General features: G+C 33.7%; 45 protein-coding genes, 1 tRNA gene, 7 pseudogenes and 1 riboswitch (1 of these 54 cut by a window edge). Of the genes and pseudogenes, 5 read left to right on the forward strand and 48 right to left on the reverse strand.

Going from position 1 to position 57,671, the window contains the following annotated elements; translation table 11 throughout:
• The 7 genes and pseudogenes from amrA to hprK all read right to left on the reverse strand — a co-directional run.
• A pseudogene (gene amrA / locus OEI98_RS11285) lies at positions 1–843 on the reverse strand (AmmeMemoRadiSam system protein A); it reaches 561 nt to the left of the window's first position.
• Between the two features lie 104 nt (positions 844–947).
• Positions 948–995 (reverse strand): annotated as a pseudogene (locus tag OEI98_RS11290) (hypothetical protein); the annotation flags it as partial.
• Positions 996–1,174: 179 nt separating this feature from the next.
• A complete protein-coding gene (locus OEI98_RS11295; RefSeq protein WP_266037978.1) occupies positions 1,175–1,774 on the reverse strand; it encodes a YesL family protein in 600 nt (199 codons plus the stop codon).
• 12 nt (positions 1,775–1,786) lie between these two features.
• Positions 1,787–3,265, reverse strand: coding sequence for a long-chain-fatty-acid--CoA ligase (locus OEI98_RS11300; protein WP_266037980.1), 1,479 nt, complete (start codon positions 3,263–3,265; stop codon positions 1,787–1,789).
• Between the two features lie 12 nt (positions 3,266–3,277).
• Positions 3,278–4,216, reverse strand: coding sequence for an ROK family protein (locus OEI98_RS11305; RefSeq protein ID WP_003866607.1), 939 nt, complete (start codon positions 4,214–4,216; stop codon positions 3,278–3,280).
• Positions 4,213–4,950 (reverse strand): phosphatase, encoded by a 738-nt coding sequence (locus OEI98_RS11310; protein WP_266037984.1) that lies wholly within the window; start codon positions 4,948–4,950, stop codon positions 4,213–4,215. Before OEI98_RS11310 ends, OEI98_RS11305 begins: the two co-directional genes overlap by 4 nt.
• Positions 4,951–4,965: 15 nt before the next feature.
• On the reverse strand, positions 4,966–5,883 hold the full coding sequence (gene hprK / locus OEI98_RS11315; RefSeq protein WP_266037985.1) for an HPr(Ser) kinase/phosphatase: 918 nt from the start codon (positions 5,881–5,883) through the stop codon (positions 4,966–4,968).
• Positions 5,884–6,029: 146 nt separating this feature from the next.
• Here hprK and OEI98_RS11320 point away from each other — a divergent pair, with 146 nt between their 5' ends.
• Complete coding sequence (locus OEI98_RS11320) at positions 6,030–7,010, forward strand: biotin--[acetyl-CoA-carboxylase] ligase (protein ID WP_266037986.1); 981 nt, start codon at positions 6,030–6,032, stop codon at positions 7,008–7,010.
• 26 nt (positions 7,011–7,036) lie between these two features.
• Here the strand turns inward: OEI98_RS11320 and uvrC are convergent, their stop codons facing one another.
• The 16 genes and pseudogenes from uvrC to OEI98_RS11405 all read right to left on the reverse strand — a co-directional run bounded on the left by uvrC (position 7,037) and on the right by OEI98_RS11405 (position 25,829).
• Entirely contained in the window at positions 7,037–8,884 is a 1,848-nt protein-coding gene (gene uvrC, locus OEI98_RS11325) for an excinuclease ABC subunit UvrC (protein WP_003869418.1), read from the reverse strand.
• Between the two features lie 19 nt (positions 8,885–8,903).
• Positions 8,904–10,324 (reverse strand): annotated as a pseudogene (locus OEI98_RS11330) (peptidoglycan D,D-transpeptidase FtsI family protein).
• Complete coding sequence (locus OEI98_RS11335; RefSeq protein ID WP_003869420.1) at positions 10,299–11,543, reverse strand: FtsW/RodA/SpoVE family cell cycle protein; 1,245 nt, start codon at positions 11,541–11,543, stop codon at positions 10,299–10,301. The pseudogene OEI98_RS11330 and the gene OEI98_RS11335 overlap by 26 nt, the downstream one beginning before the upstream one ends.
• 11 nt (positions 11,544–11,554) lie before the next feature.
• Positions 11,555–11,959 (reverse strand): FHA domain-containing protein, encoded by a 405-nt coding sequence (locus OEI98_RS11340; RefSeq protein WP_003869421.1) that lies wholly within the window; start codon positions 11,957–11,959, stop codon positions 11,555–11,557.
• A gap of 9 nt (positions 11,960–11,968) precedes the next feature.
• Complete coding sequence (uvrA, locus tag OEI98_RS11345) at positions 11,969–14,752, reverse strand: excinuclease ABC subunit UvrA (protein ID WP_003869422.1); 2,784 nt, start codon at positions 14,750–14,752, stop codon at positions 11,969–11,971.
• A 9-nt stretch (positions 14,753–14,761) separates the two neighbouring features.
• Positions 14,762–16,747, reverse strand: coding sequence for an excinuclease ABC subunit UvrB (gene uvrB / locus OEI98_RS11350; protein WP_003869423.1), 1,986 nt, complete (start codon positions 16,745–16,747; stop codon positions 14,762–14,764).
• 84 nt (positions 16,748–16,831) lie between these two features.
• A pseudogene (locus tag OEI98_RS15155) lies at positions 16,832–17,555 on the reverse strand (2-phosphosulfolactate phosphatase family protein).
• A gap of 13 nt (positions 17,556–17,568) precedes the next feature.
• Positions 17,569–18,813: a PDZ domain-containing protein gene (locus tag OEI98_RS11365; RefSeq protein ID WP_003869428.1), complete on the reverse strand. Its 1,245-nt coding sequence runs from the start codon at positions 18,811–18,813 to the stop codon at positions 17,569–17,571.
• A 9-nt stretch (positions 18,814–18,822) separates the two neighbouring features.
• Positions 18,823–20,019: a S41 family peptidase gene (locus OEI98_RS11370; protein WP_003869429.1), complete on the reverse strand. Its 1,197-nt coding sequence runs from the start codon at positions 20,017–20,019 to the stop codon at positions 18,823–18,825.
• An 89-nt stretch (positions 20,020–20,108) separates the two neighbouring features.
• Entirely contained in the window at positions 20,109–21,248 is a 1,140-nt protein-coding gene (locus OEI98_RS11375) for a murein hydrolase activator EnvC family protein (RefSeq protein WP_019907921.1), read from the reverse strand.
• Positions 21,249–21,270: 22 nt separating this feature from the next.
• Positions 21,271–22,164 (reverse strand): permease-like cell division protein FtsX, encoded by an 894-nt coding sequence (ftsX, locus tag OEI98_RS11380; RefSeq protein ID WP_003869431.1) that lies wholly within the window; start codon positions 22,162–22,164, stop codon positions 21,271–21,273.
• Positions 22,148–22,834 (reverse strand): cell division ATP-binding protein FtsE, encoded by a 687-nt coding sequence (gene ftsE, locus OEI98_RS11385; protein WP_003869432.1) that lies wholly within the window; start codon positions 22,832–22,834, stop codon positions 22,148–22,150. Before ftsE ends, ftsX begins: the two co-directional genes overlap by 17 nt.
• Before the next feature lie 6 nt (positions 22,835–22,840).
• The gene (locus tag OEI98_RS11390) at positions 22,841–23,893 is read right to left on the reverse strand and encodes a PucR family transcriptional regulator (RefSeq protein WP_006569485.1); all 1,053 of its coding nucleotides are present in this window, start codon (positions 23,891–23,893) and stop codon (positions 22,841–22,843) included.
• Between the two features lie 122 nt (positions 23,894–24,015).
• On the reverse strand, positions 24,016–25,140 hold the full coding sequence (locus OEI98_RS11395) for an ABC transporter ATP-binding protein (RefSeq protein ID WP_006569486.1): 1,125 nt from the start codon (positions 25,138–25,140) through the stop codon (positions 24,016–24,018).
• Positions 25,141–25,179: 39 nt separating this feature from the next.
• Positions 25,180–25,374, reverse strand: coding sequence for a hypothetical protein (locus tag OEI98_RS11400; protein WP_266037989.1), 195 nt, complete (start codon positions 25,372–25,374; stop codon positions 25,180–25,182).
• On the reverse strand, positions 25,374–25,829 hold the full coding sequence (locus tag OEI98_RS11405) for a hypothetical protein (protein WP_006569487.1): 456 nt from the start codon (positions 25,827–25,829) through the stop codon (positions 25,374–25,376). The genes OEI98_RS11400 and OEI98_RS11405 overlap by 1 nt, the downstream gene beginning before the upstream one ends.
• A 132-nt stretch (positions 25,830–25,961) precedes the next feature.
• Positions 25,962–26,151: riboswitch (Lysine riboswitch) on the forward strand.
• 123 nt (positions 26,152–26,274) lie between these two features.
• Between OEI98_RS11405 and lysA the strand changes: the two genes are divergently transcribed.
• Positions 26,275–27,612, forward strand: a complete 1,338-nt coding sequence (gene lysA / locus OEI98_RS11410) for a diaminopimelate decarboxylase (RefSeq protein WP_004400501.1) — start codon at positions 26,275–26,277, stop codon at positions 27,610–27,612.
• A gap of 28 nt (positions 27,613–27,640) precedes the next feature.
• Here the strand turns inward: lysA and OEI98_RS11415 are convergent, their stop codons facing one another.
• On the reverse strand, positions 27,641–28,249 hold the full coding sequence (locus OEI98_RS11415) for a 50S ribosomal protein L25/general stress protein Ctc (RefSeq protein ID WP_006569488.1): 609 nt from the start codon (positions 28,247–28,249) through the stop codon (positions 27,641–27,643).
• Between the two features lie 117 nt (positions 28,250–28,366).
• Here OEI98_RS11415 and OEI98_RS11420 point away from each other — a divergent pair.
• A tRNA-Arg gene (locus OEI98_RS11420) sits at positions 28,367–28,442 on the forward strand.
• Between the two features lie 9 nt (positions 28,443–28,451).
• Here OEI98_RS11420 and OEI98_RS11425 read toward each other — a convergent pair.
• The 3 genes and pseudogenes from OEI98_RS11425 to OEI98_RS15160 all read right to left on the reverse strand — a co-directional run bounded on the left by OEI98_RS11425 (position 28,452) and on the right by OEI98_RS15160 (position 31,593).
• Complete coding sequence (locus OEI98_RS11425) at positions 28,452–29,132, reverse strand: HAD family hydrolase (RefSeq protein WP_003869440.1); 681 nt, start codon at positions 29,130–29,132, stop codon at positions 28,452–28,454.
• An 82-nt stretch (positions 29,133–29,214) separates the two neighbouring features.
• Positions 29,215–29,721, reverse strand: coding sequence for a hypothetical protein (locus OEI98_RS11430; protein ID WP_004400505.1), 507 nt, complete (start codon positions 29,719–29,721; stop codon positions 29,215–29,217).
• Between the two features lie 118 nt (positions 29,722–29,839).
• Positions 29,840–31,593: pseudogene (locus OEI98_RS15160) on the reverse strand (cell division FtsA domain-containing protein).
• Positions 31,594–31,795: 202 nt separating this feature from the next.
• Between OEI98_RS15160 and OEI98_RS11445 the strand changes: the two are divergent.
• On the forward strand, positions 31,796–33,421 hold the full coding sequence (locus OEI98_RS11445) for a peptide ABC transporter substrate-binding protein (protein WP_074666421.1): 1,626 nt from the start codon (positions 31,796–31,798) through the stop codon (positions 33,419–33,421).
• Positions 33,422–33,458: 37 nt separating this feature from the next.
• On the opposite strand, the gene OEI98_RS11450 is transcribed toward OEI98_RS11445, so the two are convergent.
• Positions 33,459–34,442, reverse strand: a complete 984-nt coding sequence (locus OEI98_RS11450; RefSeq protein ID WP_019907926.1) for an acyl-CoA dehydratase activase — start codon at positions 34,440–34,442, stop codon at positions 33,459–33,461.
• A 132-nt stretch (positions 34,443–34,574) separates the two neighbouring features.
• Here OEI98_RS11450 and OEI98_RS11455 point away from each other — a divergent pair.
• A pseudogene (locus tag OEI98_RS11455) lies at positions 34,575–36,106 on the forward strand (ATP-dependent metallopeptidase FtsH/Yme1/Tma family protein).
• A gap of 13 nt (positions 36,107–36,119) precedes the next feature.
• On the opposite strand, the gene OEI98_RS11460 reads toward OEI98_RS11455, so the two are convergent.
• The 20 genes and pseudogenes from OEI98_RS11460 to OEI98_RS11560 all read right to left on the reverse strand — a co-directional run bounded on the left by OEI98_RS11460 (position 36,120) and on the right by OEI98_RS11560 (position 57,621).
• A complete protein-coding gene (locus OEI98_RS11460; protein WP_004400520.1) occupies positions 36,120–36,821 on the reverse strand; it encodes a TIGR01906 family membrane protein in 702 nt (233 codons plus the stop codon).
• Positions 36,811–38,307 (reverse strand): hypothetical protein, encoded by a 1,497-nt coding sequence (locus OEI98_RS11465; RefSeq protein ID WP_266038003.1) that lies wholly within the window; start codon positions 38,305–38,307, stop codon positions 36,811–36,813. Before OEI98_RS11465 ends, OEI98_RS11460 begins: the two co-directional genes overlap by 11 nt.
• An 11-nt stretch (positions 38,308–38,318) precedes the next feature.
• Positions 38,319–39,269 (reverse strand): hypothetical protein, encoded by a 951-nt coding sequence (locus OEI98_RS11470; RefSeq protein WP_003869448.1) that lies wholly within the window; start codon positions 39,267–39,269, stop codon positions 38,319–38,321.
• 12 nt (positions 39,270–39,281) lie between these two features.
• On the reverse strand, positions 39,282–40,859 hold the full coding sequence (locus tag OEI98_RS11475) for a HEAT repeat domain-containing protein (RefSeq protein WP_019907930.1): 1,578 nt from the start codon (positions 40,857–40,859) through the stop codon (positions 39,282–39,284).
• Complete coding sequence (locus tag OEI98_RS11480; RefSeq protein ID WP_009052779.1) at positions 40,849–42,432, reverse strand: Hsp70 family protein; 1,584 nt, start codon at positions 42,430–42,432, stop codon at positions 40,849–40,851. Before OEI98_RS11480 ends, OEI98_RS11475 begins: the two co-directional genes overlap by 11 nt.
• 9 nt (positions 42,433–42,441) lie before the next feature.
• Positions 42,442–44,292, reverse strand: coding sequence for an MBL fold metallo-hydrolase (locus tag OEI98_RS11485; protein ID WP_323053747.1), 1,851 nt, complete (start codon positions 44,290–44,292; stop codon positions 42,442–42,444).
• A 198-nt stretch (positions 44,293–44,490) separates the two neighbouring features.
• Positions 44,491–44,883, reverse strand: a complete 393-nt coding sequence (gene dhaM, locus OEI98_RS11490) for a dihydroxyacetone kinase phosphoryl donor subunit DhaM (RefSeq protein WP_004400541.1) — start codon at positions 44,881–44,883, stop codon at positions 44,491–44,493.
• Between the two features lie 14 nt (positions 44,884–44,897).
• Positions 44,898–45,536 carry a dihydroxyacetone kinase subunit DhaL gene (dhaL, locus tag OEI98_RS11495; RefSeq protein WP_004400542.1) on the reverse strand — a complete coding sequence of 213 codons (639 nt, stop codon included), beginning with the start codon at positions 45,534–45,536 and terminating at the stop codon, positions 44,898–44,900.
• Between the two features lie 18 nt (positions 45,537–45,554).
• Positions 45,555–46,553, reverse strand: a complete 999-nt coding sequence (gene dhaK / locus OEI98_RS11500) for a dihydroxyacetone kinase subunit DhaK (RefSeq protein ID WP_004400543.1) — start codon at positions 46,551–46,553, stop codon at positions 45,555–45,557.
• Between the two features lie 140 nt (positions 46,554–46,693).
• The gene (locus tag OEI98_RS11505) at positions 46,694–48,328 is read right to left on the reverse strand and encodes a sigma 54-interacting transcriptional regulator (protein WP_074665142.1); all 1,635 of its coding nucleotides are present in this window, start codon (positions 48,326–48,328) and stop codon (positions 46,694–46,696) included.
• A gap of 19 nt (positions 48,329–48,347) precedes the next feature.
• Positions 48,348–48,713, reverse strand: a complete 366-nt coding sequence (locus OEI98_RS11510) for a DUF1667 domain-containing protein (RefSeq protein WP_003866565.1) — start codon at positions 48,711–48,713, stop codon at positions 48,348–48,350.
• A gap of 1 nt (position 48,714) precedes the next feature.
• Positions 48,715–49,974 (reverse strand): NAD(P)/FAD-dependent oxidoreductase, encoded by a 1,260-nt coding sequence (locus OEI98_RS11515; protein ID WP_003866564.1) that lies wholly within the window; start codon positions 49,972–49,974, stop codon positions 48,715–48,717.
• A complete protein-coding gene (locus OEI98_RS11520) occupies positions 49,967–51,469 on the reverse strand; it encodes an NAD(P)/FAD-dependent oxidoreductase (RefSeq protein WP_003866563.1) in 1,503 nt (500 codons plus the stop codon). The genes OEI98_RS11515 and OEI98_RS11520 overlap by 8 nt, the downstream gene beginning before the upstream one ends.
• Positions 51,470–51,637: 168 nt before the next feature.
• Complete coding sequence (glpK, locus tag OEI98_RS11525; RefSeq protein ID WP_074592905.1) at positions 51,638–53,131, reverse strand: glycerol kinase GlpK; 1,494 nt, start codon at positions 53,129–53,131, stop codon at positions 51,638–51,640.
• Between the two features lie 82 nt (positions 53,132–53,213).
• Positions 53,214–53,945, reverse strand: coding sequence for an MIP/aquaporin family protein (locus OEI98_RS11530; protein ID WP_004400551.1), 732 nt, complete (start codon positions 53,943–53,945; stop codon positions 53,214–53,216).
• A gap of 77 nt (positions 53,946–54,022) precedes the next feature.
• On the reverse strand, positions 54,023–54,592 hold the full coding sequence (locus tag OEI98_RS11535; RefSeq protein ID WP_004400553.1) for a glycerol-3-phosphate responsive antiterminator: 570 nt from the start codon (positions 54,590–54,592) through the stop codon (positions 54,023–54,025).
• Between the two features lie 133 nt (positions 54,593–54,725).
• A pseudogene (locus OEI98_RS15380) lies at positions 54,726–55,726 on the reverse strand (lysylphosphatidylglycerol synthase transmembrane domain-containing protein).
• Between the two features lie 102 nt (positions 55,727–55,828).
• Positions 55,829–56,713 carry a delta-lactam-biosynthetic de-N-acetylase gene (gene pdaA, locus OEI98_RS11550; RefSeq protein ID WP_004400557.1) on the reverse strand — a complete coding sequence of 295 codons (885 nt, stop codon included), beginning with the start codon at positions 56,711–56,713 and terminating at the stop codon, positions 55,829–55,831.
• A gap of 72 nt (positions 56,714–56,785) precedes the next feature.
• Positions 56,786–57,346 carry a CRISPR-associated protein Cas4 gene (cas4, locus tag OEI98_RS11555; protein ID WP_004400559.1) on the reverse strand — a complete coding sequence of 187 codons (561 nt, stop codon included), beginning with the start codon at positions 57,344–57,346 and terminating at the stop codon, positions 56,786–56,788.
• Positions 57,343–57,621, reverse strand: a complete 279-nt coding sequence (locus OEI98_RS11560) for a hypothetical protein (RefSeq protein ID WP_003871133.1) — start codon at positions 57,619–57,621, stop codon at positions 57,343–57,345. Before OEI98_RS11560 ends, cas4 begins: the two co-directional genes overlap by 4 nt.
• Between the last annotated feature and the right edge of the window lie 50 nt (positions 57,622–57,671).

Raw genomic sequence — 57,671 nt, forward strand, 5'->3', positions numbered from 1 at the left:
TAAAAGGCTTGTTCCCTTATACTGATCCACTTCAAATTGCGCAACACCATATCCTACGCCAAATGGCCCTTCATGGGATAATACTTTCGCTTTGACCTCATAACCATCAAGAACTCCCAGCATGACACAAACAGACCTAAACCCACACTCTGCGGCTTCTTCTATTAGTCTTTTGTCCATGCCTATTATTTCTTCCACTCTCATTTCGGAAAGCAAATTTAAAAGCTTGTTGTCAAAAATTTCTCCCTTTGGCGTATAACCATTCGGACTATTGGGAGTCAATTTGTGAGATAAATCCCCACTGGCGATAAAAACGACTTTTTTGTTTGAATTTCTTATAGCATCTCCAATTGCAGTGCCAAATTCATAAAGCTGTTCAAAAGGCAAAAAGCCATAGGAAATATGAACTAATTTGAAAGTAGCATAATGTTTTGTCACAAAATACAAAGGTACCATTGTTCCATGGTCAAGTTTTTTTGAAATGGCGTATCTTTTGATTAATTCATCATTTATCTCTGCAATAGGTATATCTTTTTTCTCGATTCTTCTACAATTTTTTCAACAAGTTCTAAATCATTCTCAAATTCAAACCTTACACCTCTTGCACCAAACTGTCCAAGGTCTCCTTCTAAACGAGGAAATGTAGTAACTGTTACAGCATCTCTAAAAACGTATCCATGAGGAGTGATAACTATTACTGTATCAGGCTTTTTTCTTTTATGTTGCTTGAAACAGTATTAAGTGAATCTATCGTCTTTTGAATCTTTTTTCCTCTCCTCGCCCTACTTCAGGGACGATTATCGGTGGATGAGGCATGAGATAACAAGACAACAAGGTTCCCATTTTTTAACACCTCGAAATGTAATTTGTCTTCATATATTGATTATACCACAATAATAAAAGCTTCATCCCAATTAAATTAACATTAGAGTGAAGCTTTTTAAAAATTACATAATAACAGCAATATCAATATCACTTTCACTAGTATCATTGCCTTTCGCATAAGAACCATATAAATAAGCTTTCTCAAATGTTCATTTCTTTTTTGACTAATCCGGCGTATTCTCTAGCAATCTTTTCTACGGTTTTTCTATCAATGAAAATAACTATTATCTCATCACCTTTACCTTCTCAATGCTTAAAGTGGTAAATTCATATTTTAAACTACCATACCTCATTCCTTATCTTTCTTTATATACTTCCTAATTACTCCCTCAAAAATAATATCTATTACATAGGCTGAAACACTTGCTAATATTATAAAGAACAATATTGGCATAATGTTTGCGAGAATCAAAGCAGTTAACAACGTCAAAATTATAAGTATTGTTTGGGGTAAATGTCCAAGACCTAATAAAAAAGAGGTTTTCCATAAGCCAAAAAGTTTCCCCTCATAATATTGAATTGTTAAAAAAGTGTATACCAATGTGATTAAAAACATGAGTCCCATTGACAATAACAAACCAGCAAGAATATATGCAAAAGCTGTGTTTTGTTGTATAAAAAATCTCACGTCTACATAAAGTATTAAAATAACAGCAACAGTAATCACAAAGTTTATAAGCATCCACCAAAAGTGTTTTTTAAAGGCTTTCCAAAATTCTTTCCAGACTCCTTCTCCTTCGTCTTTTCTTAAAAGATGTACAGAACGAAAAAGAGCTTCTGTGGATTGAAAAACTGTCACAACAGGAAGGGAAAATACAATCCACAGAAGATTTAATATCATTAAATCGCTTATGAAATAGGCTATGTCGTAAAGCTTTGAATCTCTCATTGCATTTCACCTTTACATTTGTTTTAGTAGTTTTTTATTAATCTTACCTGTCGGAGTCTTAGGAAGTTCTGACACAAATTCAAAATGCTTTGGAATCTTATATGAAGCCAATTTATCCTTTAAAAAGCTTTGAAGCTCTTTTCTATTAGCTTGAGTTCCTTCTTTTAATACCACAAAAGCTTTGACTTCTTCTCCTTTCAATGGATCACCCACTCCTATCACAGCAGCTTCTAAAACATCTGGATGTTCTAACAAAGCATCTTCTACTTCCCTCGGATATACGTTAAACCCACCTAATATTATCATGTCTTTTAGTCTGTCTACAATGTAAAAATATCCGTCTTCATCTTTTTTGGCAAGGTCGCCCGTGTGGAGCCAACCACCTCTTAAAGTCTGGGCAGTTTCTTCTGGCATGTTGTGATAGCCAACCATTATATTAGGTCCTCTTAAAACAAGCTCCCCTACTTCTCCCACAGGAAGTTCATTGTCATTTTCGTCCACTATCTTTGCTTCAACACAAGGAAGTGGCAATCCCACAGACCCTGGCTTTCTTATTGCATTAGGCTCTAAAGGATTTAAAAGTGCAACAGGAGCTGCCTCACTTAAACCATAGCCTTCTACAAGAGGAAAATTGAATTTTTCCTCAAATCCTCTTTGTATCTCAGGGGCTAATGGAGCTCCACCTGATATAGCTAACCTTAAAGCTTTAAATTGTCCCTTTTCTGCCATTCTCATAAGGACTGCAAACATCGAAGGCACTCCGCAAAATACAGTTACATCTTCTTTTGTCAGTGTCTCCAATGTGTCTTTTGGCATAAAACTTTCTTTTATTGTAATAGCAGAACCCAAATAAAATCCAAGAAGTATGTTGACTGTCCAAGAAAAGCTGTGAAACAAAGGCAATACACACAAAAAGTTATCCTCTGGTCCTAAGTCAGATACATCGTCTAATGCTTTTACATCAGCAATGAAGTTATTGTGAGTAAGCATCGCACCTTTAGGTTTCCCTGTCGTTCCAGAGGTATATATATACGTACATACCTCGTCTGGTTCTATTTCAACATGTTGAGAAGGACCCATTTTTAAAATTGCATTAATGGTATTTTCATCTAAAACGACCACATTTTTGAGATTCAATCTTCCTAATTGAGACTTATCAATTTTTTGAGCTATTAAAGGATGAATGACTATAGTATTAGCACCTGATTCCATAATTATATATGCAATTTCTTCCAGTGTAAGCATCATGTTTAGCGGTACAACAATTGCTCCTGCTTTAGATGCTCCCATAAAAGAAAAAATATATTCAGGGCAATTGGGAAAACTCAATGCTACTCTATCACCTTTTTTAACACCTATTGATTGAAAGAAAGAAGCGTACTTATCTATGAGAGAGTCAACTTCTCCGTAACTATAGATTCTATCTTTAAACTTTATTGCAACATGATCGTCAGGCACTTTTGCGTTTTTGTGAAGTTCATGAATTTTCATAATTATCCTCCTTTAACTTAATATGGCAGCACCGATGATCCCTGCATCATTTCCAAGCTCTGCTTTCCTTATGTCAGCATATGGTAAGTCTTTGAATAAAATATTCTCTGCCACTTCTTTTTTAAGAGGTTTTATGAGAAAATCCCCTGCATTTGCAACTCCGCCACCCAATATTATCACTTCAGGGTCAAACATGTTTATCACATTTACAATCCCAATAGCTAAGTATTTGACGTAGTCATTGAAAATTCGCATGGCGTCTTCATCATACTGCTTCGCAGCATCAATTACGTTTTTAGCCGTTATGCTGTTTATATCTCCATTTGCAAATTTTAAAATAAGAGAATTGGGATTCTTCTCTACCGCCTTTTTCCCTTCTCTTATTAAAGCAGTTGCTGAAGCATATGTCTCTAAACATCCAATTTTACCACAGTTACATCTTATACCATTGTCTCCTATCACTATGTGTCCAAGCTCAGGTGCAAAATGATGTGCACCATTGTATATTTTACCATCAAGGATAAAACCAGAACCTACTCCTGTTCCTAAGGTAATTGTCACTGAGGACTTAGAACCTTTGCCAGCCCCATATGCTGCTTCTGCCAAAGCTGCTACATTAGCATCATTGTCCATATATATTGGCAAATCAATGTATTTTCTTATTTCTTTTGCAAGAGGGACTTTTGTCCAAAAAAGATTCACCGCTCGTATTACTATGCCTCTTTCGCTATCTGCTACACCCGGGACTCCTATTCCCATTGACTTAATATCACTTCCACTTAGATTACTCCTCTTAATAAGTTCTATAGCTATATCCGCTATGTCTTTGGCAACTGCTTCATAACCCCTTTCCGGTTTTGTCGGCCTGCTACCTGTAGCTACTATACGTCCCTCTTCATCCACCAATCCAACAGCAATATTAGTGCCTCCAAGGTCAACACCAATTCTCATTCTTCCTCTCCTCCAATTTTCCGTTTTTTCTCTTTAAGATATTCTTTTATTTTTCCAACATCAGTATTAAGCACTAAATCCTCAGTTATACCAGCATTTTTAATAACTTTGAGAGCTTCCTCAAACCTTCCTACATCAAAGCTTACATGGGCATCGCTTCCTACAGCAATTTTTACTCCCATTTCTTTCGCTTTTTTAGCAATGAGAAAACAATTTTCTTCACTGCCCTTTCTTGAACTTACAAAGGAGCTGTTGTTTATTTCAATAAATTTGCCATATTCTTTAGCAGCCATTAAAACTTTTTCAATATCTATTGGATAGATGGGATTCCCAGGATGTCCTATTATATCTACATAAGGGTTTTTTATAGCATTTATAATAGCTTTTGTGTTTCTTTCTATATCGTCACTTGGTTCAAAACACACGTCATGCAAACTGGCAATCACTATATCTAGTTTTTTAAGTATTACTTCTGGTAAGTCTAAATTTCCTTCTTCATCCATTATATTAGCTTCCACCCCTTTTAATATCTCCACCCCCTCTATTTTTTCAGGTAACACTTTTAAATTTCCAAAATACCAAAGGTGAGCAGCTCCTGGCATTTTAGGCCCGTGGTCTGTCATACATATAAGTTGAAGCCCTTTTTTATAAGCCTCTCTTGCGTTTTCTGTAATAGTGCTGTAAGCGTGACCGCTGGAAATTGTGTGAGTATGAGTGTCCAAAACTAACTTCAACTTTATCCTCTCCTTTTAATTCCCTATTTGTTTTAATAATTTTTTGTTAAGCTCATGGGCAGCGTTGTACCCCATCTGTTTTTGCCTGTGGTTCATCGCTGCTACTTCTACTATTATCGCGAGATTTCTTCCTGGCCTTACAGGTATAGTAAGCTTTGGAACTTTGACATCTAAAAATTTAATATATTCATCTTCTAATCCTAATCTGTCATAATATTTATCTTCATCCCATTCCTCCAATTGAATGACTAAATCTATGCTCATTGTATTTCTAACAGAACCCACACCATACAATGTCTTTATGTCAAGTATGCCAATACCCCTTATCTCAATAAAATGCCTTATTATCTCCGGTGAACTCCCTTGAAGCTTGTCCTCACTTATCTTGCTAATCTCCACTGCATCATCAGCAACTAACCTGTGTCCCCTTTTGATTAGCTCTAATGCTGTTTCACTTTTACCTATGCCACTTTCTCCTAATAAAAGAACACCTATACCATACACATCTACAAGGTCTCCGTGAATAGTAATTTGTGGTGCTAACTTTTCATCAATGTAATTAATTAATCTATTTATAAACTTGGTAGAAGCTTCTTTTGTCCTCAAAAGATATCTATCGTACTTTTGCGCAGCATCTATAAGCTCTTGACGAATATTTAAATCTCTCGTTACAATAAGACAGGGAATAGGGTAATTAAAAAATCTGTCTGCTCTTTCAGCTAATACGCCATCTGGCAGCTGTTCTATAAAAGTTGTCTCGACTTTTCCTATTATTTGCACTCTTTCATAAGCAAAATGCTCATAAAAGCCGGAAAATTGTAAGCCCGGCCTATTTACATCACTTGTAGTTATATCTATTTTATTATTTTTGGCCTCAACAATGACTTCTAAATTTAAATCCTTTATCAAAGTTTCAACAGGAATCTTATCCACTTTTTCACCTCCAGCCAGCAACAAAACGCTGCATTTAATTCAATTATATTATTTAATGTAAAATAAGTAAATAGACAAAACCTTTTCTTCTTGGAAGATGTAAATTATAATATGTTTATAGCCATATAAACTTTTGAGGTGAAAAAATGTTAAGGCAAAGACTTCTTAGACTTTTAAAAGAAAACAAAGGGGAATATATCTCTGGGCAAAAACTTTCTGAACAACTCAACGTTTCAAGAACTGCTATATGGAAACATATAAATGAATTAAAAAATGAAGGATACCAAATAGAAGCCCATCGCAAAATGGGGTATATATTGCTTTCTGAACCTGATTTGTTAACTTATGAAGAAGTATCACCTTATCTCTCTACAAATTTCTTGGGAAAATATTACATGCATAAATTAGTTATTGATTCCACAAACAACTTTGCCAAAGAAATCGCATCAAACGTTCCTGATGGTACAGTAATTATTGCCGAAGAGCAGACAGCAGGAAGAGGACGATTAGGAAGAAGTTGGATATCTCAAAAAGGCTGTGGCATCTGGATGTCTATCATTTTAAAACCAAATATACAGCCGAAAGAGGCAATTAATCTCACACAAGTAGCGGCAATTTCTGTAGTTAAAGCTATTGAAGAAGTATTTCACGTAGAAAGCAAAATAAAATGGCCAAATGATATAATACTAAACAATAAAAAAGTGTGTGGAATATTGACAGAGATGAGTTCAGAAATTGACAAAATAAACTATGTGATAATAGGAATTGGAGTCAATGTAAATTGTGACAATTTCCCTGAAGAATTAAAAGGCAAAGCCACTTCCTTGTACTTAGAAACCAACTCTAAAGTTGATAGGAAAAAACTTACCGCCAGCATTTTGAATAACCTGGAATTTTATTATAATGCATATCTACAAAAAGGCTTTGAATACATAAGGCCTATATGCATTGAAAAATCCATAACTATAGGAAGGCAGATAAAAGTCATTGCCAATGAGGGTGAAATTGAAGGAAAAGCTGTCACTATTGACAATAATGGAAGTTTGGTAGTAGAGACTAAAGAGGGCAAAAGACTTAGTATTATGTCAGGAGATGTGTCTGTAAGGGGGTTACTGGATTATGTTTAAGCGTCAAGACAAAATCTTGACGCTTTTTATTTCCTAAAATATTCATATACAGCTTGAGCAGCTTTTTCATTCATTCCTTCCACTTTTTTAAGGTCCTCCACACTTGCCCTTTTTATTTCTTCTATAGACTTGAAGGCATCATATAAGGCTTTTGCTCTTTTTTCACCTATGCCGGGGATATTGAGAAGTTCGCTTTTAAATCTTTTGCTTTGCTTTTCTTTGTGGAAAGTTATAGCAAACCTATGAGCCTCTTCTTGTATTTGAGCAACCAGGCGAAAAGCTTTTGTAGTCATAGGTATGTCAATTTCACCTTGAGGTGATACAAGACCTCGAGTCCTGTGTTTTGAATCTTTTACCATACCATAAACAGGAATAAAAATGCCAAAGCCACTTAACACCTGCATTACAGCATTTACATGCCCTATGCCACCATCTACAAATATTAAATCTGGCATTTCAGCAAATTTTGCCTTATCCTCTTTAAGTTCACCTTTTTCAATAAGCTCTTTTTCTTGAATACCGTGCAAAAAACGCCTTTCTATTACCTCTCTCATACTCTCATAATCGTCTTGTCCCTCTACATATTTTATGTTAAACTTCCTGTACTGACTTTTCTTTGGCTTTCCATCTACAAACACCACCATAGACCCTACATTGTCTTGACCTCTTGTGTTTGAAATATCATAGGCTTCAATTCTCTTAGCGTAATCAAGCCCCACTAAATTAGAAAGTTCTAATACAGCCTGGTCTTTTGAAATTTCCTCTCTTATTGATATGTCATTCTTAAGGGCTTCTAAAGCATTTTGATAAACCATATCCACCAGTTCTTTTTTCTTACCTCTTACAGGAATTGTTATAAAAACTTTGTTGCCTCTCTTTTGTGATAACCATTCACTGAGAAGCTCTCTTTCGTCTAATTCCACATCAGTTATTATTTCTTTGGGAATGTAAGGAGCACCTTCATAAAATTGCTTTATAAAGGAAGAGATTATTTCTCCTCTTTCCATTCCCTCAGTATTTTTCATATAATAATGTTCTCTGCCACTTAGTTTTCCGTGTCGCACAAAAAATACCTGTATACAGGAAATATCCACACTTCGAGCCATTGAAATTATATCCTGTTCATCTTCTCCTACTGATACCACTTTTTGTTTTTCTGATGTCCTTTCAATAGCAAAAATCTGGTCTCTAATCCTCGCCGCTTCCTCGAACCTCAATTCTTCCGCCGCTTTTTGCATGTCTTCTTTAAGTTTTTGTATGAGCCAATCCCTCTTTCCATCAAGAAAGAGAACTGCCTGATCAACTAATTTTCTATAATCTTCTTTATTTATTTTGTTAGTGCAAGGAGCAGAACACAATCCTATGTGGTAATAGAGACATTCTCTAACTTTACCAATGTCCTTTTCAATATTTCTGTTACATGTCCTTACTGGAAACATTTTTCTGACAAGTTTTATAGTCTCCCTCACTGCAAAGGCACTGCTATAAGGGCCAAAATATTTAGCCCCATCTGGCTCAATTCTTCTTGTAAACATTATGCGGGGATACTCTTCATTTACTGTAACTTTAATATAGGGGTAATTTTTGTCATCTTTTAATAATATATTATACTTAGGCTTATACTTTTTAATTAAGTTACATTCCAACATTAAAGCTTCAAGTTCAGTATCAGTAACAATGTACTCAAAGTCTTCCACATGAGAAAGCATTACTTTTACTTTTGGCAATTGATTTTCTTTGTTTTGAAAATACTGCCTCACTCTGTTTTTGAGAACTACCGCTTTACCCACATAAATTATTTTGCCACTTTTGTCTTTCATTATATAAACACCAGGTTTTTCAGGCAAAAGTTTTAATTTCTCTTCTATGTTCATTGTCCATCACCTTAGAATTTCATTTAGTTAAATAAGATCTTATTATATCTCTTGCTATAGGTGCTGCTACTTTCCCACCTTCACCACCATTTTCAACTATTACACTTACGACAATTTGTGGATTTTCGGCAGGTGCAAAACCTACAAACCACGCATGGGGAGCACCGTGAGGATTTTCTGCAGTCCCAGTTTTGCCTGCAACTGTAATACCAGGAATTTGTGCAGCTTTACCTGTCCCCTCTTTATCGTTAACTGCGCCTATCATCAATTGTTTAATAGTATCTGCCACTTTTTTTGATATAGGATTCAAATACTGCGAAGGAGTGCTCTTTTCAATGACTGTACCTGAAATAGGATCTGCCACGTATCTCATCAAATAGGGTTTCATTATAACCCCATCATTTGCAACGGCAGAAGCAACCAATGCCATTGTAAGAGGTGTTACAAGGATTTTACCCTGTCCTATAGAAGTTTCTGCTAAAGCAACTTTCCCTTCAATAGGAGGAAAATAATTTTTTGCTGTATCTATTTCTAAAGGAACTCTCTTATCCAACCCAAAATTATATGCCATTGACTGTAAATTTTCACTGCCTAAATCTAAACCTATCTGTATAAAAAAGGAATTGCAAGACCTATAAAAAGCTTGTTTAAAATCCTCTATTCCATGAGCAATGCCTCCAAAATCATTTATCCTGTTGCCATCCACAATTATATATCCTTTGCAATCAAAAGTCTTGTTATATAACTCAGGTTCATATGTCAAAACTGCTGCAGTAGTTACAATTTTAAAGACAGAACCAGGGGGATACAAACCTTGTGTAGCTCTATTTAAAACCACGTTATCTGGGCTTGTCATTATTTCTTTCCAATTCTCCCCTAAAGTATTAGGGTCATAAGAAGGGGTAGAAACCATGGCTAAGATTTCCCCTGTTTTAGGATTTAAAGCCACCACTGCTCCTTTTTTTCCTTCCATCTCTTTATAAGCAAGGTCTTGAAGAGTTTTATCTATTGTCAAATATACATCATCTCCTACCTGTCCTTTTGCTAAAACCAATTTTCTTAGAATAGTCATCGGGTCATTTCCTACCATCCCAAGTAATTCTTTGTCATAAGCTTTCTCTATTCCCGCATTCCCTTGTTGATATATTCTGCGACTATACCCTATTACTTGCGCAAAAGCAGGCCCATCTAGGTATTCTCTCTTTTGTGAACCATCTACAAACACGCTTTTTGCAAGTACAGTCCCATTTCTGTCCAAAATACTACCTCGCAATATCTTTTTTCTTGTTCTATAAGTCTTCGATTGTAAACACTATAAGAACTAGTAATTAATTTATCTCTTTCATATATTTGGAAATAAGTTAAATAGGCAATTAGTCCGAAAAAAAGTACAGAAAAAAACCAAAACAAAATTTTAATATTGCGATTTAAGTTGGACATCCTGTTGCTCCTCCTTAAGAGCTATGCCATTGAGCATGCCCAATGTCACAAAACTCGTCACCATAGAACTACCACCATAACTTACAAAGGGAAGGGTTACCCCTGTCAGAGGTATGAATTTTATGACACCACCAATTATAGTAAAAACTTGTAAACTAAACATTGAAATAAGGCCTGCAGCTACTAATACACCAAACTCGTCTTTAGCATTTAGTGCTACTTTAATCCCTCTATACATTATAACAAAATACACAAGAATTATGGCTATAGCACCTAAAAGTCCAAATTCTTCACTAATAGCAGAAAATATGAAGTCAGTTGCCACAACCGGTATATACTCTGGATGCCCCATACCGAGCCCTGTGCCAAAAAAGCCTCCTGCAGCAATGGCGAAAAGGGATTGTACAATTTGATATGTCTTCCCCGGTACATCCATCCAAGGATTCAACCATGCCTCAATTCTTACTCTTACGTGCCAAAACAAAAAGTAGGATATTATGCCTCCTAAAACAAATAGCCCAATCCCTACTGCTGTGTACAATAGATTAGAAGTAGAGACAAAAATTAATAATACTGTAGTAGCATAAAATAAAAACGCCATCCCTAAGTCTTTTTCTAATACAAATATTCCTACAATTGCAAGAGTTATTAATCCTAAAATAATTATGTCTTTTGTTTCTCTCCTGGTGCACAAATATTTTGCCAAAAAAATTATATATATTATCTTAGCAAGTTCAGCTGGCTGAACATATATGCCGTCAAAAGTAAGCCAGTTTTTAGCACCACCTATCTCTCTTCCAAAAATTAATGTTGAGCCCAGTAGTGCTATTGTAAGTGCAATGTAAATAGCTTCCCCATATTTGAGTTTATAAAGTAAATCGTAGTATTTTGAAATATATGAGGAAATGAAGTAAAGTAAAAATCCTATTGCAATCCAAACAATCTGTTTTATGAGCAAATCTGGTGCAACTCTATATATCATTATAAGCCCCATTTCTGTCAAAAAAGAAGTTAAAATGATAAATTGGATCTCACCCAAAGGAAACAATCTTACATGCAAATAATATACAATATATATCAATATCGGAAAAGCTAAGGTAAAGTATATAGTGTCAAAGCCTTTGGGCTTATTGTGTATAAAAAGCAATGCAAAAGCTATCACAAATATCCAAAAAACATTTTTCATAGCTTTAGATCCAGTTTTTATATATTCTTCCATAAGATTTCACCCTATAAAATAAATTTGAGTTCAACATCTCCTAAAGTAATTACATCATTATTTGTTATTTTGGCAATTCTTTTTATTCTCTTACCATTTACAAAAGTGCCATTTGTACTGTTTAAATCTTGTATATAAAACCTTTTGCCCCTCTTTCGTATGATAGCATGCCGTGCAGACACATAAGGGCTTTCAATTACTATATCGCATTCCTCCGACCTTCCTATAGTAGTAACTTCAAAAAGATTAAAAGTCCTTTCTCCATTTAAAAAAGAAAGTTTTGCAGAGGTTATTTGCCTCTCATATCTTGCCCCTTTTATGTCCATATACACTATTTTAAAAACCCTGTATAAAAACAGGTAGATGAGAAAAATAAGGACATATTTTAATATCTGAGAAGCTATGGCATAATACATAAATTCACCTCATTTTTGAGAAAGGACTTTTTTCAAAAACCATCCAGTATAAGAATTCTCATTAGCAGCAATTTCCTCAGGTGTCCCTGTAGCTATTACCATTCCACCTTTGTCTCCACCTTCTGGTCCTAAGTCAATAATATAGTCTGCACTTTTTATGACATCTAAGTTGTGTTCAATTACAATAACAGTGTTACCTGCATCAGTTAATCTATTTAAAACATCAAGAAGCCTATGCACATCTGCAAAATGTAATCCAGTTGTAGGCTCATCCAAAATATATAATGTCTTACCTGTAGGTCTTTTAGAAAGTTCAGTAGCTAATTTTACTCTTTGGGCTTCTCCTCCTGAAAGCTGAGTAGAAGGTTGCCCTAGTTTAATATATCCTAGTCCTACATCATACAAAGTCATCAATTTATTTTTTATCCTAGGTATATTTTCAAAAAACACTAACGCTTCTTCTACCGTCATATTAAGTACATCCGAAATATTTTTTCCTTTATATTTTACTTCCAATGTTTCCCTATTATACCTTTGACCCTTGCACACTTCACAAGGGACATACACATCCGGCAAAAAGTTCATCTCAATTTTAATTATACCATCTCCTCCACATGCTTCACACCTTCCACCTTTAACGTTAAAACTAAATCTCCCTGGTTTATAGCCTCTCATTTTAGCTTCTGGGGTATTTGCAAAAACCTCTCTTATATAGTCGAAAACTCCTGTATATGTAGCAGGATTTGAGCGAGGAGTCCTGCCTATAGGAGACTGGTCAATATTTATTACTTTATCTATATTATCGATACCCTCTATTGCATCGTGCATACCTGGTTTATCTTTGGACTTATAAATCTTCTGTGCCAATGCTTTGTACAGTATCTCATTTATAAGGGTGCTTTTGCCTGAGCCAGAAACCCCTGTAACGCATATAAATACTCCAAGAGGGAAAACCACATCTATATTTTTTAAATTGTTTTCCTTAGCTCCTTTCACTATTAAAGCTTTTCCATTAGGTTTTCTCCTCTGTTTTGGCACTTCTATCTTTATTTTGCCACTTAAATACTGTCCTGTAATTGACTTTTCACATTTTAACACATCTTCTATCGTACCCGCAACTACAATTTCTCCTCCATGCTCACCTGCACCTGGTCCTACATCCACAATGTAGTCTGCCGCATATATTGTATCCTCGTCGTGCTCTACTACTATAAGAGTATTGCCTTGGTCTCTTAATTTTTTCAAGGAATTTATAAGTCTTTCATTATCTCTTTGATGAAGTCCAATGCTGGGTTCGTCCAAGATATATGTGACTCCTACAAGTCCAGAACCTATCTGACTTGCCAATCTTATCCTTTGTGCTTCTCCACCTGATAAAGTAGCTGCGGGCCTTGACAGAGTTAAATAATCAAGGCCTACATCTACAAGAAAACTAAGCCTTGCTTTTATTTCTTTTAAAATTGGCTTTGCAATAATCTCATGTCTTTCTGTCAATTTGAGTTGGTCAATAAATTTTATAAGCTCGCCAACAGAAAGGTCTGTCATTTCTTTTATGGAAAGTCCACCAACAGTCACAGCTAACGCTTCTGGCTTTAATCTTGCTCCATGGCATGCAGGACAAGTAACCGGTCTCATATACTTTTCTATCTCTTCTTTTATAAAATCTGAAGAAGTATTGTTGTACCTTCTTTCAAGATTGTTTACTATCCCTTCAAATCCATAGGACTTTCCCTTTGTATCTTTGCCATAAAGCAGTACATTTTTTAAATCTTCACTAAACTTTTCATAAGGAGTATTCTCTGTATATCCAAAATGTTCAATCAATCTTAAAATGTTGTAATAAGCATAACTATCCTGTGAAGCAACAATCCCCGGCAACAACCCATTTGCTAATGATTTTTTAGGGTCTTGTATTAAAAGCTCTGGATCTACCTTCATAAATTCCCCCAATCCAGTGCAAACAGGGCAAGCCCCATAAGGGCTATTGAAGGAAAACATTCTCGGAGAGAGCTCCTCAATACTTATGTTGCACTCTGTACAAGCGTATTTTTCAGAGAGTGTAAAGCTTTCTCCGTCTATTACATCAATAGTAACTATCCCATCTGCTAATTTTAAAGCTGTTTCTATAGAATCCGTCAGCCTCATGTCAATTCCCAGTTTTATAATAATCCTATCTACTACGACTTCAATAGTATGCTTTTTATTTTTATCAAGCTTAATCTCCTCATTTATATCGTACATTACTCCATCAATTTTCACTCTGACATATCCACTCTTTTTTATATCATTTAAAAGCTTAGCATATTCCCCTTTTCTTCCTCTAATAACAGGAGCCAGTACCTGTATCCTTGTACCTTCTGGCAATTCTTTGACCCTGTCCACCATCTGATCTATAGTTTGCATGCTAATCTCTTTTCCGCAAACAGGACAATGGGGGATCCCAGCCCTTGCATATAAAAGTCTTAGATAGTCGTAAATCTCAGTTATCGTACCTACAGTAGAACGAGGGTTTTTATTTGTGGTCTTTTGGTCTATAGATATTGCCGGTGAAAGTCCTTCTATATAATCAACGTCTGGTTTATCCATTTGTCCTAAAAATTGCCTTGCATAAGCAGACAAAGACTCCACATATCTCCTCTGACCTTCGGCATAAATGGTATCAAAGGCAAGAGAAGACTTGCCAGAGCCTGATAAACCCGTTATCACAGTTAATTTATCTCGTGGAATCTCCAAATCTATATTTTTTAAATTGTGAACCCTTGCACCTTTAATTACAATTTTGTCCTTCACCATGATTTCACCTCAAACTACTTCCTCCAACTGTTTCTTCAATTCAAAAATCACATCTCTCAATTTTGCAGCCTTTTCAAACTGCAGCTCAATTGCAGCTTCTTTCATTTCTTTTTCAAGTTGCTCTATAGTTGACTTAATAATTTCAGGGTCATAAGTCTTAACTTTCTTTCTTGTGTACTTCTGTTCTTCTTCAGCAACGTGAGTAGCTTCAATTACATCTCTTACTCCCTTAATTACTGTCTTTGGAGTTATACCATGTTTTTTGTTATATTCCATTTGTATTTTTCTTCTTCTATTCGTCTCATCAATTGCTCTCTTCATAGAATTTGTTACAGTATCTGCATACATTATTACTCGTCCTTCCGCATTTCTTGCGGCACGTCCTATAGTCTGTATTAAGGAAGTCTCTGAACGCAAAAATCCCTCTTTGTCCGCGTCTAATATTGCCACCAAAGCAACCTCAGGTATGTCTAATCCCTCTCTCAAAAGGTTTATGCCTATTAAAACATCGAATTTACCCAGCCTTAAATCTCTTATTATTTCAACCCTTTCAATCGTCTCAATATCAGAATGTAAATATTTTACTTTTATTCCCATATCCTTGAGATAATCCGTTAAATCCTCAGCCATTTTTTTCGTAAGAGTTGTAACAAGCACTCTAAAGCCTTTATCAACTGTTTTTCTAATTTCCCCTATCAAATCATCTACTTGTCCCTTAACAGGCTTTACTATCACTTCTGGATCCACAAGACCTGTCGGTCGTATTAACTGCTCAACAACCTGCTCTGAATGTTCAATCTCATAAGGCCCTGGTGTTGCAGAAACAAAGATAACTTGATTTATTCTCTCTTCAAACTCTTCAAAAGTAAGGGGACGATTGTCAAAAGCAGAAGGAAGTCTAAATCCGTATTCTACTAATGCTTCTTTCCTTGACCTGTCTCCATTGTACATGCCTCTGATCTGAGGAATTGTCACATGAGACTCATCTATAAAAATAAGAAAATCTTTAGGAAAATAATCTAAAAGGGTATAAGGAGGGCTTCCTGGAGGTCTTCCTGAAATATGCCTTGAATAATTTTCTATTCCTTGGCAGTAGCCCATCTCTTGTAGCATCTCTAAATCGTAATTTGTTCTCTGTTTTAGCCTTTCAGCTTCTACTATTTTACCAGCATCTTTAAGTTCTTTATACCTTTGCTCCAATTCTTCTCGAATGCTTTTTATTGCTCTTTCCAATTTATCTTTTGAAGTAGCATAGTGAGAAGCCGGAAATATAGCCACGTGTTTTCTTAATCCCAGTACTTCGCCTGTTAATACATCAATTTCCGCTATTCTGTCAATTTCATCTCCAAAAAGCTCAACCCTTATCGCCTTATTGGAAAAAGAAGCAGGGAAAATTTCTATTACATCTCCTCTTACCCTGAATTTGCCTCTTGTAAAATTCACATCATTTCTTTCATATTGTATATCTACAAGCTTTTTAATTATTTCGTCCCTATCTTTTATCATTCCCGGCCTTAGGGAAAGCATAAGATTTTCGTAATCTACAGGGTCACCTAAGCCATATATACAAGAAACACTGGCGACAATTATAACGTCTCTTCGCTCAAAAAGAGCTGCCGTAGCAGAGTGCCTCAATTTATCTATTTCTTCATTTATAGAAGCGTCTTTTTCAATATAAGTATCAGTTTGGGGTATATAAGCCTCCGGTTGGTAGTAGTCATAATAACTTACAAAATATTCCACTGCATTGTCTGGAAAAAACTCTTTAAATTCACTGTATAATTGCGCAGCCAAAGTCTTATTATGAGCAATGACAAGAGTAGGGCGATTTAACTTTTGTATTATATTAGCCATAGTAAAGGTTTTTCCAGAACCCGTCACACCCAATAAGGTTTGAAATCTATATCCTTTTTTTACCCCTTCAACTAATTTCTCTATAGCTTGAGGTTGGTCTCCTGTTGGTTTAAAATTAGATACCAACTTAAATCCACTCATTTTTTCTACCCTCTTTGCAATTTATCATCTTATTATTATAGCATACCCTACTTGTCAACACAAACATAACCAAACAGCCGGCCTTTACAGGTCGGCTGAATTTTTTATAATTCCGTCTTTAAGTTTTGGCACAATATCAAACTTATCAACTGTCAAGCAAAACTCAATATCTTCATCATACCCTAAGTCTTTTAATCTTTTAAAGTGATAGCCCTCCTTCATTATTTCATACAAGTTGTCCTCATAAGGTTTATACAAAAAATAACAGGCTTTTGACAAATCATCACTTTCAAATTTCATTAAATCTTGCAATTTTTTATATATCACTCCAGCAGTTATTATGTCGTCAAAAGAAAATTTCCCTTCTGTACCAGCACATACAATTACTGTATCTTTATTGCTTGTGTATATATACTTAGCAACAGCAGAAGCATTTAAAAGGCATCCTAAAATTACATTATCTGCTAAAGAGACTTTTTAAAGCTTTTGTTCCATTAGTAGTAGTAAAAATTATCGTTTTATTCTCTACTTTTTCACGAGTATACTCTAAAGGAGAATTAGATAGGTCAAAGCCTTCAATCTTTGTAGAGTTTCTTTCCCCAGCTAAAAGATAAGTTTTTTTATCTAAACTTTTTACAAGTTCGATCGCTTCTTCTACTTCTGAAACTGGAATAATCTCTTTAGCTCCGTTGTACAAAGCAGTAGTAATAACACTTGTCGCCCGTAGAGTATCTATTACAACGACATTTTTGTCTTTTAATTCTCTTTCATTAATAGAATTATATGTTTCAAAAGTTTGTAAAAACACACACTTTGCCTCCTTATTTGTTTTTCTTAAAGATGTTTTTAAATATTTCTTTTAGTTTTTTTATAAATATTCCCCCCTCATTGATTTCATAAATCATAGAAGTTGCCTTTGGCACTATTAAAACTCCTAATCCCAAAATTCCCTGTGGATCCTTATATTCATAGTTAGTGTAATTACCATTTAAATCTTTTACAGTGATCCACATCACAGAAGGCCGTTCATTGAGTATTCGTATTATATCATCTGGCTCATTAATAGGAATATCATTAATTTTTAATATTACATCCCCCGGTTTAATTCCCATTTCTCTAGCGGGAGAACCTTTTGCTGTCGCTAAAATCATCACTCCTGTATCTGGCGCTACAAAAAGAGGTGGATTTTCCCTTTCTTCTCTTTGGCCTATTAAAATTAAAAGCTCATGAGCCACTGGAGCAAAAATAGCTGCTAAATATTGAAATAATTTAATATAGATTCCTAATATCGCCAATATAATCAAAACTATACTAAAGAAAAATAAACGTATAGAAGAAATTCGCGTTTTCTTTTCTGGAAGTTGTGTTAAAGCTAAATCTCCGTATCCTAAAGCTGCAATACCTGGCATAATTAAAAAAATTGCATTATTTAAATCAATTCCAGCCGGTTTGATAATGGGCCACCAATCTGGCATATTTACTCCCTGTCCCGTTATTGTTATCCCAGTAGCAATAGTTAATGCAGCAAAAGGAATAGGCCAAAATTTTTGCATAGTAAAGCCTCCTGCCACTCGCCCATCCTTAAGCCTTACAAAGATAGGAGTGGTATTCCTTGGACCATCTATATATATTAAAAGGCTTTCCATCAAATGAAGAATACCTACAATAGACATAAGTGCAGGAACACTTATACTAGGAAATCCAAAAATTAAGCTGGATAGGGAAACTATTCCTCCTGCATAAGAAAAACAAATATATCTAGGATTGACAAACATTAACACTATAGCCAAAGGCCATACATACTGAAGCCCTACATTTTCTATTGTTATTCCTAAAAATATCATAAAAAAGCTCCCAATTATTGCAGCAATTACACCATAAAAGATAGAGTCAAGAACCAATTCTTTCATTGGTTCTTGCTCATGTCCCATAATCTCTCTTTCTATAGCTATTTTATTTCTATACTGCATTATCATTAGAATTATCACTATCCAGAAAAAAGGATTAAAAATTGACAAAGCTATTGTCTTTATTGCCATCCAAAAAACTTGAATAAAAGCTATCATTTTAACACCCTACTTTATCTCACTTTTTACAATCTCAAAAGCTTTTATAAGCTGAGTATCTCTTTTTAAGTCAGGAGTATCTTGAAGAGTGTAATTTGCAGGAAGCTCTACTACGTAATTTGGCTCAATTCCTTTGCCTTGAATATTTGTGCCATTTGGCGTGTAATATCTCGCAATAGTATATTTTAATCCTGTACCATCGCCAAAGTCAACAACAGTTTGTACCAGCCCTTTCCCAAAGGTAGTGGTTCCAACTAAAATTCCTACTTTTCTATCTTTTATTGCACCTGCTAAAATTTCTGAAGCACTGGCACTGCCTTTATTTACAAGCACTGCAATAGGCAATCCCAATCCTGGTCCTTTAGAATAATATTCTTTATTGTCAACTCTTCCTTTAGTCGTCACAACAACTCCTTTGGGCAAAATTAAATTAGAAATATCTATAGTTTCCTCTAAAAGTCCACCAGGATTATCTCTTAAATCTATTATAAGTCCTTTCATTCCTTGAGATTTTAATCTATTAAGGGATGCTTTAAAGTCATCAGAAGTACTTTGATCAAACATTGTAATCTTAATATATCCAATCTTATCAGGAAGCATTTCCTCATATACCGTTTCTAATTTTATTATCTCTCTCGTGATTGTCTTAGTAAAAGTTTTTCCTTCTCTCATTATAGTAAGCGTTACCTGTGTTCCTTGAGGTCCTCTCATCATTGCCACTGCCTCGTCTAAATTTTTGCCACTTACTTTTGTATTGTTCACTTCTACTATTATATCCCCGGATTTTATCCCTGCTCTTTCTCCTGGTGTATTTTTTATTGGAGAAACCACTACAATATGATCTTCTTTATCAACTGCTACAACTATACCTATTCCCCCATAAGTGCCTGTAGTCTGAGTCATAAAATCAGAAAACTCTTTTTTATTCATGTATACAGTATAAGGGTCTCCTAAAGAGTTGGCCATCCCTTTCATAGCGCCTTCTAAAAGGACTGAGGAGTTAACTTTATCAACATACCTATTTTCAAGAATTTTCTCAATATCAAAAAGCTTATTATATTCTTCTATCAACTGGTACTCCTCACGAGAAACAAGGACTTTACCATTAGGAAGAGCCACTGATACTGCATTTGCTAACATAAAAGTTATAACATTTGTAACTATTAAAAGCACTGCTAATAAAATATAAAATCTTTTTTTTGCCATAATTTCCCCACCTTTTTTAGTCTCTTAAAATTATATATGTATGTTCTTTTTTATTATACAACATTCATGAAATAAAAAAAACAGACTGGTTATTTTAACCAGTCCATCGGATCTACAGGAACACCGTTTTTGCGCACTTCAAAGTGCAAATGAGGCCCTGTACTTAAACCTGTGCTTCCTGCCTTCGCTATAACTTGACCTCTTTTAACCATATCTCCTTCTTTAACTAATAAAGCAGAATTATGACCATACAAAGTGGATATTCCGTCTCCATGGTCTATAATTACTGCATATCCATATCCACCGTAATAACCTGCAAAAATGACTTGTCCATCTGCCGCAGCTACTATTGAAGCGCCCGTCTCGGCAGCAATATCAATACCCGTATGCATTCTACTCTGTTTAAGTATAGGATGATATCTCATTCCAAAAGGTGAGGTTATAACACTACTAGAAGGAACAGGCCATAAGAGTTTTCCACCACCATATTTAATTTTTGACTTCGCTTGTAATTGTTGAATAACTGTTTCTAGTTGTTTTGATTGTTGCAGTAACTCGTCTTCCTGTTGTTCATATAGTTTTTGCTGTCTCTCTAAATCTCTCATTAAACCTTCCCGCGAGGCCATAGCTACTTGTAATTCCCTTTGTCGAGAAACTATTTGATTTTTATAATTTTGCGCTTCTTTTTGCATTTGTGCTAATTCTTCCTCTTTTTGTTCAATAAGTTCTCTTTGTTGCTTATAGGATTCAAATAAATTCGAATCAAAATCTACTATGCGTTTTACAATATCCAATCGTGTTATAAAATCTCCAAAATTTTTGGCACCAAGAAGCACATCTAAATATCCCCATTCTCCACTTATGTATATAGCCCTTATGCGCTCCTTCATTGTTTGGAACTGGGTATTTTCCTTTTGTTTGGCCGCTTCTAATTCTTTGCGCGTTTTGTTAAGTTTTGCAGTAATATCAGACAATTGTTTTTGTGCATTTGCTAATTCTTGCTGTGTAGCATTAAGTTTTTTATCTAAATCTGCTATTTGAGCGGCAATATCATTTTTTTGATTAATTACTTCTTCCTTTTTCTTCTTAGTCTCAGTAATGGATTTTTGAATTTGATTTAATTTGTTTTTAGCATCTTGAAGCTGGTCCGCTTTTGGATAGGACGTAAAGAGCACTGTAAAGAGAAATATAACAACAAAGAGTAGCCATTTCCACCTGTATCTTCGCAATGCTATTTCCCCCTTGTAAATTTTACACATTCAAGAACCTTTTAATTGAAAGTCCACTTCCTAAGGCTCCAATTATTGCACCAATTAAAGAAAAATACACCAAAATGTCCCCTACTATTTTTTCTAATGGCAATAGTTGAAACACTATTAATTTATTATTAATAATATCAAGCACATATCCATAAATTAAAACTAATAGTGCAACTGATAACAAGGCACCTACCAGTCCTAATACTACACCTTCAATCAAAAAGGGCCATCGTATAAACCAATCAGTCGCTCCAATATACTTCATTATGTTTATTTCTCTTCTCCTTGCAAAAACCCCCAATTTTATTGTGTTGGAAATTATGACAATTGAAATTATAAAGAGAATAAGTATAATGGAAAGCCCCACTATCCTTATTATCTTTATAATTCCAAGAAGCTTATCTACAACATCTTGCCCATAACTTACCTTGTCAACTCCATTTATTTGCTTTATCTCGTTTGAAATATCTTTCATTAAACCAGCATCTTTCACTTTTACTATATAAGATTGGGGAAGGGGATTGTCCTTTTCTAAACCTTCTGCTAAATAGCTTTTATCTCCTAATTGTTGTTTAAATTTTTGTAAAGCCTCTTCTTTAGATTCAAAAACTACTGAAGTAACACCAGGTATTGTTTTTATCTCATTACCTATTTGGCTAACTTCTTGCTCAGAAATATTATCTTTTAAAAACGCTTTAAGTTCTAATTGAGATTCCACCTGATTAGTCAAACTATTAACATTTAAAATAATAACAAGAAACAAACCTAAAATAAGCATTGCTGCCATTACAGAAGTTATAGAAGCTATTGTCATAAGCCTATTTCTTGCTAAATTGCTAAAACCTTCTTTTAAAAAATATTTTAAATTTCTAAAGAGCATATCCATAAACACCCCTTGCTTCATCTCGTACTATGTTTCCTTTTTCCAGCGCTATTACCCTTTTTTTCATAGCATCTACTATGTCTTTTGCATGGGTGGCCATAACAACTGTAGTACCTCTTTTATTTATTTCAGAAATAAGTTTTACAATTTCCCAGGAAGTATCAGGATCCAGATTCCCCGTAGGTTCGTCTGCTATAAGAATAGAAGGTTCATTTACAATAGCTCTTGCTAAAGAAACCCTTTGCTGTTCTCCACCAGACAGCTGCCTAGGATACTTGTCCGCTTTATCACTTAATCCTACTAATGACAATACCATCGGGACTTTTCTTCTTATCTCCTTTGGATGTGCTCCAACTATTTCCATAGCAAAGGCAACATTCTCAAACACTGTTTTATTAGGAAGCAATCTAAAATCTTGAAAAACTACCCCCATACTCCTTCTCAAATAAGGTATCTCCCGCTTTTTAAGTTTTGTTATATCTTTTTTATTAATCACAATACTGCCAGAAGTAGGTTCTTCCTCTTTTAGCAATAATTTAATTAAAGTTGATTTACCTGCACCACTAGGCCCAACAATAAATACAAATTCTCCACTTTCAATTTCAAAACTAATATTTGAAAGAGCAATTATATCTTTATTGTATCTTTTAGATACATTTATAAACTTTATCAAATTTTCTCACCTCGGAATATCGTATAATTTTGTCAAAGTCATGATCATCTTTAACAGGACAGCTTCATCAAAATTCTTAGCATCCAGGCCTGTCATTTTAAAAATTTTATCAAGTCTATAAACTAATGTATTCCTATGGATGTATAACTCTCTGGCAGTCTCACTCAAATTTAGACTATTTCTAAAAAAAGCATTTAAGGTTTGTATCAATTCCTCATCTTTGAAAATACCAAAATCAATATTTCTTTTCTTAATAAAATTATTTACTTTTTCTATGTCAATTCCCCATAAAATTTCTGCAAAGCTGTAATCTTCGTAAATATATATTCCTTTTTCATCTTCCAATTTTTTACCAATAAGTAAGGCTGTCTCTGCTTCCCTATAGGCGATATGTATATCCTCAATTGGCACAAAGGAAGAAGAACTGGCTATTTTTACTTTCATATAGCCTTCAGATTCTATCATATCTTTCATAGTTTTATAAAGTTCTATTAAAGAGTTATTTCCTTTGTAAGAAAATATCGCTGCAAATCTTTTATCATCAAATTTTACAGTATATAAATTACCTTTATCAAAAATGTTGGTAATTATTTTTATCGCATCGTCAATTTCATTATTCGATTCGACAATTGCTACTGTGTATTTCACATTCTTATTTATTTTATATTTTTCAGCATAATACGACACTAAATTTACGCTTAATTTACCTGTTAAAGCCTCTATCAAAAACTCTTCTCTATTATATTTCTGCAGCAATTGTTCAAAAATTAGAGAAATTAGATAAAGCACTTTTTTTGATTGTTCATCTTTTCCTTCTAAAGCGATAGTAAAAAAGAGAACATCATTGTAAAATATGTTATAGCATATAAATTCCCCTACTTCATATATCTCTTTTTCATCAATATATTCTACATTTATCTTTAAAAATCCTGCTTTTTTTTCAAAAAAATCTTTGTCGCCGTAAATTAAATTTCCGGACTTATCTATTATATATATTGGCATTTGAATATTTTTTTGAATATCGTAGGCTACCTTTTTTATAAGGTCATAGCCGATCATTTTCATACCACCTTACTTTATAGTATACAATAATTATACACTATTTCCTAGAAGAAATAATAGGCAAATGTAAATTTATGTGGTATTTTGACACAAAAAATAAAAGGCGGAATAACCGCCTTTTAGCTTATTACTCTATTCAAAATTGTCATTTCTGTTTCTTTGTCAAACATGTGCAATTTATTTATATCAAATCCTATTTTAATTACGTCTCCTGCTTTTGCTCTTGTTCTTGGATCTACTCTTGCTGTCAATGAAACACCATTCACATCCAAATATAGAAATGTCTCTGGACCCATTAGCTCTGTAACTTCTACTTTTGCTTCGACTACAGCCTCTGGATATGCTTCCAAGAACACTTCTTCGTCATGCAAATCTTCTGGCCTTATTCCTAGCACAATTTCTTTTCCAACGTAGCTTGGATCTTTTAATCTCTTTAAAATCCCTTCTGGCACCAAAACGCTGAATCCCTTAAAAGTAGCATATACTTTGCCATTCTTATTCTCTAATCTTGCATCAATAAAGTTCATTTGAGGACTTCCAATAAATCCAGCAACAAATAAATTATTTGGATAATCATAAATAGTCTGAGGTTTATCTACTTGCTGAATAACTCCATCCTTCATAACTACTATTCTTGTACCCATTGTCATAGCTTCTGTTTGGTCGTGGGTAACATATATGAAAGTCGTCTGCAATCTGTCGTGAAGCTTAGCCAACTCAGTTCTCATTTGTACTCTCAATTTTGCATCTAAGTTGGACAAAGGTTCATCCATCAAGAATACTTTTGGATTGCGGACAATAGCACGCCCCAATGCAACCCTCTGTCTTTGTCCACCTGACAAAGCTTTTGGTTTCCTGTTTAAATATTCTTCCAATCCTAAAATTCGAGCTGCTTCTTTTACTTTTCTATCAATTTCCGCTCTTGGAACCTTTCTAAGTTTAAGACCAAAAGCCATATTGTCATACACTGTCATATGAGGATAAAGAGCATAGTTTTGGAATACCATTGCGATATCCCTATCTTTTGGTGGCACGTCATTCACAAGTTTGCCATCAATATAAAGTTCGCCTTGAGATATTTCCTCAAGCCCTGCTATCATTCTCAATGTTGTAGTTTTACCACAGCCAGAAGGTCCAACCAATACTATAAACTCTTTGTCCTGAATTTCTAGATTAAAATCTTTAACTGCGGTAACACCGCCTGGATAGACTTTGTAAACATGTTTGAGTACAACATCAGCCATTTTTAGATTCCCCCTATTAGAAAACGTTTGATGTTTTTATTATAATACTATTTCTTCTTCTTTACTATCGTCAATAAATATGATATTTAGCACAAATTTTTGTACAATATATCTACAATAGTAGGTATTTTTTTCTTTAACCCTCTTTTTTTGAATTTTATTTAAAAAATTAAACCACAAGAACACTAATACTCCATCAATAGCAATCAAACTCCAAAAAACATATAGTTTCACTATTTCCCCCTCCTCATCCAGGGGGACAATTTAAAAATAGTGATGAGATTCCCTAAGGCCAAAAGTGCTACCACGTCTATAATTAGACTATATAAATAGTGCCAGTGAAGATACTTTAGTGCCCCTATATGCACTAATGAATATTCCATTATAAAAAATAATGCGGCTGAAATAATCACATCTATAAGGCGCAAAATATTATTTTTAGGATATGTTTGTGCATACAATACCCCTATGCAAAAAGGCGCACCTAAAGTAAAAAATAAACTTGAATCAAAGATCCTAATAACAACATTAGAAAAATCGTAAAGATTAAGACCAATTGCAATTTCATCTACAACAAGTTGAAAGCTTAAAGCTAATAGGCCTCCCCATACAGTATATTTTATATACCTCCAATCAACTAATAAAAATAAAATAATCCATGAAACTACGAAAGTTATTATCCATGGCACTTATACCACCTCTTATTTAGTTTACCCATTTTTTAATCTCTAATAAAAAATTTTTTGAAAATCTATTGACAGCTGTTTTCATAAATGATATTATAATAAAAAAATTGAATAACAATACCTCATCTTCTTGGAAGGTGAGGTAGAGGCGCGGGTCATCAAGAGTAGTATACCAGAGGTATTTAAGGGCCGATGAAGGTATATGAAAGGGATGCTCGCCGAAGCGCGTAAATTCCTTAAAGTTTACGCAGCTGGGCCTATGCCGAATAGGTATAGGACTGTCACTGGAGGTTTCCCGAGCCTTCAGTGAAGAGCTATCTCGCTATAGGGGGAAGGAGGTATTACCATGTCTATGTGCAAAATAGGCAGCTGAGGTAATACTTAGCTGTATTTTATTTTGTTTTTTAGTTTCATAATTTAAATTATTAAAGTAAATGAGGTTGATAGAATGTTGCATGGGACAATGAAAATAAATTCAAAGGGTCATTTGGAAATAGGTGGTTGCGATACTGTAACTCTTGCAAAAAAGTTTGGTACACCGCTTTATGTAATAGATGAAGAGCTCTTAAGACAAAATTGTAGAGCATTTTACAATGGCTTTAAAAAAGATTATCCAGGAAATGAAGTGATTTATGCCAGCAAAGCTTTCATGACAATGGCAATATGCAAAATAATTGAAGAAGAAAACTTGGGTCTTGATGTCGTTTCTGGTGGAGAATTATATACTGCGTTAAAAGCAGGATTCCCTGCTGAAAAAATATACTTTCACGGCAACAATAAATCGAAAGAAGAACTTATAATGGCATTAGAAAATAACATTGGGAGAATCATTGTAGATAATTGGTTTGAACTAAATATGTTAAATGACTTGGCAAAAAAGATGAATAAAGTTCCTAATATTTATATAAGAGTATCTCCTGGTGTAGAAGCTCATACTCACCAATATGTAAAAACAGGACAAATAGATTCAAAATTTGGCTTCCCTCTTTTTAATGGAGACGCAATGAGAGCCATAGAATATGCTTTAACTTTGGAAAATGTAAATATAGTAGGTCTACATTCTCATATCGGTTCTCAGATTTTTGATGCAGAATCTTATAAAGCTGAAATAGAAATTATGATGAATTTCTTAAAATTAGTAAAAGAATTTTTAGGTTGGGAAGTAGGGGAACTAGATTTAGGTGGAGGTTTTGGAATAGCATATGTAGAAGAGGACGATCCCCAGCCAATCGAACAAATAGCACAAGAAATAATGCAAGCAGTAAAGGAATATTCCGTTGCTTTAAATATAAAAATGCCAAACATAATTGTAGAGCCAGGTCGTTCTATAATAGGAAATGCTGGAACTACTCTTTACACAGTAGGAGCAATTAAAGACATACCAGGTGTTAGAAAATACGTAGCAGTAGATGGAGGAATGTCTGATAATATACGTACCGCTTTATATGGAGCAAAATATGATGCTATTGTAGCTAATAAAGCTAAGAATATAAAATCAGAAAAAGTATCAATAGCAGGAAAGCTTTGCGAATCAGGTGATATGCTAATTTGGGATATTACCCTACCTAAAATTGAAGAAGGAGATATTTTAGCAGTGCTGTGTACAGGTGCTTACAATTATTCGATGGCCAGCAATTATAACAGGTTACCTCGTCCTGCTGCAGTACTCGTATCTAATGGTCAGGCTGACATAATCGTTGCGCGAGAAACTTATGAAGACTTAATCCGAAATGATATAATCCCAGAAAGGCTAACCAATGAAAAGAGAAAAATCGCTAATTATTAAAAAAGAGAGGGATAACCTCTCTTTTTTATTATTCACTTTCTTTTGCTGTTTCAGTAGCCTCTTCTTCTGCCTCTTCTTCTTCACTTTCTCTCGGTGCCAATACAGAAACTACAATCTCATCAGGGTCATCTACAACTTTTACTCCCTCAGGAACTTGTATATCTTTTACAAAAAGTGTATCTCCAATCTCTAAATTGCTTAAATCCACAACAATTTCTTGAGGAATTTTGTCGGGTAAGCTTTCCACTGTCAACTCCCAAAGTTGATGCTGTACAATTCCACCTCTACTTTCAATAAGGCCTATTCCCTCAAATTTCAACGGAACAGTAGCTTCAATTTCTTCATACATTGACACTCTTTGGAAATCCACATGAATTATTTTCCCTTTCAAAGTATCTTCTTGAATTTCTTTAATAACCGCATTATGAGTAGAACCATCCACAATCACATTGAGGAGGACATTCCTTCCATGTTTTTGTAGCAACCTTTGAAGCGCGTTATATTCCACTGCCAAAGGAATGCTCTCCGCCATACCCTTGCCATATAAAATAGCAGGAATATAGCCTTGATTTTTCAAACAGCGAGCTGCATTTTTACCAGTATCTCTTTTTATAGCTTCGATACTGATTGCTTGCATCTGTCACTCCTCCTTTTGCTTATTGTTTCCAAATATTATTTTACCACTACGTTTAATAAATATCAAATCCATTTGACAGGTTAATTTTTTCATAGTAAACTTTTATGTGTAAAGTGTGCGCCTGTAGCTCAGCGGATAGAGCGTTCGGCTCCGGACCGAGAGGTCGCAGGTTCGATTCCTGTCAGGCGCACCATTTATTTTATTAGTTTTTACAACATCTTCCATCATTGTTTAATTCATCTATAATTTCTAATAATTCTTCTCCTAAAGAACTTATAATAAAATCAGCTTCTGATAAGTCCTGATTTCCGGAATTAGGATTTTTAAAACCTATCACTTTCATCCCTGCTTTTTTAGCACCATAAACTCCATTATATGAATCCTCAATTACAACACACTCATGGGGTTTTACTTTTAATTTGTCTGCTGTATATAAAAATATATCTGGTGCTGGTTTGCTATTTTTTACATAGTCTCCAGATACAAGCACCTCAAAGCATTTATCAATTCCCAACTTTTTCACAACTAATTCTATCACATCTATAGGAGAGGAAGAAGCAACAGCTAATTTATACTCTTTCTCAAAAAGCTTTTTTACCGTCTCTGTTATACCTTCTATAGGAATTATTTCGCCTGTTTTCAATACATGCTCTAAATACCTTTTTCTATCTACTTCTACAAGCTCTTCTACGCTTTGAGAAAGATTAAATCTTTCTTTAATTTTCCTCCACATGTAATAAGAAGAAGTCCCTACAAATGTCAAATGTTCGTCTTCACTTATCTCTACTCCTAAACTTTTGAATAATTCCTCTTCTAATTTAATGTGTATTGGCTCACTGTCAATAATTACACCGTCCATGTCAAAGATAATTGCTTTAATCACTTATATCAACCCCTTGCAAAGTTGTTAGTTATTTATCTCCAAAAGTTCTAACTCTTGTTTCATTCTTAAACTACCTCTTCACTTATTTGAAAAGTTTTCTTGGTATATATCTTCCTATAGTCTCTATCATCTTTTCATTTGGCTCAAAAAACAAAACAGTTTTTATCCCTTTATCTTCAAACACTGCAAAATACACATCAGGAGAAGACATAGAACTTACCGCTTCAATTCGATTTTTAATAGCTTTTATGTCTTCTGTGAACTTGTCAGTATTAACCCTTGCCATGATTTCAAAATCTCTACAATCAACGCTTACAACATGTTTCCTTCTTTTTTGGTCAATTATTTTATCCACATCCAAATCACTGTTTGTAAGTGAATACTCAAACTCAATGTTTCTCGACCTTATTAAGTAATACGCTAAATAGCCAAACAAAAGCAAAAAGAAAATCAAGAAATTTCTAACTATTGGTATTAAAGGTATCACGCCAAACACAATAATTAATGTAGCCACCACAACACCAATACTAAATAGAGTATCCTTCGAAGTTTTTTGTTTTTTGACTAATCTTTCGATAAATACATCCATTCTCTTTTCACCTCTCCCTTAATTATATCAGCAATGTCAAAATTCCACAACTTTATATATTTAAAAGCGAATAAAATTAAAGTCTCCACCCTTTTAAAAGCGGAGACTTCACCTACTTTTATATTTCAATTTCAATATTATCTCCTGGCTTCAATATATCTGTATAGGAGGCACGCCTTCCATTAAGTTTCATTTCTGGCACTTTGTTATTATCCAGTTTCAAATCTATAAAATTAAATACGTCTACAAACAGATACTCTTCTTTCCCCTTTAACACTACTTCTTTCCCATTTACTGTTACAACAAAACTTGTTAAATCTTCTTTTATAACTATCTCATCCCCATTTTTTATAACATAATTTTGGTCCACTTTTGAATCATTTACAAAAATTATTTTCCCTTTTTGCTGCTTTAGTAGTTCACCAGCAGTTATTGTAGCATCTTGCCCTTTTTGACCTTTTATAATTGTTATTTCGTCTCCATCCTTTATAGGAGTTTTTAAATTTGCTAATGAATCATTTACATATATTTTGGGAGGTGTTCCTTCTTCACCTTTAACAACGATTTTTTGGCCGTTAAGATTGAAAACTAAATCTTTGCCATTTTGTACAATTAAATTTTTAGAGTCATAGTTTATAGCAACCAAAGCATCCATTACCGTGGGATTTTTTATGTTAAAAATCTTTATTGCTTCATTGTCAATAGAAACTTTTATAAAGTCCTTTCTCTTATTTATCATTGCAGAGTAAGCTATTCCTATTGGAGTTATGCTTTCAGGGCCTTTTAACGTCTTCCCTTTGTAATCTAAAATTTCTACTGATTTTATATCTCGTACAGATACTCTATTTATAGGTAAATTCAATATAGATGCTATTTCTTCAGGCAAATTAGTAAGATTACTACTGCCACCGACTAAAAATACCGCAGAAGGGCTTTTACCATTATATTTTATAATTTCGTTGCATATCTTTTGCGCCAAAACTTTAACTTGTGGCGCTATAATTTCCATTACTTCTTCTTTTGTTATTTTGTGCTCTATATTTAACACGTCTTTAAATTTGATTTCTTTTTTTGTGCTTTTTTTATTTTCTCAGCAGTATTAAAATCGGTGAGGAAATGGGTAGCAATTGATTCCGTAATTTCATCACCGGCATAAGGCACCATAGAATATGCTATTATGTTTCCTTCTTTTGATATAGCAATATCAGAAGTACCTGCTCCTATATCTACAAGAGCTATATTCAACATCCGAATTTCAGGTGGAATTGCCACATTTATTGCTGCTATAGGCTCTAACGTGATATATGAAACTTCCAACCCAGCTTTTTTTACTGCAGCATAGAGCCCTTCTACTACATCATAAGGAAGAAAAGTAGCTAAAATTTCTACTGCTATTTCACGGCCTTTATGTCCTTTTAAATTGGTAATAGGAAAACTATTTAAGTAATAATTGGATACTGTATAACCGACGGTATGATATTTTGTAACCCCTGATTGAGAAACAATGGAATTTTGTGCAATCTCAAGAGCTTCCAACTCGAGATTGTCTATATCTTCTACCGTTATTTCGTGCTCTTCATCAATATTTTTTTCCGCTCTCGCAGATTGAGTTTTTAAAGACCTTCCCGCCGCCGCAATACATACTTCTGTCAATTTTATATTTAAAGAGTCTTCAAGACTTCTCTTTATTTTTTCAACAACATTAGCAACTTTATCTATATCATGAACTTGCCCATCAAACATTGCCCTACTTTCATGTTCCATCTGTTCAACAGCAAGCACTTGAAATTTCCCATTATTTTCAATTCCAACTATCCCTACAACTACCCTTGTCCCAATGTCAAGAGCAAAAATAATATCACGGTTATCCATCATTTAACCCCCGAAATTATTACTTTATAATTTTATTATACAATTTTACATATTATTTCGGAAGGGCTTTTAATAAGTTTAATGTAGATTAACATTTTTAGTGTTATAAAAATTTTGTAATAAAATTTAAAAATAATTCCCTTGCACAAAAAGTTTATTCGCAGTAAAATATCTTCAAAAAACGAATGGGGGAATACGGTTTATGCGAAAAGTTGTAATCTTTTTGTTAACTTTTATTTTTATTATATCTGTTATTTTATCAGGATGCAGTGGTAAATCAGCGCAAAGTACAGCAAATTCAACAAAAGAAAAACAAGTTCTAAGGTTAAATCTCGGTGAAGAGCCACCTCGCTTAGATCCTCAAACCTCAACAGATGGAGTTTCTTTTCAAGTGCTTAATGCAGTATTGGAAGGTTTAGTAAGGCTTGGCCCCGATGAAATACCACAGAAGGGTTCAGGTTTAGCTAAAGATTGGAAAATATCTGAAGATGGTTTACATTACACTTTCTATTTAAAAGACAATATATATTGGAGCGATGGCAATCCCATAACAGCCTATGATTTTGAATATTCTTGGAAAAGGGCATTAGATCCTAAAACAGCATCGGATTATGCCTATATAATGTTTCCAATAAAAAATGCAGAAAAATATAATGCTGGTGAGGTCAGTGCTGATGAAGTAGGAGTAAAAGCATTAGACGACAAGACATTGCAAGTAGATTTAGAAGCTCCTACTCCTTATTTCTTAAGCTTAACGGCTTTTATAACATATCTGCCTTTAGAAAAATCCTTTGTAGAAAAAGTAGGAGATAAATTAGCCACAACTCCTGATACGCTTGTATACAGTGGTCCTTTCATATTAAAAGAATGGAATCATGAGCAAAATATTGTCCTGGTAAAAAATGATAAATACTGGGACAAAAACAATGTTAAATTAGATGAAATTTATATGGATATGGTTAAAGACATGAATACTATAGCCCAAAATTTTGATACAGGTCAATACGATGTAATAACTGTTGCAGGTGATTATGTAGAAAAATATAAGGACAAACTTCAAATATATCCTAATGGTTTTACTTACTTTTTAGCATTTAATATAAAAAATCCGGTGTTTAAAAATGCAAATATAAGAAAAGCCTTCGGATTATCCCTCGATAGAAAGCAATTAACAGAAAATATTTTAAAAGATGGCTCTATACCTGCTTATGGATTTGTACCTTATGGCATTCCCGGGAAAAATGGTGAGTTCCGCAAAGAAGTTGGAGATTTATTCAAAGAAGATGTAGCACAGGCAAAAGAATTACTGGCTAAAGGAATGAAAGAATTAGGCATAACTACTTTGCCTAAAATAGTCCTGTTAGCTGATGATACAGATGTAGCTAAAAGAGAATCTCAAGCAATTCAAGAGTTTTGGAGAAAAAATCTAGGTATAAATGTAGAACTGCAAAATGTTCCATTTAAGATAAGATTGCAAATGTACTCACAAGGACAATTCGATGTAATATTGACAAGATGGGGAGCCGATTACAACGATCCAATGACTTTTATGGACCTGTGGGTCACTGAAACGAGTGGCGAGCCAAATCGGGTTTTTTACTCAAATCCTGAATATGATAGGTTAATTGCAGAAGCAAAAAGTACTAATAATAATGAAATAAGAATGGAAAACATGAAAAAAGCTGAAGAAATTCTGATGGAAGATATGCCAATTTCTCCACTGTTTTTCTCAGCTACTGCTTATGTACAGCAGGATTACGTAAAAGGAATTGTAAGGCATGCAGTTGGCGTGGATAATGATTGGAAATGGACATATATAGAAAAATAAGGTTTAAAATTGGGAGGCTTATATTGCCTCCCATTAATTAACTAGCTGTATTTGCATGGACTTTCTTGCTAGTGCTGTTAGACCATCTGCCGCACTTATCTCCCCATCTTGAAATTACCTCATCTCCTTGTATGAACTCTACGACTTCGCATCCATTTGGGCAAGCAGTACACTCAAAACCTACCGCTCTATATTTAAAGTCACTTACTTCAAAGCCTTTAAAGGAAGTATATCCTTTTTCTTTTACTGCTTCTTTTGCCAATATTGCTGCCCCGATGGCTCCCATTACTCCGTAATGTTCAGGCACATATACTTTCATCCCTAATGCCTTTTCAAATGCTGCCTTTATTCCCTTATTAGCGGCAACACCACCTTGAAACACTATTGGCTCTTTTATTTCTTTTCCCTTCCCTACATTATTTAGATAATTTCTAACAAGGGCATCACACAAGCCACTTATTATGTCTGGAAGAGCATATCCCATCTGCTGCTTATGAATCATGTCAGATTCTGCAAAAACACTACATCTACCCGCAATTCTGACAGGACTTTTAGATTGCAAGGCTATGTCTCCAAACTGTTCGATGGGAATATTTAACCGGTATGCTTGCTGGTCAAGAAAAGAACCGGTACCTGCTGCACAGACTGTATTCATTGCAAAATCTACTACTACCCCATCTCTTAAAATTATGATCTTTGAGTCTTGTCCCCCTATTTCAATTACCGTTTTGACATCCTTTATTACATTGGAAGCTGCTACAGCATGAGCAGTAATTTCGTTTTTGACAATGTCTGCCCCTACCATTAAGCCAGTCAATTGCCTTGCACTCCCTGTGGTGCCTACTCCTTTAATAACCATATCTCCTATTTTATTTTTTATCTCGCGAAGAGCATTTTGAACTGCTTTAATAGGTTGACCCTGTGTCCTTATGTAAACAGAATCTACTACTCTATTATTCTCATCAATTACTGCAATATTAGTACTAACAGAACCTACGTCTATCCCCATGTAACCTTTCATATCTAACCTCCTAATTGTTCATTTATTTTACATTTTTGCCTTTAAAATCATTTTTTATACTCTTGCAATTAACGAATAAATTGCATTAATAAGCAAAAACTACATTCAGAATAAAAGTGGGGGCGAGAAATTATGAAAAAGAATTTACACATTGTTATTTTGGTGCTTTCTATCTTTATAAATTTACTTTTTATTTACATTTTTATCTCAGAAGTAAAACCAAATCTAAATCTCAACCTTTCTTTTATCTTGACAGCAGCAGTAATTGTTGTAACCTACCTACTATTTAAAAATAAATTTTCGGAGCTCATGCCTGTAAACTATAACAATATCACTGAGACAAATGAAGATGCCAGTCATCGAAAAACCAATATCACTTTTAAGGATGTGGCAGGCTTAGACGAAGTGATCGATGAATTAAAAGTTATAATCGACTTTATGACAAATACAGAAAAGTACAACAAAATGGGAGCGAAAATTCCTAAGGGTATATTATTTTACGGGCCACCAGGTACAGGAAAAACTCTTTTGGCTACGGCATTAGCTGGTGAAACCAATTCTACTTTTATAAGTGCTTCCGGTTCAGAATTTGTAGAGAAATATGTAGGAGTAGGTGCAAGTCGCATAAGAGCTCTTTTCGCAAAAGCGAAAAAAGCGCTCCCAGTATTATTTTTATAGATGAGATAGATGCTGTGGGAACAAAGAGAAACACCGATAACAATTCAGAAAAAGATCAAACTTTAAATCAACTGTTGGTAGAAATGGATGGTTTTAATAGCAACGAAGGGATTATAGTCATAGGAGCAACTAATAGAATTGACATGTTAGACGAAGCTTTACTGAGGCCTGGAAGATTCGATAGAACTATACACATTGGAGCACCTAATATGAAAGCAAGGTTGGAAATATTAAAGGTACATACCCGCAATAAACCCCTTGACGAAACTGTATCTTTATCCGAATTAGCTCGAAAAACTCATGGTATGACAGGCGCACATCTGGCTACTATGTGCAACGAAGCAGCAATACTGGCTGTGATGAAAAATAAAAGTAAAATTGGAAAAGAAGAGTTTGAAGAAGCGTTAGAACGCGTAATCGCAGGTCTTAAAAAGAAAAATCCTTCTGTATTAGAAAAAGAACAAACTATTGCTGCGTACCACGAAGCGGGTCACGCTCTTATTGGAAAAATTTTAAACGTAAATACTATAGAAAAAATTTCAATCGTTCCTCGAGGCGAAGCATTAGGATATGTATTGAACTTTCCTAAAGACGATGCCTTTTTATTAACAAAAACAGAATTGAAAAATAAAATAACCATGCTTTTAGGAGGTAGAGCTTCTGAAGAAATAATATTCAATGAAATTTCAACAGGAGCCGAAAATGACTTAAAAGAAGCTACAAAAATTGCCTATCAGATGGTTTGCAATTATGGAATGAGTGAATTGGGAAACAGGGTTTTTGACTTACACATGTTAAAATCCACAGAAATTGTCGATAAAGAAATTGACAAAATTATAAATAGCTGTTATACACTTGCCAAAAAAATATTGCTGGAAAATAAACATAAAGTTATTGCAATAGCCGAAAAGCTTTTAGAAAAAGAATCAATTACAAAAGAAGAATTAGAAGCATTATGGGAAGAAGAAAATACTTTATGTGTATGACAAAAAAGCCTATTTAAAAAACAGGCTTTTTTGTCATTTTTAGTATCCCATATACTATAGCAAGTATAACTATAAAAGTAAAAAAAGCATTTCTGAAAATTACAAACACAGCATCTTGAAAAAATTCTAAAGGAAACATTTGTATAAGTCTATCTGTTTCAACGTTTAATTGCCATAAATCATTGTCAAAAAATACAAGGTGAAAACCAGTAAACCAATTATCAAAATCAAAAGTAACTCCTAATGCAAAAACTAGCAGGAAAATTATTACAAATATTGTACCTTTTAAAAGATAATCGAAGGCTTTATAAAAGGATTTTGCAAAAAGAAAGTATGTAAAAATGAGTATAAAAACTATTATCGATATATTTCTTGTTAAAAAACCCATTTGAAACAAATCTTTTACATCTTTCATATGAGCTAATTCTCTATCATTAAACATTCTCTGCATACTGCCATTAATTTTTGCACTTACATCTAAAGTCTCTTCTTTATCCATTAAATATCTCTGCATTATCTTGGTTATTTTCATAAGTTCATCGGTACTCATTCCAGTTACAGACATTACATCATTTTTTTCGTATTCCTCTTTATAAAAATTACCGTTAAAAGCCACATATTGCAAACTACTAAGCAAAACAGCCAAAAGCAGTGAAATCATCATCCCGCCAATAAGGAGGGCATCAATAGTTTTCCTCACCATTTTAAATAACATCCTTTGCACCTTTTATTATAGCTTCATAAAAATTTTTTTGGTTTTTTAAATCATTGTAAAGTTCTATTTTTTTCTTTACTGTATGCATAAAAGATAACTTTCTACTCTGTGAATTGTCAAGCTCAATGGAGTTTTTTATATAATGCAAGACTTCTTTTTCAAAATTCTGAGGTACAGGAATAATTCCCATAAGTCTTTTCATTCTCGCTTTTCTATACTCATTTTTCATGTTTCTTGAAATATCTTCAATTAAAGAAATGACATTTTTTATTTCGCCTTTTATCAGAGCCATATCTATAGGTTCTTCGTCTATTTGACCACCCTCGAGTACTACTTCACTCGTATCATTTAACAAGTTTTCGTACTCTGAAAGCGTTTCAATGTCTCCTAATATACCCTCATTTATAATTTCCATAATATCTAAACCAGAATAATCAATTTCTCCCAATAGTAGATTATACCTATACAATTCAAAATACCAATTAGAAATTACATTATCACATTTTTTGATGTTTTTTTCTATTTCTTTGTAATCTAAAGAATCTTTATTCAATTTGCTGTAAAAATCCATATACTCCACAATAAAAGGCTCTTTTTTAAATAAAGTTTCAAATTTATTTTCTGGCAAAAATACTATCAATAATCTATTTATAATTTTTAAAACAGAAAAAGAAACCTCTCTTAGACTTTGAATACTTTTTATTAACTCTATACTTTTTTTAAAGTACGCGCCTACTTCTTCCCGAGTCATTTCTTTAAAATCCAGTGACTGTAAGTACTCAATTTTCTTAGCAATAAGAGGGAAAAATTCGCCGTAGCCTTCTATTAATTTTCCATAAAAATTTTCCTCTATATCTATTACATTTTCCAAAAAAGCTTCATAATTTGGATAATCCTTCTCCAATCCCTTTGTTAAATATTCATAAAAGCGTTTTTTAGACATAGCAAAAGGAATACTGGATATTATTTCTTTTATCCTTTCTTCTTTTTCCTCTTCAACCTCATTTATAAAATTAATAACACTTTCGTAAAATTCTTCCTCATCTATCAATTCTTCAGAAAAGAAATCTCTTATTCTATCACTTACCACTTCGTTAACATATCTCGATTCTACATAATACCCATACAAAACATCTATAGCATTTTCAAAATACTCTTTATATTTTCTAATCGTCTTTTCTACATTTTCTTTCATTTTTTCTTCCATAAGGCTGAAATATTTTGTATTATTTGCTATATTCTTAACAACCTCCAAAATGTTTTGTGTTTCTTTATCCAAATACGCCAAAGCATTTGCCACATTTTTTTTCCTAAATAGTACATGGTATAAATACACCGTCTCATTAAAAAGCTCCAAAATGCTAATTATTTGTACTATTTCTTTTTGTTTTTTTATTATTCTTTTTAACAACAAAGAAATCTCATTTGGTGTCTTCGGAATTTTATTTAGTTGTTCCCGCAATTCTCTTACTTCATCTTGTTGCATTGTTACACCTCTCAGTCAATTATCTTTAACATTCGCGACAGGTCTTCTACTAAAGAATACTCTTGTTCTTCCTTAGTTACAGCCAGTTGAGCTACAGTGTTGGCAAGCAAAAAATTTGTTTTCTCTTCTATATTAGTCAAAATTTCTTTTATTTCAAGCAAAACATTGTTAAAATCTATCTTTTGCTGTTGGATTTCTACTAGCAATCTATTCACGGAGATTTTTAAATTTTCGGCTTGTCTTTCTTTTGATGAAGCATTTTCAATAATCTTGTTCATTCTTTTTTCAAACTCTAATCCAATTTTTTCTATTCTCTCCTCTAATGTTTCTTTTTCCTTTTCTAACTGTGAAATTTTATTTTTATAGCTTAAAATTTCCCCTTCTTGCTCTTTTATTTTTTCAGTAAGCCTTTCTATCTCCATTATATTCTTTTTTTCCTGCAGAATCAATTTTTCCTGTAATTTTTCAATCTCTTTCAATAGTTTTTTGTTGATTTTTACTGGTTTATCACTACCCTCTTGCCCATCAATATTTTTTTCTATTTTTTCTTTTTCTCCTTCAATTAAATTTGATAAGTCCTGTAATATTTTTTTATAACTCTCTCCTTTGGAAAATAGAAGTGCGGAAAAAATAACTTCTGGCTTATATAAACTCAAAAGCTCTGGTACTTTCTCCTCTATTTTTTCAAGAGTCAAAAGCTGTATCTGCTTCGCCAAATCTTCGTAAATTTTTTCCCATTCTTTTATAAACATTTTCTCATCTATATTCCCTTTCAAAATCTCTTCTCTGAGAATTGGAATTATCTTTTTAGGTGGAGAAGCACTTTCTATTAATCGAAAACCGGCCAACTTTTTTTGTAAATTAGTATTTTTTTTGAAAGGTTTTATAAGCACATCATAGGGGAGAGTAGATAAAAAAATATCTATATACTTCTTTTCTGTCACATTTTTAAATTCCAACATATTTTCACCTTCTCACATTCTAATGAGCTTGTCTGTTTTTTTATAGTTCTCTTCAATGATTTTTTGTGCTAAATACCTAATCCTAGCACTATTGCTTTCCATTGCATCCCTAAATATTTTTTCATCAATTATATTTTTTAATCCTTTCGCATTTTTGCCTAAAATTTTATAAATCAAATACTGTATTTCTTCCTTTGCAGTGTTTTTTAATTTTTGTATTAATTCTTGTGCTATTTCCTCGTCGAGATTTGTTTCTATTATTTTTAAAGCGTTTATACAAGCATAACCATCATCATTTTTAATAATATACTTTATCCCTTCCGCAATTTGCCTATTTATGTCACTGTTCCTAAGCCCCTTCAATCTTTTAATTTCTTTTATTGCATTTAATAATTCCTCTACAGAAAAACCTGGTTTTACAATATAATAGAATAAATTACTTAGATATTTTATCTCTCCCAACTGAACCAAAGCCGAATAAGCATTAATAGCCAAATAATTATTTTCTAAAAACTGTTTTATCATAGGTTTTGCTTCTAATATTTGCAAATTTGCTAAAGAAGTAATGGCACAAGCCTTTAACTCTAACGATTGATTTTCTTCTTTCAAAATTTCCAACATTACATTTGCACATCTTTCATCTTTCGTATACCCTAACCCAATTACTATATTCATTTTGTTTTCTATGCTAGGATCATAATAAGCCTTAAGTAAATACTCTGTAGCAATGCTCGTCCTCATTTTCCCTAATGTTATCGCAGCTTTTTGACTATATCTCTCCTCATATAGCAGCTCTGCAATATTTTCAACTGCCTTTTCCTTTAGATTCGCTATAACATTAGAATATACAATATTCAAGCTGCTATTTTCATTGTCCAAATATTTTTCTATTATCTGCTTTACTGCCTCATCTCCTAGCACAATAAGCTTTGTTAAAATTCTAAAAGCAAAATTTCTTTCTCTGCTATTAAATCCATTAAGAGAATTAACCATATTCAATATATGAGGAATGCATTTTTTCTCTCCCAATTCTATAAGAGTTTCTGCTGCTATTTCCTTTAAATTATCATTTTCTAAAAGTGTAATTAATTGCTCATAAGCCCTTATTTCTTTTATTTCTCTAAGCGTTTGAATGACAAGTTTAATTTGTTCTTCCCATTCCCATTCTTGCAAAATAGTGATAAGAGCATCGCGGGCCTCTAAGCTGTTATTTGATATATTTTTGAGAATTCTTACCATTCTTTTAAAAACTTCTTCTTGTCTTAAATCCAAAGCCTTTGTACTATATACTATCATCTCAATTGGATTTTGCCCTTCTGATAAAATATTTCTCCCTAATTCAACAATGTCTTTTTCTAAAGAAGTTAGGGCAGATTGGTTAAGAGTAGATAGCAATTGAATTTTTTCTCCAACAAGTTTTGCATTAGTTTCGCTAATATAATATTTAAATAGTTCTCTTTTAAAGTTTTTATCTTTATCTTTCAGCCTTTTTGCTCCCAAATATTCCATTCCTTCATCCATCACCTCTTTTGAAACATCTATAAAAAAATCTTTATTCTCCAAAAGCAACTCCTTCCAGTCAATGCTCATACTTTTCACTCTCCTCGCCAATAGCCACTTGGACTCTTTGCTCTGTAGAAGCTACTACCCATGCGCTCAAAGTCAAAATCCTATTTTTATCAAAATTTATTTTTAGAGAAATAGGCGTGCCGGGTTTTATTAACTTTGAAAAATTTAATTGGACACTTTTTAAACGCTTCATCTTTGGATCCCATAAATTTTTCCCTGAAAATACATCCAAGCGCATCCCCGTAGCATTAGTTACTCTTAAAATCTTGTCATACTCTCTTTCATAAGGTGCTTTTGTACCTTGTGAAACAATCAAAAAAGGTAACCCATTCTTTATATCAATGTATATGTTGGAAGCCAGAACAGGCTCAATTTTGATATTGTTATTTCCTTTATTCAGTTTTTCGCTTAAATAGTGGTAAATTGCTGCTCCCCGCGCAACCGAAAACATAGGGTGTAAACTTATTAAAGCTTTTTTCACAAATAATTTCTCTATGACATTTCGCACAGGCTTATAATTGCTCATACCTCCTGTCAAAAGTACATCATCTATATCTTGAATCATAAGCCCCGCTTTTTCCAAAGTATCTAAAATAGGGTCTACGACATTATATCCCATGTTTCCTTCTTTAACCAATAGAGGTCTTATGCACTCCTCATATTCCTTATTAGATATTTTAAACTTATAAGGTTTCCCTTTTATAAAATTTTCTACAATATTTTCATATATTACTTCTTCTCCCACTGAAATACTAAAAAATTTTCTTGCCTTTTCCATCTCGCAAACCAATCTATTATATACATGCCTTTTTTCATTTTCACTATCAAATAAATCCCCCATTTCCTTCGAACATTTTTCTAAAAGATAAATACTGCCCATTATTAAATCAAAATTTATTCCTCCTACTAGAGTATGAGAAGAAATGGCTATTTCTTCTACAATGAAGTCCTTATCCGTTATTTGTACTTCTAATATCGAGACATCACAAGTTCCTCCTCCTAAATCGAACACCAACATTTTTCTCGGCCGCGAAAAATCTAAATGTCTTTTGTTTTGTGGCAATTTCTTCTCAGTATTTATAAAATCAAGAAGTGCTGCTGTAGGCTCAGAAATAAAATAAGTATTTTGTTCATCAAATCCTGCCATTTTTGCAGCTTTTTTTGTTGCTCGAATTTGGTCGTGATTAAAAGATGCTGGCACAGTTATAACTGCATTTACTACTTCTTCACCAATTTCTCTCTCCAAGCTCTGTTTAGCTTCCTTTAATATTAAAGCTGCCACTTCTTCTGGTGAAAAAAGTTTTCTATCAATTTCCCAAAAATAACCTGACGTTCCTATATAATTTTTACTGTTATAAATAACTCTCTCCGGTTCCTTAACTTTCATAGACTGTGCTATTCTACCCACATACTGATTTCCACTTTTATCTACATATAAACAAGAAGGCAATATTTTATCATAAATATATTCATAGTCTTCATTAAACTGTCCAATATCTATGACCCGAGGCAGTAATTCCCCTTCTTGAGATATTTCCAAAACTGATGCAACCGTATTCGTAGTACCTAAATCTATTCCTACATATCTTTTCATAAACTCCCCCTATTGAAGTTCTATTATTTCTCCTTCTTTTGGTGCAAAAACTTTTATTCCTTCAATTCTTTTTAAAATTGTTTCTATATTTATTTCACTCTTACTTTCGTATCCCCTGTGAATTACAAAAACAGCAGATGGAGCCATCTTTATAACTGTTTCTAATAGGTCTACCATATTTGCATGATTTAACATTCCAATTTGATAATTTTTTAAACCTTCAATTTCTCTATTATTAGTATCGAGATTCATAATACAGCCCTTTGAAAAATTTTTTATTTCAAAAGCATATATAAAAGATGCACTTCCCTCTTTTAAGTCATTTGAACTGGCGAGAATCACGCAATTGCCTAGGGCTATTTCCTTTTTTATAAAATCTTTTCTATCAGTGTATAAAGTATTTCCAGCCACATTTAGTATTCCATTTCCATATATGGGCCCAGCAAAATTTTCATATAATTTACTAAAATATGCTATATCTCCATCTACATACACATTAAAAGGAATATATGAAAAAGTTTTTCTAAAAAATAATAATAGGTCTTGCCCTTTACCAATAGCATATACAGGTAAAAGTATTCTCTCTTCATCTTTTAATAGTTTTTCTATCGACTTAAGTATCAATTTATCCTGTAAATACTTATTTTGGACACCAAAGTTATTGCCGTAACCATAAGTAGCTTCAGTTATTAAAATATCTACTTTTAAATCGGGAAGAAATCTAAGTCCTTTATTGCTTTCCACATCTTTTAATGTAAAATCACCTGTATAAAAAATTTTTATCCCGTCAATCTCAAGATACACAGCTACAGCCCCTAAAATATGCCCCGCAGGAAATAACTTAAGTTTTACTTCTTTATTTTTTATTCTAAAACTACTTTCTTCTTCTGTATCAAAACTTATAATCTGACTGTCAAAATTTATAATTTCTTCTTCTATTTTTACCTCCAATTTTGTATGTCCCCGCAAAAATATTTGCTTCAAAATTTCTTTAGTAGGTCTTGACATTATAATCGGAGAGTTTAAACCTTTTCTTAATAATTCTACAATTCCCCCAGAATGGTCTAAATGAACATGAGTAATAATTACCAAATCAATATCTTTAATATCTATAGGTAAATTTTTTATAGAATTGTAATATAAGGTTTTATCCTTAATCAAAGCTCCCGCATCTAGTAAAATATTTATTCCCTCATAGGATACCAAATAAGAGCTAGCACCAATATTATCCCCTCCCCAACAAAAAAATTTAAAGTTATGGATGGAGTTAAAATTTTTTCTGGTTTTATGGTAATATTCATTGATTAATTTCGAATCTTCTGGAAACAAACGATAAAGTTTAAGATTTTGTTTTTCTTCTTCACTAATAAGGCCATATTTTAATTTTAGCCGCAATATATATAAATCTTGAGGATTTAATTTATAAGCTTTATCTAAGAATTGGTGCCATTTTATCTCACCAATTTCTTCGTATATTTCAGCTATAAGCCCGTATATTTTCGGCAGCAACAATTTATCTTCTACTTTTTTCTCCATATAAAGTAATTCTTCCAAAACTTCTAAAATCCTTCTTTTATTTTTAAAAGAAAGTAACAATAAATAAAATTTTATCCATTGGTCTTCCCCACTATAATTCATTAATGCTTCAAAAAGGTTTTTTGTTTTTAAAGATTCTTCTACCAAATCTAAAAGAATCACACTTTTTATAAACAAAGCTAAATTATGTTCATCAATTTCTAATTCGCTTTTTAGCTCAAAAAAATGCTCTTTTGCCTCTTCAGGAATACCTATATAAATTTCAAGTATTATCTGCCACAACAGCAAATATTCATATAATTTTTTGTCCAATTTCTTTACCAAACTTTTTTGCTGAAAAACATACCAATAAGCATTTATATAATCCTCCTTTTCTATAAATTCTTTTAGGTTGTTATCGTATACATCATAAATATTTAAAAATGACGTATTCCATCACCTCCTTATGTTTTTATTTTAATACCTTTTGAGTAAAAATTCTACACAAAAACTAAGTCTGGATTTTGTCCAGACTCAAAAATATTAAAATTTATTAAGTTTTTTTGCTTCTTCTGCCACTAAAAGAACTTTATCAAAATCACTACCTATAGAAGCCTCTACACTAGCTGCAATTGCTCCCTCCACTAAAGGTGCATCAGCAATTTTTACTTTACCTTCATATTCCTCTCCCAGGAGTTCTATCGCCATTTGCGCACTCATTACAGCACTTCCAATATCAACTAAAACTACTACTCCTTCTCCCTCGTCTACTTTTTTAATTTCCTCCATTATCTCTGTAGCATCTGTTCCCAATCTGCCATCTTGTGTCCCGCCAGCTATCCCTATAGGAACTTTTCCACCTGTCATTTGGCTTGCAAGTTCATAAATCCCCTCTACTATTTTTCTTGAGTGAGAGACTAACACTATTCCAACCATTTTTTCCTCCACCATCATGATAAATTGACAACATCAGAAAAAGACTTTATCATCAAATATGCTGATGTTGCCCCTGGATCTAAGTGTCCAATACTTCTTTCTCCTAAGTAACTTGCTCTTCCTTTTCTTGCAGAAATATTCTTAGTGTATTCCATTCCCTCTTTTGCAGCATTAGCTGCTCTATTTAATGCTTCAGGTAATGCAATGTTGTTCTCTAAACTATCTTTTAAAGCTTTATATGCAGGTTCAATAGAATCTATCATAGTCTTGTCTCCTGCTTCGGCTTTTCCTCTTTGTTTGATGCCATCTAAAGCAGCTTCAAAGATTTTAACTATATCCTCTTCAGAAAGTTCATTTTTACCCTGAACTACTTGGCCAGCCCTCATAAAAGCTGTACCATATAAAGGACCAGAAGCTCCTCCCACCGTAGATACAAGTGTCATGCCTATAGTTTTTAATATTGTCCCTATATCAGTAGTTTCAGGCAATGTGGTCAATTTTTGCTTTACGGCATCAAATCCTCTATCTAAATTTATTCCGTGGTCCGCATCACCAATAGCAGCATCCAACTCTGTAAGGTACTCTTTATTTTCTTTTATAACCTCTACAATTTTGTCCACAATTTTTAGGACATCATTTTTTGTGATAACCATCTTCTACCTCCTAAAAATTTATAATTGTTTGAAAGCAGGTGTATCAGCCTTTGCATCTAACAATGTTTTAAGTTCTTCATCTAATTTTAATAATGTTATAGAAAATCCACTCATTTCAAGAGAGGTCATAAATTCTCCTACGTATGTTTTGTAAACTTTGATCTTCTTACTCTCTAAGATTTCTGCTACTTTCCTGTTCGCAACATAAAGTTCCATTAAAGGAGTTGCACCAAGCCCGTTTATCATAACAGCAACCTCGTCATTTTCTTTATAAGGCAGGTCATTTATTATTTTCTCCATTAAATGTTCTACTATTTCATCTGCAGGTTTTATTTTTTCTCTGTGAGTTCCAGGCTCTCCATGTATTCCTATACCAATCTCCATCTCATCTTCTGCAAGAGTAAAGCTGGGTTTCCCTGCTGCTGGAACAGTACAGGGTGTTAGTGCCATTCCCATTGACCTTACATTTGCAATTACTTTCTCAGCTACTCTTTTTACTTCTTGTAAGCTAGCCCCTTCTTGTGCCTTTGCACCAGCAATTTTGTGAACAAAAACAGTTCCAGCAATGCCACGCCTTCCCTGCGTCCAAGTGCTATTTTCTACTGCAACATCATCGTTCACTATCACTTCATCTACTTCTATTCCCTCCATCTGTGCCATTTCTCTAGCCATTTCAAAATTCATTACGTCACCTGTGTAATTTTTAATAATCAATAATACTCCTTTTCCTCCATCCACTGCCTTAATCGCTTCATAAATTTGGTCAGGTGTAGGTGAAGTAAAGACAGCACCAGGGCAAGCCGCATCTAACATTCCATAGCCCACATATCCTGCATGAGCAGGCTCATGGCCACTGCCACCACCACTTACAAGTCCAACTTTTCCTTCTACAGGTGCGTCTTTTCTGACAATTACATCTATGTTGTCAAGTTTTCTCAGGTAAGATGGGTGAGCAGCCAGCAAACCTTCTATCATTTCTTTCACGACATCATTAGGATTATTAATCAACTTTTTCATAATTTACCTCCTCCTAAATTTACTTTTGTTAGTTTTTAAATGCAATTTACGTGCCAAATAAATTGTAGCAAACATACAATAAAGAATAGCCTCGAAAGACTATCTTGGTAAAAAGTATCAACTATTTATTTCTTTTGGTATTATCTATCAACAAGTCCAAATTTCCTTGCTTTTGCAGCAATAGTTTTATGGGTAAGTCCTAAAACTTTTCCTGCTTTATTAAAGCTTTTATATCTTTGTATCGCAGCCTTTATTATTTTATACTCATATTCCTCCATTGTAAGTAGCTCACTATTTTCTCCAAGATAAATAATATCATCATCTGATACAGTAGTAGTTTCATTTCGAATATATTGGGGCAAATCTTCATAATCGATGTAATCAGTATCACTTAATGTTATACACCTTTCAATTATATTTTCTAATTCTCGTATATTCCCAGGCCAATCATAATATATCAATGCTTGCATAGCTTTTTTCGTAATCTTTTTTACATTTTTGTTTAGTTTTTTGTTCAGCTTTTCTATAAAATGTTCGACAAGTAGAGGAATATCTCCTCTTCTTTCCCTTAATGGAGGCAAAATCACAGGTATAACGTTTAATCTATAGTATAAATCTTCTCTAAAAGTCCCCTCTTTTATTGCTTTTTCTAAATCTTTATTTGTCGCAGCGATTATCCTCACATCTACTTTTATAGTTTTTATTCCCCCTACTCTTTCAAATTCCTTTTCTTGAATCACTCTCAAAAGCTTTACCTGAATCTCAGGTGGAATATCTCCTATTTCATCAAGAAATATCGTTCCTCCATCTGCTAATTCGAATTTTCCTATCTTTTGAGTTACAGCTCCAGTAAAAGCTCCTCTTTCATGCCCAAAAAGTTCACTCTCCAATAGAGTCACAGGAATAGCCGCACAATTTACCCTTATAAATGGTTTATCCTTTCTCTTACTGGCGTAATGTATCGCATTAGCCACCAGCTCTTTCCCCGTTCCGCTTTCCCCTCTTATGAGGACTGTTGAATCAGTTTCTGCAGCTTTAGAAGCAATAGTAAGAGCGTCTTTTAATTTTCCGCTATTGCCTATTATTATGTCAAAAGCTTTGTCAAGTTTTCTATCTCTTTTCAGCTCATTTTCCAAATATTCTATTTGAGGGAAGTCATAAAATACTATAACCGCCCCTTCTATTTTTGTACCTGTATAAATAGGTGTTATATTTGTTAACACCACATTTGTGCCTATTTTTAGTTTTTTATTCATCTCTTCTTTGCCAGTTTTTAACACATCAGCAATTTTTATATCCGACATCACTTCTTGTATTTTTTTCCCTATAGCCTGGTCCATATTAATCCCTGTAATACTTTCAGCTGCTTTGTTAAAAATCATTATTGCCCCATTTTCATCAGTAACTATAAGTCCTGAGCCAATAGAATTAAATATTTTCTCATAGGCTATTGAGGTATTTTTTAAAAGTTCATAAGTAGTTTTTTCTTCCTTTTCTTTCCCTAACTCGTTGTAAAAAAAGCCTTTAAACTCTTTTATAGCATTGTCCACATTTGCTCCTTCTACCACTACTTCTATTTCTTCTCCCCGAGAAGCAAAAAAAGTCACCATTGATAACATACTATTTGCAGGAATCAACCTATTGTCATTTATCTTCCTTAAAAATATGCTTACATTGTTTTGTCTGCTTATGTGACTAACCTTTTGAACAATATGGGCAGCAATCTGAGAATGGATACTCACAGGAGTTCTTAATATTTCCCTTCTTCCCTCCATTTTATCACCACGCAAAAACTTATTTTACATAGAGGTTTCTTGTAGCAATTATGTCAACCCCCGTACCTAAAATGTTCTTCACCACTACATCTCCTATTTTTACAGGAGCTTTAACCTCTACCTTAGCCAATTCAAGCATTATTTCTTGTATCTTTTCTTTTGGAACAGGCTCTTTTGTCCTAACAGATAAGAGTGGAAGATGTCCCCCTATTGCTCTCACACTTGTAGTAATAGTCCTTTTAGGCATAGTAACTTCATTTTTAGCATATTCTAATCCTCTAGAACAAGAATATCCCTTTACGCTTTTTATCTCCCCTCCTTCCATTTCAACTTGTATCCTGCAGCCCAAGGGGCAAACTATGCATGTAATTTCTTTTAGTTCCATTTTATCCCTCCTCAACTAAAAAGACAATACCTTCTTCAAGATTTGCATTTTTTAGTATGTCTTTACTTAAATTTACATCAATCATTTCACCAGGGGTTAAGCGCTGCCTTTTTTGTCTTAGTAAATATTTGTCTCCTGACTTTACTGCTAACATAGCATTGTTATAAACGTTAACAGGTCTCATTCTGAATTTTATCCTTTTTTCTATGTTATCTACATTTATCTTTTGCGGAACAACATAACGTATGCCATTACCAGCTTTTACGGCAATATTGCTTTTTCCAAATTCACCTTCTCGAATAAATCGTATTGCTGAATTAGCTGCCAATCTCGCTTCTGCAGTAACATTGTCAACTAAGTCGTGAACTTGAAGGACATTGCCACAAGCAAAAATTCCAGGAACACTTGTTTCTAACATTTCATTTACAATAGGTCCTCCTGTTATAGGGTCTAGCTCTATACCGGCCTTTTGAGAGAGCTCATTTTCAGGAATCAAGCCAACAGAAAGTATTAACGTATCACAACTTATATACTGTGCAGTCTCCATAATTGGCTCTCTATTTTCATCAACTTTGGCAATTGTAACTCCTTCTACCCTGTCTTTGCCGTGAATTTCAATGACAGTGTGACTTAAAAGAAGAGGAATATTAAAGTCCTCTAAACACTGAACGATGTTTCTTGTAAGTCCACTAGAGTAAGGCATGAGTTCTACAACTGCTTTGACTTTTGCTCCTTCTAATGTAAGCCTTCTCGCCATAATAAGCCCAACATCACCAGAACCTAATATCACTATTTCTTTCCCTGGAAGATATCCTTCCATATTTACATACCTCTGAGCAGTACCTGCTGTGAGAATACCTGCTGGGCGAGTGCCAGGTATCATAATAGCACCTCTCGGCCTTTCCCTGCATCCCATAGCTAAAATTATAGCTCCAGCTTTTATTGTGAACACACCTTCCTTAGAATTAACAGCTTTTACAATTCTATCAGGAGTTATTTCCAAAACCATAGTTTCCAACATTACATTTATGTCATATTCTTCTACTTTATCAATGAATCTTTGTGCATATTCTGGTCCTGTCAATTCTTCTTTAAATTCCTGAAGTCCAAATCCATTGTGTATGCACTGCTCTAAAATACCCCCAAGATATTTATCTCTTTCAATTATGACTATATTTTTTACACCCTTTTCATAGGCTTCTACAGCAGCACCCAAGCCTGCAGGGCCGCCACCTATTATGACTATATCATAGTTAAGCATTCTCATACACCTCTTTCTTTAAAACCTCCGATGCTTTTTCTAATAAAAATTTTTTTGTCTCTGCAGTTAGTATATTCGAATTTCTTCCATGCTTTGTAACCTCAAGAGGAGAAATATTAAGTTCTCTTGCTAATATTTCAACAACTCTCGGCCCACAAAAACTTCCCTGGCATCTTCCCATTCCAGCTCTTACACGCCTTTTAACACCATCTAAAGATTTTGCACCTACAGGTCTTCTTATCGCATCTATTATCTCTCCTTCCGTCACTGTCTCACATCTGCATATTATTCTTCCATAAGCAGGATTTTCTTTTATAAGCTTGTTTCTTTCCTCGTCTGAAAGTTCAGTAAATCTTATGACTGGTTTTCTTTTTGGGTTAAAATCTACTTTTTCAATCAACTGAAGTCCAGCATCTTTAAGTATATCCCTTATCATTTCAGCGATAGCAGGAGCTGCAGTAAAACCAGGAGATTCTATTCCAGCAGCATTTATAAATCCTTTCACATCAGATTCTCCAATTATAAAGTCTTTGTCTTCTGTATCAGGAGTCGCTCTAAGTCCTGTAAACTGAGTGATAGTCTTTCTGACATCAAATTTATCCACACTTCTTTTTGCAACTGTAATTGCTTTATTGAGCCCTTCTCTGGTAGTTGCTTTAAATTCTTTATCTTGTATGTCTTCTGAAGTAGGTCCTATCAATAGATTTCCATCAACTGTAGGAGAAACTAGTATTCCTTTACCCATTTTAGTTGGAACCTGGAATATTACTGTCCTTGCAAGATATCCTTGGTCTTTATCTAATATCAAATATTCTCCTTTTCTAGGATGCACAGAAAATGGCTTCGCCCCTACCATGTTATTTATGACATCTGAATAAAGTCCTGCAGCATTGACAACATATTTACTGTAAAATTCTTCTTTGTGAGTTTTTACTATAAAGAAGTCCCCATTTTTTTTGATATCAATTACTTCTGAATTAAAAACAAATTCTGCTCCATTTTGTGCAGCATTTTCTGCCACTGCAATAGTATATCCATAAGGACATATTATTCCTGCTGTTTTGGCATACAAAGCAGCAACTACAGTGTCATTTATGTGTGGTTCTATCTCTTTGACCATATCTTTTGTAATGAGAGACAACCCTTTGACACCATTTTTTATTCCTCTATCAAACAATTCATAGAGCTCTTTTACCTCTTCTTCAGAAAAAGCCACAACTAAAGAACCTGTTCTCTTTATTGGAACATCCAAATCTTTACACAACTCATCGTACATTTCATTTCCTCTGACATTCAGCATAGCTTTTAAAGTACCAGGTACAGGGTCATAACCCGCATGTAGTATTGCACTATTAGCTTTAGAAGCTCCTTCCGAAGCCACATCTTCACCTTTTTCTACAACTAATATTTTTAATTTGTATTTTGAAAGTTCTCTCGCAATTGAACATCCAACCACTCCAGCACCTATTATCAAAACATCGTACATTTCTTTCATAGTCATAAAACCTCCTTAAAAGATAAAAAAACCATATATAACCGACCCCTGTCGGCTATATATGGTTCTCCAAATCTCCACCATACTCATATTTATTTTTTCTTCTCTTTAATAAATATATTCTACAAACATCTTAAAATTCCTGCTACTTTTTATCAATTTTTTATTTTATTCTTCAGCCCATTTCATAGCCCTTTCTACAGCCTTTTTCCAACCTTTATACAATTTTTCTCTCTTTTCATTATCCATAGCTGGTTCAAAATGTTTATCAACATTCCAATTCTTCTCTATTTCTTCTTTGCTGTTCCAGAATCCTACTGCCAATCCCGCAAGATAAGAAGCGCCAAGAGCAGTAGTTTCAATTACTTGAGGCCTGTCAACTGGAACACCTAAAATGTCAGATTGGAATTGCATCAAGAAGTTATTAGCACTTGCTCCACCGTCAATTTTTAAAGCCTGCAATTTAATACCTGAATCCTCTTGCATAGCCTCTAATACATCTCTTGTCTGATAAGCAATAGACTCCAGTGTTGCCCTTATTATATGCTCTCTCTTTGCGCCTCTTGTAAGTCCTACAATAGTGCCTCTCGCATACATATCCCAATAAGGGGCTCCTAATCCTACAAAAGCAGGAACAACATATACACCATTTGTGTCTTCAACTTTCAGCGCATATTCCTCACTTTGAGGTGAATTGTCAATTATTCTAAGCTCGTCTCTCAGCCACTGTATCGCAGCACCTGCTATAAATATACTACCCTCTAAGGCATATTCTACTTTGCCATCAATTCCCCAAGCGATTGTAGTGAGAAGTCCAGTATTGGAAGGTACAGCCTTTTCACCAGTATTCATGAGCATAAAGCAGCCTGTTCCATAGGTGTTTTTTGCCATCCCAGGTTTGAAACAGGCTTGACCAAACAAAGCTGCCTGCTGGTCTCCCGCATCTCCGGCAATAGGTATCTCTACTCCAAATATACTTTTATCAGTATAGCCATATACATAACTGGAAGGCTTAACTTCCGGAAGCATTTGCTCTGGTATGTTAAGTTCAGCCAATATCTCTTTATCCCATTTAAGCTCATGTATATTAAAAAGCATCGTCCTTGAAGCATTGGAATAGTCAGTTACGTGTACATTACCCCTTGTCAAATTCCAAATAAGCCAGGTATCAATATTTCCAAAAAGCAATTCTCCTTTTTCTGCTTTTTCACGGGCCCCTTCTACATTATCCAAAATCCATTTTACTTTAGTTCCTGAAAAATATGCATCTACTACAAGTCCTGTCTTTTCTCTAATTTTCTTGTCAAAACCCTTGTTTTTTAGTTCATCGCATATAGGAGCTGTTCTTCTGCATTGCCACACTATTGCATTGTAAATAGGTTTTCCTGTATTTTTATCCCATACAACAGTTGTCTCTCTCTGATTTGTAATGCCAATAGCTGCAATATCCTCCGGATTAATACCCGCTTTTTCTATAACACCTTTTGCAACACCTATTTGTGAACCCCAGATTTCCATTGGGTCATGCTCTACCCAACCTGGCTTAGGATAAATTTGCTTAAATTCCTGGTTTAGTGAAGCTATTATTTTCCCGCTGCGGTCAAAAATTATCGCACGGGAACTTGTTGTCCCTTGGTCGAAAGCCATAATGTACTTTGCCATCTTTTTTCCTCCTTACAATTTTTATAATATCATATCGGCGAGAGATAAATTCTCGCCGATTTAAACTCTTTAAACTTTTGTATTAGTGTATACTCATAATAAGCTGGTAAACTACAGCTCCAAGTATTCCTCCAACTATTGGCCCAAATATTGGAACTATCAAACCATATCCCCAATCAGAATCTCCTTTCCCTGGGATAGGAAGAATAGCATGAGCAAGCCTTGGTCCAAAGTCTCTTGCTGGATTAATTGCATAACCTGTAGGTCCACCTAAGCTTAACCCTATTGCCCAAATAAGTAAACCAATTAGAAGCGGTCCTAATCCTCCAACTAATTGATTGTTGCCATTTGTTATACCCAGTATTCCTATTAAAAGCATAGCAGTACCAAATGCCTCTGTCATAAAATTCTTACCCAACTTTCTTATAGCTGGAATAGTTGCAAAAGTACCAAGCTTAGCTGTGGGATCTTCAGTTGCTGCATAATGATCCATGTACATCAAATAAACAATTATAGCTCCCACAAAAGCTCCTAAAACTTGCGCTATAATATAGCCTGGCACCAAACTCCATGAAAACTTGCCTATCGTTGCTAAGCCAATTGTCACAGCTGGATTTAAGTGAGCACCACTTATCCACCCAACTGTATACGCTCCTACCATTACTGCAAATCCCCATCCCGCGGTGATTACAATCCAACCGCTGTTTTGCCCTTTAGATTTATTTAAGACAACGTTTGCAACCACGCCATCACCTAACCATATAAGTATCATCGTACCAAAAAATTCAGCAACATATTTTGCAAGGTCACTCATAAAATATCCCTCCATGATTCCAAAATTTATTAAGTTTTATTTTTTAAAACTCAATTTTTATGTCTCTCACCCTCCTTTCACTCAATAAACCACAGATTTTTTTCACTCGTTGATACGGCAATAGCTCCAGATTTAAGTGCATTTATAACTTCTTCTTTTGTCTTGACTAAACCTCCTGCGATGACTGGTTGATGCACATCTACTGATATTTCACTTATCACTGAGGGAATTATCCCAGGCATTACTTCTATTGCATCTGGAACTATTTGTTTTGTTGAAGCAAACCCTGTTTTTAATGCCTGGGAATCTAAAATGAAAAGTCTCTGGATGCAGAAAAGATCAAATTGTTTAGCGTGTATCAAAATATTATTGCGGGTAGAGATTATACCATGTGGCTTTATTTTTTCAGCCAAATACTCTACTGCTTTGTTGTCCTTTCCTAAACCTTCAAGCAAATCAAAATGCACAAAAACAATTTTATCATGTCTTTTGACCTCTTGAACTATTTCAGAAATGTTCATTATGTCACCAGTAAGTAAAAATATCACCTGTGCATTTGAAGAAAGAGCCGTATTTAAATCTTTTGCCTCTCGCACTGCAGCTATTATCGGGAAGTCTCTCATTGCATCCAGAATCTTTTCTCTCATTTTTATACCCCCATCTTTTCTTTATGCAAGTAATATGCCAAAAAATAAACCTGAAAAATACATATAAAAAAATACCCCTTTGATACAAAATATCAAAGGTTATTATTCCTGTATGATAATTAGTACCAAAATGTTATTTAATTAACATTCTCTTTGCATCTTGATTTTTTATTGCCATAAAAAATCCTATAGCCGAAATTCCCAAGTAAACATAATAAGTAAAAAACCTCCACATGCCCACAAAAATTCCTAATTTACTGGGAGGAAGTATATTTGAAAAAATTGTTGCAAAACCTATTTCTACTACACCAGAACCACTTGGAATAAAACTATACGCCAAAATGTCATAAAATATGAGTTGTCTTCCAATTACTGCTAACAAATTAAAATGTATATTCATAGCTAATAATAAAACTGGAGCAATGCTGTAAAAAAGCAACCAATAAGCTACTGCATAAAATAATTGAGAAAAAAACAGCTTATAACTGGAAGGCCCTATAAAAAGGTCATTAAAATTTTTATGATAAAGTATGATTTCTTCTTTTATTTTTTCAAAATACTTTTCCAGTTTAGGCTTTTTAAAAAACGAGATATTGCTTATTTTATTAACAATCTCAATGACAAAGCGGGGTTTTAATATGATATAAATTAATATAAATAACAAAAGCATCAAAAATATACTTACTAACACTGCAAAATAAGAAAGAACAGTTCCTAATTCTAATTGATTTCTAAAAAAAATAAGTAATATAGGAGGCACAGTCCCAAAAAAATCCCTGAGAACAAAAGCTTGGCAGTAAAAATCATTAAGCTTTTATTTGGTGAAACTCCTTTTTTACTAAGTAAATATACAATGAGAGGTAAAGCTCCTGAGCCAAAAGGTGTTATGTAGCTTATAAAAAAAGTCGCAAGGTTAAATTTAAAAAGATAATCAAAAGGCAAGTTTTCTCCTAATTCTCTCAATAAATCCCTTATTCGCAAAGTATCCACTATCAAGCTCAATATTATCAAGCCAAAAATCGCCCCAAGATAAAAAAGGGGTATGTGAAAAGCCATTTCAATTTCTTTAACGCCTGTAATTTTTAACAAGACTAAAATTGAACCAATGCTTAAAAGTAATGCAAAAGCCATCATATATAAATTTTTCTTCTCAAGAATTGTCCCCAAAATAATTCCCCCAATTTTGCCTTTGCGATGTAGAAAAACCTACATCGCAAAGGCTTTATTTTACATTTTTCATGGTATATCATCTAGAGTTTTAAATTCATATCCCTCGGCTTTAATACTTTTAATTATCCTATCAAGGGCTAAAGCATTGTCTTTTGAAACAGCATGTAAAAGTATGACAGCTCCCGGGTGAAGCCTTTTCATAACAGTATTATAGCTTTCCTCTGGTCCTCCAGGAAGTGGCTGCCAATCAGCCATCGCTAAACTCCAAAAAACTGTTCTATAACCTAACGATTTTGTAAGATACAAGGTTCTCTCACTATACTCACCTTTTGGCGGTCTAAAATACTTCATCTTTTTCCCTGTCAGCTCTTCAAACATATCTCCTAACTTAGTTATTTCCTCTTTTACTTTTTCATCAGATAAGGTAGGTAAGCTTGGATGATTCACTGTGTGATTCCCAACTATATGCCCTTCCTCCACCATCCTTTTAACTAAATCAGCCTGTTCTTTTACATAGGGCCCAGTTACAAAAAAAGCAGCTTTTACATTGTTTTCTTTGAGTATATCTAATATTTTAGGTGTATAGCCATTTTCATATCCTTCGTCAAAAGTCAAATAAACTACCTTTTTTGTCGTATCTCCTACAAAAATCGCATCATATTTTTTTATAAGCTCCATTGCCAAAGGGGTAATTTCTGGAGTTTGATGATTTGGCAACACCCTTAGTCCCCAGCTATACAAAGTGTTATCCAGATTTTCTGTATTGGTATAAACAGCATTGTTGACCGTATTAGATATTTTTTCTTTAGGTTTTTCCAAAGGCTTTTGTAAAGCTTCATTTTGCATTTTTTGTTCTTCTGCCCTTGTAATGTCTTTTTTAGCTATTCCACAAGAAGCAATTGAAAAACACAACAAAATTCCCATTAAGATATAGAATATTTTTCTTACCATAGCCATACCTCATTTCAATTTTTCTATATTCCGTTTTTATTTTTTTCTCTATATAAACATAATATTCTGTTTTTATTTGGAAGTATTTTTGTATATTTCACATACAGTATCTCTACAAAGGCAGAATCTACACAAGGCAAAAGAAGGATTTACTTCAGGATAGTAATCTCCTTCTTGCATTTTTTCCATTTGCTTTAATATATTAAAAAGTTCTTTTCTTAAGTGTCGCCTATTATAAACCTCAAACATAGTATTCCTATAAACTATTCGCCCTCTTTTTACTCTTTTTTGGTATACATCTTCTATTATCAAAAAATATGCAACTAACTGCATAACATCTTTATAATAAGGTGAATCATCAGCTTCACTACTTTTTAATTCTACAGGGACTAATTCTTCTCCCAACTGATAAATATAATCAGGCTTTCCAGATAAGCCATATTTGTCAGATTTTAATAACTTCCCATATATTAATCCCTTTTCTTTTACCTCTTGCGATTTATCTATGTAGATTATTTTACCTCCTCGAAATCCTATGCTTCTTCTCATTTTTTTATAAAAAGGCCTCTGTTCGATAACTGATTGAATAAGCAAATATATAGTAAAAAATAAAAAAATTATATTGAGAATCATTTTAAAACCCTCATAATCGCAATTATTAATAAAATAGCTATAATTCCAAAAATAATCGCATATTTTTTATATCGCAATTTTACAATATCCTTGTAATATTTTTCATGATATTCTATCCCTTTCTTAAAGTTACTAAATTGCAAATCTTGCTCTTTTGGCTCTCTCAAACTATTGATATACTCTATTCCATATTTTTTTATATAATACCACTGATAGGGGCAATAAAGAAATTGATTTATCTCTGTGGCAGATATATACTTATCCTCTTTTTTCATAATATAACACCTTTAAAAACAATATTTTTACAGACTTATTATACCATATA

It is taken from the genome of Thermoanaerobacter sp. RKWS2 (assembly GCF_026240795.1).
In the GTDB taxonomy this organism is placed as follows: Bacteria; Bacillota; Thermoanaerobacteria; order Thermoanaerobacterales; family Thermoanaerobacteraceae; genus Thermoanaerobacter; species Thermoanaerobacter ethanolicus.

Excerpts from the sequence above, each read along its gene's own strand:
- glpK (WP_074592905.1), bottom strand. The coding sequence starts at position 53,131 with ATGGCAAAGTACATTATGGCTTTCGACCAAGGGACAACAAGTTCCCGT.
- OEI98_RS11445 (WP_074666421.1), top strand. The coding sequence starts at position 31,796 with ATGCGAAAAGTTGTAATCTTTTTGTTAACTTTTATTTTTATTATATCT.
- OEI98_RS11515 (WP_003866564.1), bottom strand. The coding sequence starts at position 49,974 with ATGCTTAACTATGATATAGTCATAATAGGTGGCGGCCCTGCAGGCTTG.
- uvrB (WP_003869423.1), bottom strand. The coding sequence starts at position 16,747 with ATGAGTGGATTTAAGTTGGTATCTAATTTTAAACCAACAGGAGACCAA.
- dhaL (WP_004400542.1), bottom strand. The coding sequence starts at position 45,536 with ATGGTTATCACAAAAAATGATGTCCTAAAAATTGTGGACAAAATTGTA.
- OEI98_RS11430 (WP_004400505.1), bottom strand. The coding sequence starts at position 29,721 with ATGGATGTATTTATCGAAAGATTAGTCAAAAAACAAAAAACTTCGAAG.
- uvrA (WP_003869422.1), bottom strand. The coding sequence starts at position 14,752 with ATGGTGAAGGACAAAATTGTAATTAAAGGTGCAAGGGTTCACAATTTA.
- OEI98_RS11305 (WP_003866607.1), bottom strand. The coding sequence starts at position 4,216 with ATGAGAATTGGTGTTGACCTTGGAGGCACTAATATTGCTGTTGGATTG.
- OEI98_RS11520 (WP_003866563.1), bottom strand. The coding sequence starts at position 51,469 with ATGAAAGAAATGTACGATGTTTTGATAATAGGTGCTGGAGTGGTTGGA.
- OEI98_RS11365 (WP_003869428.1), bottom strand. The coding sequence starts at position 18,813 with ATGATAGCTTTTATTCAAGTTTTTTGGATGGCAATAAAGACAATAGCT.
- OEI98_RS11535 (WP_004400553.1), bottom strand. The coding sequence starts at position 54,592 with ATGAGAGAAAAGATTCTGGATGCAATGAGAGACTTCCCGATAATAGCT.
- uvrC (WP_003869418.1), bottom strand. The coding sequence starts at position 8,884 with ATGAACATAGAAGAGAAATTAAAACTTTTGCCTGAAAAACCTGGTGTT.
- OEI98_RS11530 (WP_004400551.1), bottom strand. The coding sequence starts at position 53,945 with ATGAGTGACCTTGCAAAATATGTTGCTGAATTTTTTGGTACGATGATA.
- OEI98_RS11450 (WP_019907926.1), bottom strand. The coding sequence starts at position 34,442 with ATGAAAGGTTACATGGGGATAGACGTAGGTTCTGTTAGTACTAATATT.
- OEI98_RS11415 (WP_006569488.1), bottom strand. The coding sequence starts at position 28,249 with ATGCAAGCAATCAGTATCGAAGCTATAAAAAGAGATACTGGTAAAAAT.
- OEI98_RS11395 (WP_006569486.1), bottom strand. The coding sequence starts at position 25,140 with ATGGCTGATGTTGTACTCAAACATGTTTACAAAGTCTATCCAGGCGGT.
- dhaK (WP_004400543.1), bottom strand. The coding sequence starts at position 46,553 with ATGAAAAAGTTGATTAATAATCCTAATGATGTCGTGAAAGAAATGATA.
- OEI98_RS11470 (WP_003869448.1), bottom strand. The coding sequence starts at position 39,269 with ATGTTGGAATTTAAAAATGTGACAGAAAAGAAGTATATAGATATTTTT.
- OEI98_RS11390 (WP_006569485.1), bottom strand. The coding sequence starts at position 23,893 with ATGATCGGCTATGACCTTATAAAAAAGGTAGCCTACGATATTCAAAAA.
- OEI98_RS11300 (WP_266037980.1), bottom strand. The coding sequence starts at position 3,265 with ATGAAAATTCATGAACTTCACAAAAACGCAAAAGTGCCTGACGATCAT.
- OEI98_RS11560 (WP_003871133.1), bottom strand. The coding sequence starts at position 57,621 with ATGAAAAAAGAGGATAAGTATATATCTGCCACAGAGATAAATCAATTT.
- ftsX (WP_003869431.1), bottom strand. The coding sequence starts at position 22,164 with ATGGATATGCTCTTTAGAAATTTAAAATATTTTTTAAAAGAAGGTTTT.
- dhaM (WP_004400541.1), bottom strand. The coding sequence starts at position 44,883 with ATGGTTGGAATAGTGTTAGTCTCTCACTCAAGAAAAATAGTAGAGGGG.
- OEI98_RS11465 (WP_266038003.1), bottom strand. The coding sequence starts at position 38,307 with ATGCAACAAGATGAAGTAAGAGAATTGCGGGAACAACTAAATAAAATT.
- OEI98_RS11320 (WP_266037986.1), top strand. The coding sequence starts at position 6,030 with ATGTTAAGGCAAAGACTTCTTAGACTTTTAAAAGAAAACAAAGGGGAA.
- OEI98_RS11370 (WP_003869429.1), bottom strand. The coding sequence starts at position 20,019 with ATGGCAAAAAAAAGATTTTATATTTTATTAGCAGTGCTTTTAATAGTT.
- OEI98_RS11505 (WP_074665142.1), bottom strand. The coding sequence starts at position 48,328 with ATGGAGGGAAGAAGGGAAATATTAAGAACTCCTGTGAGTATCCATTCT.
- lysA (WP_004400501.1), top strand. The coding sequence starts at position 26,275 with ATGTTGCATGGGACAATGAAAATAAATTCAAAGGGTCATTTGGAAATA.
- OEI98_RS11340 (WP_003869421.1), bottom strand. The coding sequence starts at position 11,959 with ATGTATTATGCCATAGCTTCTCAGATATTAAAATATGTCCTTATTTTT.
- OEI98_RS11480 (WP_009052779.1), bottom strand. The coding sequence starts at position 42,432 with ATGAAAAGATATGTAGGAATAGATTTAGGTACTACGAATACGGTTGCA.
- pdaA (WP_004400557.1), bottom strand. The coding sequence starts at position 56,713 with ATGGTAAGAAAAATATTCTATATCTTAATGGGAATTTTGTTGTGTTTT.
- OEI98_RS11510 (WP_003866565.1), bottom strand. The coding sequence starts at position 48,713 with ATGGAACTAAAAGAAATTACATGCATAGTTTGCCCCTTGGGCTGCAGG.
- OEI98_RS11460 (WP_004400520.1), bottom strand. The coding sequence starts at position 36,821 with ATGTTATTTAAAATGGTGAGGAAAACTATTGATGCCCTCCTTATTGGC.
- OEI98_RS11295 (WP_266037978.1), bottom strand. The coding sequence starts at position 1,774 with ATGAGAGATTCAAAGCTTTACGACATAGCCTATTTCATAAGCGATTTA.
- OEI98_RS11335 (WP_003869420.1), bottom strand. The coding sequence starts at position 11,543 with ATGGAAGAATATATAAAAACTGGATCTAAAGCTATGAAAAATGTTTTT.
- OEI98_RS11475 (WP_019907930.1), bottom strand. The coding sequence starts at position 40,859 with ATGAGCATTGACTGGAAGGAGTTGCTTTTGGAGAATAAAGATTTTTTT.
- cas4 (WP_004400559.1), bottom strand. The coding sequence starts at position 57,346 with ATGATTCTCAATATAATTTTTTTATTTTTTACTATATATTTGCTTATT.